Origin of the sequence: Actinoplanes sp. NPDC023714, assembly GCF_040639855.1 — a bacterium.
GTDB lineage: Bacteria > Actinomycetota > Actinomycetes > Mycobacteriales > Micromonosporaceae > Actinoplanes.
Genome location: NZ_JBFAAR010000014.1, coordinates 169,392 through 211,603 on the forward strand (window position 1 = coordinate 169,392; position 42,212 = coordinate 211,603).

Annotated in this window: 32 protein-coding genes; 6 read left to right on the forward strand and 26 right to left on the reverse strand. The window is 71.3% G+C overall.

All coding sequences use genetic code 11. The annotated features are described in order from the left end of the window. Positions 1-126 precede the first annotated feature (126 nt). Complete coding sequence (locus AB0G10_RS39870) at positions 127-915, forward strand: putative protein N(5)-glutamine methyltransferase (protein WP_360934535.1); 789 nt, start codon at positions 127-129, stop codon at positions 913-915. Positions 916-962: 47 nt separating this feature from the next. Then, positions 963-1,769, forward strand: coding sequence for a hypothetical protein (locus AB0G10_RS39875; RefSeq protein ID WP_360934538.1), 807 nt, complete (start codon positions 963-965; stop codon positions 1,767-1,769). On the opposite strand, the gene AB0G10_RS39880 is transcribed toward AB0G10_RS39875, so the two are convergent. The 7 genes from AB0G10_RS39880 to pepN all read right to left on the reverse strand — a co-directional run bounded on the left by AB0G10_RS39880 (position 1,732) and on the right by pepN (position 8,882). Further along, the gene (locus AB0G10_RS39880; protein ID WP_360934540.1) at positions 1,732-2,598 is read right to left on the reverse strand and encodes a DegV family protein; all 867 of its coding nucleotides are present in this window, start codon (positions 2,596-2,598) and stop codon (positions 1,732-1,734) included. The genes AB0G10_RS39875 and AB0G10_RS39880 overlap by 38 nt on opposite strands. A 29-nt stretch (positions 2,599-2,627) precedes the next feature. Next, complete coding sequence (locus AB0G10_RS39885) at positions 2,628-3,029, reverse strand: hypothetical protein (RefSeq protein ID WP_360934543.1); 402 nt, start codon at positions 3,027-3,029, stop codon at positions 2,628-2,630. Between the two features lie 35 nt (positions 3,030-3,064). Continuing rightward, a complete protein-coding gene (locus AB0G10_RS39890; protein WP_360934546.1) occupies positions 3,065-3,694 on the reverse strand; it encodes a histidine phosphatase family protein in 630 nt (209 codons plus the stop codon). Positions 3,695-3,720: 26 nt separating this feature from the next. Further along, the gene (gene rsfS / locus AB0G10_RS39895) at positions 3,721-4,125 is read right to left on the reverse strand and encodes a ribosome silencing factor (RefSeq protein ID WP_360934549.1); all 405 of its coding nucleotides are present in this window, start codon (positions 4,123-4,125) and stop codon (positions 3,721-3,723) included. A 39-nt stretch (positions 4,126-4,164) separates the two neighbouring features. Next, positions 4,165-4,764 (reverse strand): nicotinate-nucleotide adenylyltransferase, encoded by a 600-nt coding sequence (gene nadD / locus AB0G10_RS39900; RefSeq protein ID WP_360934552.1) that lies wholly within the window; start codon positions 4,762-4,764, stop codon positions 4,165-4,167. Between the two features lie 58 nt (positions 4,765-4,822). Beyond that, positions 4,823-6,325, reverse strand: coding sequence for an ATP-binding protein (locus AB0G10_RS39905; RefSeq protein ID WP_360934555.1), 1,503 nt, complete (start codon positions 6,323-6,325; stop codon positions 4,823-4,825). Positions 6,326-6,386: 61 nt separating this feature from the next. After that, entirely contained in the window at positions 6,387-8,882 is a 2,496-nt protein-coding gene (pepN, locus tag AB0G10_RS39910) for an aminopeptidase N (protein ID WP_360934558.1), read from the reverse strand. 203 nt (positions 8,883-9,085) lie between these two features. Between pepN and trpS the strand changes: the two genes are divergently transcribed. After that, on the forward strand, positions 9,086-10,054 hold the full coding sequence (trpS, locus tag AB0G10_RS39915; protein WP_360934561.1) for a tryptophan--tRNA ligase: 969 nt from the start codon (positions 9,086-9,088) through the stop codon (positions 10,052-10,054). On the opposite strand, the gene AB0G10_RS39920 is transcribed toward trpS, so the two are convergent. The 11 genes from AB0G10_RS39920 to AB0G10_RS39970 all read right to left on the reverse strand — a co-directional run bounded on the left by AB0G10_RS39920 (position 10,043) and on the right by AB0G10_RS39970 (position 23,856). After that, a complete protein-coding gene (locus AB0G10_RS39920) occupies positions 10,043-10,483 on the reverse strand; it encodes a GNAT family N-acetyltransferase (RefSeq protein WP_360934564.1) in 441 nt (146 codons plus the stop codon). The two genes, trpS and AB0G10_RS39920, sit on opposite strands and share 12 nt — an antisense overlap. Positions 10,484-10,540: 57 nt before the next feature. Then, a complete protein-coding gene (gene obgE, locus AB0G10_RS39925; protein WP_360934567.1) occupies positions 10,541-12,049 on the reverse strand; it encodes a GTPase ObgE in 1,509 nt (502 codons plus the stop codon). An 82-nt stretch (positions 12,050-12,131) separates the two neighbouring features. Further along, on the reverse strand, positions 12,132-12,389 hold the full coding sequence (gene rpmA, locus AB0G10_RS39930; protein ID WP_360934569.1) for a 50S ribosomal protein L27: 258 nt from the start codon (positions 12,387-12,389) through the stop codon (positions 12,132-12,134). Between the two features lie 8 nt (positions 12,390-12,397). Further along, positions 12,398-12,712: a 50S ribosomal protein L21 gene (rplU, locus tag AB0G10_RS39935; protein ID WP_014441261.1), complete on the reverse strand. Its 315-nt coding sequence runs from the start codon at positions 12,710-12,712 to the stop codon at positions 12,398-12,400. Between the two features lie 172 nt (positions 12,713-12,884). Beyond that, the gene (locus AB0G10_RS39940; protein WP_360934572.1) at positions 12,885-13,442 is read right to left on the reverse strand and encodes a hypothetical protein; all 558 of its coding nucleotides are present in this window, start codon (positions 13,440-13,442) and stop codon (positions 12,885-12,887) included. A 120-nt stretch (positions 13,443-13,562) separates the two neighbouring features. Continuing rightward, positions 13,563-16,901, reverse strand: coding sequence for an Rne/Rng family ribonuclease (locus tag AB0G10_RS39945; RefSeq protein ID WP_360934634.1), 3,339 nt, complete (start codon positions 16,899-16,901; stop codon positions 13,563-13,565). Positions 16,902-17,438: 537 nt separating this feature from the next. After that, a complete protein-coding gene (locus AB0G10_RS39950; RefSeq protein WP_360934637.1) occupies positions 17,439-18,173 on the reverse strand; it encodes a TIGR03936 family radical SAM-associated protein in 735 nt (244 codons plus the stop codon). Between the two features lie 52 nt (positions 18,174-18,225). Continuing rightward, positions 18,226-20,169, reverse strand: coding sequence for a TIGR03960 family B12-binding radical SAM protein (locus tag AB0G10_RS39955; protein WP_360934575.1), 1,944 nt, complete (start codon positions 20,167-20,169; stop codon positions 18,226-18,228). 21 nt (positions 20,170-20,190) lie between these two features. Continuing rightward, complete coding sequence (locus AB0G10_RS39960; protein ID WP_360934578.1) at positions 20,191-20,535, reverse strand: STAS domain-containing protein; 345 nt, start codon at positions 20,533-20,535, stop codon at positions 20,191-20,193. After that, positions 20,532-23,030, reverse strand: coding sequence for a SpoIIE family protein phosphatase (locus tag AB0G10_RS39965; RefSeq protein ID WP_360934581.1), 2,499 nt, complete (start codon positions 23,028-23,030; stop codon positions 20,532-20,534). The genes AB0G10_RS39960 and AB0G10_RS39965 overlap by 4 nt, the downstream gene beginning before the upstream one ends. A gap of 28 nt (positions 23,031-23,058) precedes the next feature. After that, positions 23,059-23,856 carry an alpha/beta hydrolase gene (locus tag AB0G10_RS39970; protein ID WP_360934584.1) on the reverse strand — a complete coding sequence of 266 codons (798 nt, stop codon included), beginning with the start codon at positions 23,854-23,856 and terminating at the stop codon, positions 23,059-23,061. Between the two features lie 258 nt (positions 23,857-24,114). On the opposite strand from AB0G10_RS39970, the gene AB0G10_RS39975 reads away from it, so the two are divergent. Continuing rightward, on the forward strand, positions 24,115-25,503 hold the full coding sequence (locus AB0G10_RS39975; protein ID WP_360934587.1) for a hypothetical protein: 1,389 nt from the start codon (positions 24,115-24,117) through the stop codon (positions 25,501-25,503). Here the strand turns inward: AB0G10_RS39975 and AB0G10_RS39980 are convergent. From AB0G10_RS39980 to ndk, 5 genes are all read right to left on the reverse strand, one after another. Further along, on the reverse strand, positions 25,496-26,170 hold the full coding sequence (locus AB0G10_RS39980) for a lysophospholipid acyltransferase family protein (RefSeq protein WP_360934589.1): 675 nt from the start codon (positions 26,168-26,170) through the stop codon (positions 25,496-25,498). The two genes, AB0G10_RS39975 and AB0G10_RS39980, sit on opposite strands and share 8 nt — an antisense overlap. Positions 26,171-26,333: 163 nt before the next feature. Then, positions 26,334-29,450 (reverse strand): isoleucine--tRNA ligase, encoded by a 3,117-nt coding sequence (gene ileS / locus AB0G10_RS39985; RefSeq protein ID WP_360934592.1) that lies wholly within the window; start codon positions 29,448-29,450, stop codon positions 26,334-26,336. 251 nt (positions 29,451-29,701) lie between these two features. Beyond that, complete coding sequence (locus AB0G10_RS39990) at positions 29,702-31,315, reverse strand: methyl-accepting chemotaxis protein (RefSeq protein ID WP_360934595.1); 1,614 nt, start codon at positions 31,313-31,315, stop codon at positions 29,702-29,704. A gap of 68 nt (positions 31,316-31,383) precedes the next feature. Beyond that, a complete protein-coding gene (locus AB0G10_RS39995) occupies positions 31,384-32,919 on the reverse strand; it encodes an alkaline phosphatase D family protein (protein WP_360934598.1) in 1,536 nt (511 codons plus the stop codon). Between the two features lie 74 nt (positions 32,920-32,993). Then, a complete protein-coding gene (gene ndk, locus AB0G10_RS40000) occupies positions 32,994-33,410 on the reverse strand; it encodes a nucleoside-diphosphate kinase (RefSeq protein ID WP_360934601.1) in 417 nt (138 codons plus the stop codon). Positions 33,411-33,549: 139 nt separating this feature from the next. Here ndk and AB0G10_RS40005 point away from each other — a divergent pair, with 139 nt between their 5' ends. Beyond that, positions 33,550-36,564 (forward strand): VOC family protein, encoded by a 3,015-nt coding sequence (locus AB0G10_RS40005; protein WP_360934604.1) that lies wholly within the window; start codon positions 33,550-33,552, stop codon positions 36,562-36,564. 55 nt (positions 36,565-36,619) lie between these two features. Here AB0G10_RS40005 and AB0G10_RS40010 read toward each other — a convergent pair whose 3' ends face one another. The 3 genes from AB0G10_RS40010 to AB0G10_RS40020 all read right to left on the reverse strand — a co-directional run bounded on the left by AB0G10_RS40010 (position 36,620) and on the right by AB0G10_RS40020 (position 41,003). Beyond that, positions 36,620-36,925: a DUF4233 domain-containing protein gene (locus tag AB0G10_RS40010; protein ID WP_360934607.1), complete on the reverse strand. Its 306-nt coding sequence runs from the start codon at positions 36,923-36,925 to the stop codon at positions 36,620-36,622. Positions 36,926-37,041: 116 nt separating this feature from the next. Beyond that, entirely contained in the window at positions 37,042-38,367 is a 1,326-nt protein-coding gene (locus tag AB0G10_RS40015) for a folylpolyglutamate synthase/dihydrofolate synthase family protein (RefSeq protein WP_360934610.1), read from the reverse strand. Next, a complete protein-coding gene (locus tag AB0G10_RS40020; protein ID WP_360934613.1) occupies positions 38,364-41,003 on the reverse strand; it encodes a valine--tRNA ligase in 2,640 nt (879 codons plus the stop codon). The genes AB0G10_RS40015 and AB0G10_RS40020 overlap by 4 nt, the downstream gene beginning before the upstream one ends. Before the next feature lie 61 nt (positions 41,004-41,064). Between AB0G10_RS40020 and AB0G10_RS40025 the strand changes: the two genes are divergently transcribed. Then, positions 41,065-41,865, forward strand: coding sequence for a hypothetical protein (locus tag AB0G10_RS40025; protein ID WP_360934616.1), 801 nt, complete (start codon positions 41,065-41,067; stop codon positions 41,863-41,865). The last annotated feature ends 347 nt before the right edge of the window (positions 41,866-42,212 follow it).

The window sequence follows — 42,212 nt, forward strand, 5'->3', positions numbered from 1 at the left end:
TTCTTCGCCTCTCGCACGGCCCGAAACCTATGAACGCCCCGAGCCGCCCGCTCGCCGCCCTGTGGACGACGCGGCATTGTGGATTACTCCCGGAAGCCCCGGAAGCTGCTAAGAGGACTACTGCTTGTGACACCGGATCCGGATACCGTCCGCCGGCTGCGCGCGGCCGGCTGCGTCTTCGCCGAGGAGGAGGCCGCCGTGCTGACCGAGGCAGCCGAGACTGCTGACGTCCAGCTGGATGCCCTGGTCGAGCGCCGCATCGCCGGCGAACCATTGGAACAAGTCGTGGGATATGCGGACTTTTCCGGAATAAGGATAAAAATACGCCCGGGCGTGTTCGTCCCCCGCGTTCGCAGTGAACTCCTCGTCCGCATCGCCGCCGAGGAGGCCCGGCCGGGCAGCGTCGTCGTCGACCTCTGCTGCGGCTCCGGCGCCCTGGGCCTCGCCGTCCGCCACCGCGTCCCCGGCATCACCCTGCACGCCGCCGACATCGACCCGGCAGCCGTGGCCTGCGCCGGGGACAACCTGGGAGGCGATGTCCACGAGGGCGACCTCTACGACGCCCTGCCGTCCCACCTCCGCCACCGCATCGACATCCTGATCGCCAACGTCCCCTACGTGGCGACCGCGCACATCCCCTTCCTCCCCGCCGAGGCCCGCGACCACGAGCCTCGCACCGCCCTCGACGGCGGCGACGACGGCCTGCGGATCTTCCGATCGGTGGCGGCGCAGGCGCGGGAATGGCTGACGGCGGGGGACGAGCCGCGAGGAATGCTCATCTCCGAGATCACCGAGGCGCAGATCGGCACCGCCCGCGCGATCGCCGATGAGAACGGATTGACGTCCAGCGTGGTGAGCGACGATGATCTCGACGCCTACGCGATCATCGCCCGGCCGCCGGATCCGGCGCGATAGGGCCATTCGGGAGACGGAAAGTGGGCCTGCTCAGAAGGATCGCCCGCGTGCGTCTGGCACGCCGGGTGATTCGCCGTCTTCGCCGGGCGGGCGTCCGGGACGCGCGCTACGACGCCCGATCGTTCTCGGTCAGATTCCGTACCCTCACCGGCGAGCGGACGGTCCTCCAGCTGCAGCCGATCTTCCAGCGGCGGATCCGGCGCGGGCAGCTCGACGACTTCGTGGCCGGCCTGCTGCGCACCCCCGAGCTCCCGGAGAAGTGGGCGGTCGCCGCGCCGCTACTGCGCCCCGTCCTGCGCGGCATCGCGCCGGGCGCGCTGCTGCGCCGTCCGGCGCTGCCGTTCCTGTCCGAGTTCGTCGTGGTCGATCATCCGGAGACCATGACGTACGTGACCCCGGAGCAGCTCGCCGACTGGGCGGTCACCGCCGACGAGGTGTTCGACGCCGCCCGGGCCAACCTCACCGGCGCGACGCTGCACGGCACGGCGTCCGGCCCGGTGGTGGTCCGGTTCGTCGACGACGGCAACGCGTACTGGACGTCGCACCTGCTGCTCCAGGGCTGGCTGGCGAGGCTGGAGGGGCAGGTCGGCGGCGTCCCGGTGGCGTTCGCGCCGGAGCGGGGCACGCTGCTGGTCACCGCGGACGGCAGCCCGCACCTGCCGGGGCTGTTCGCCCAGGCCGAGGCGATCTGGACCGGGTCGGCGCGGGCGCTCAGCCCGTGCGCCTACGTGAGCGACGACCAGGGCTGCGCCGTCCCCTACCGGGCGCCGGCCGGGCATCCCCTCGGCCGGCTGGTGGAACGGGCCGAGCGGCTGCTCAAGGAGCGGGCCGAACGGGAGAGCGCCGGTGAATGACCACCCCGGCCAGGCCCGGCCCGGTGTGCGCCGCCACGACCGCGCCCACCTCGGTGAGGTAGCAGTCCCGTAGCCGCTCTCCCAGCCGCATGCTGATCGCGTCGACGAGCGCGCCGGCCCGGTCCGGCGTGCCGAGGTGGTGCACCGCGATGTCCGCCTCGCCGTCGCCGGCCGCCTCGACGGCCAGGTCGACGAGACGGGTCAGGGCCCGGCCGGCGGTCCGCACCTTGTCCCGGACCACGATGGCGCCGTCCGCGACGTGCAGGATCGGCTTCACCGACAGCGCGGTGCCGACCAGTGCGGACGCCGCCCCGATCCGGCCGCCGCGACGCAGGAACTCGAGCGTGTCCACGTAGAAGAAGGTGCTCACCCGCGCGGCGTGGTCGGCGGCGGTGGCCCGTACGGTCTCAAGGTCTTGATTCTCCGCGGCCGCCGAGGCCGCGGCCAATGCGGGAAAGCCCAGCCCCATCGCGGCGGTGCCGCTGTCCACGACGCGGACCTGCGGACCGATCTCGGCGGCGGCCAGCTGCGCCGCCTCGTAGGTGCCGGAGAGCTTCGCGGAGAGGTGAACCGAGACCACGCCGTCGGCGCCGGCGTCGAGCAGGCGGCGGTATTCGGTGACGAACTGGGACGGCGCGGGACGGGAGGTGCTGACGGCGGCGCGGCGCCCGGTGAGGGCCTTCGCGACCTCGGCCGGCGAGATCTCCAGGCCTTCGAGGCCGTCCCAGCCGTTGATCACGACCGTGAGCGGCACGATGGTCAGGTCATACGTGCCGCTCAGCTCGGCCGGCAGGTACGCGGTGGAGTCGGTGACGACCGCGATGCTCATGCAGGCAAGCTACTTCATGAAACTCCGGGTCAGCCGCCGGCCACGGAGGAGACCTTGAACGGCGTGCCCTGCTGGCAGGTCGTCATGAGGCCCTCGTCGGCCTTGCCGGTCACGGTGACCTGGTCCCCGGCCTTCACCGAGCCCTTCTGGGCGGCGTCGTTGAAGATCAGGAGGTGGCCGTCGAGCAGCAGGCAGCCGGGTTCGACGCCGGCCGTGACCGTGCCGGTGAGAGTGGTCGTGCCACCCTGGTCACCGGACGGCTTGCCGGGCAGCGAGGGGTCGTCGACCGGCGCCGAGGTGGCGGTCGACTCGGGGAGGGCCGAGGCCGGGGCGGGGGCGCCGGGCTCGGTGCTGGTGCCGGTGTTGTTCGCGCAGCCGGCGGAGAGCGCCAGGAGCAGCGCGACGGGGACGAGGCTTCGACGAATCAGCATGATTGTCAGACGCTACCGGAGCGCCCAGGGTTCCCTCAGACCGCGGGTGGGATGGGGCGCTCCGCGAACACGCCCACGTTGTAGGCCGACATCTGCCAGTCCCCGCCGTCGCTGCGGGTCAGCTCCACCCAGTGGCAGTTCTGCAGCGCCCGCAGCGTGCGGACCTGGGCGACCGGCCAGCCGAGCAGGTGCGCGATGCCCTGCCGGGCGGCCGCGCCGTGGGTGGCGGCCACGACGACGCCGGGGGCCAGCCGGGCGGCGTCCTGAAGCCCGTCGGCGACCCGCTTGCCGAGGTCGTCCAGGGTCTCCACGTCGCCGCCGACCACGTCGGCGCCGGCTTTCCACCGGGCGAACTCGTCCGGTCGCTGCGCCGCCACCTCGGCGGTGGTGAGGCCCTGCCAGGCGCCGAAGAACCGCTCGCGAAGCCGTTCGTCATGGCTGACCGTGAGCCCGGTGAGGGCGGCCAGCGCCGCGGCGGTGTCGGCGGCCCGGCTCAGGTCGCTGGCGACGATCGCATCCGGGCGCAGGGTGGCCAGCAGCGTGGCCGCCTCGGCGGCCTGCCGGCGGCCCAGCTCGTTGAGCGGGACGTCGGTCTGCCCCTGCACGCGGGAGCCGGCGTTCCAGTCGGTGTTGCCGTGCCGCCAGACGAGAAGACGGGTCGTCACTGGGCTTTTCGTCACTGGGCTTTTCGTCACTGGGCTTCTGGGGCGGCCGCACCGGCGTCGACCATGTCGCGGTCGACGAACGGGATGGTCGGGCAGTCCTTCCAGAGCCGGTCCAGCGAGTAGAACTCGCGCTCCTCGGTGTGCTGCACGTGCACGACGATGTCGACGTAGTCGAGGAGCACCCAGCGGCCCTGCCGCTCGCCCTCGCGCCGCACCGGCTTCGCCTTCTCCGGCAGGTTGACGAGCGCTTCCTCGATGGCGTCCACGATCGCGATCACCTGGCGCTCGTTCGACGCCGAGGCGATGACGAACGCGTCGGTGATGTAGAGCTGGTCCCCCACATCGATGATGGAGATGTCCTGCGCCTTCTTGTCCGAGGCGGCCTGAGCGGCTGCCATGGCGAGTTCAAGAGCGCGTTCGTTGACGGGCAAAAGAGTCCCCTCGGTCGTTTGAAAAGGACCTCAAGCGTCTCACACGGGACCGGCAATCCCCGAGTCCGAATACAGCCCCCGCTTGTTGATGTACTGAACGACACCATCCGGGACGAGGTACCAAACCGGCAGGCCGGACGCCACGCGCTTGCGGCAGTCGCTGGACGAGATCGCCATGGCGGGCACCTCGACGAGGGTGACGCTGTCCTCCGGCAGGCCGGCGCCGGAGAGCTCGAAGCCGGGCCGGGTCACGCCGATGAAGTGCGCCAGCTCGAGCATGGTCATCGCGTCCTTCCACGACATGATGCGGGAGAGCGCGTCGGCGCCGGTGATGAAGTAGAGCTCGGCCGACTGCCCGTAGACGGCGCGCATGTCCCGGAGGGTGTCGACCGTGTAGGTCGGCCCGTCCCGGTCCATGTCGGCGCGGCTCACGTGGAAGCGCGGGTTCGAGGCGGTGGCGATGACCGTCATGAGGTAGCGGTCCTCGGCGGGCGAGACCCGGCCCTTCTCGTACGGCTGGCCGGTCGGCACGAACATGACCTCGTCCAGGTCGAACCGGGCCTGCACCTCGCTCGCGGCGACCAGGTGGCCGTGGTGGATGGGGTCGAACGTGCCACCCATGATTCCCACGCGTCGCATCCGGCGAGAATATCTGTTGATTCCGGTCAGGGGTGGCGGGCGGGGTGGTCGGATGAGATCAGCCGGCTAGGCGCTTTCGGACGGCGGTAAGCAGGTCATCGGCCGTGAACGGCTTCTCCAGCAGAGCGACGCCCTCCTCGAGGGTTCCCTCCGAGGCCAGAACCGGCTGGGCATAACCGGACATGAAGAGCACCCGCGTCTCCGGCCGGGCCAGCACGAGCCGCTCGGCCAGCTCCTTGCCCAGCATCCCCGGCATGACCACGTCGCTGAGCAGCAGGTCGATCGTCCCGTCGAAGCCGGCCGCCACCTCGAGGGCCCGCGGCCCGCAGTCGGCGCAGAGCACCCGGTAGCCGGCTCCGGTGAGGATCCGGCAGGCCACCTCGCGCAGGGCGTCCTCGTCCTCGACGACCAGCAGCGTCTCGCCGTTCCCGCCGGTCGCCGGCGGCTCCCCCGCCTCGGGATCCGGCGCGGGGAAGGAGCCGGCCGGCAGCAGCACGGTGACCGTGGTGCCGAGGCCGACCTCGCTGGTGATGCCGACCTCGCCGCCGGCCTGCGTGACGATGCCGTAGACGGTGGCCAGGCCGAGCCCGGAGCCCTCGGCGCTGCCCTTCGTCGTGTAGAACGGCTCGAAGGCGCGTTCCAGCACGTCGGCCGCCATCCCCCGGCCGGAGTCGGTGATCCGCAGCCGGACCTGGTCGCCGTCCCGCCCGGTCTCGACGACCAGGGTGCCGCCGTGCGGCATCGCCTCCCGGGCGTTCAGGGCGAGATTCACCAGCAGCTGCTCGAACTGGGCCGGGTCGCAGTTCACCGCGGGCAGGCCGGGCTCGAGGCGGAAGCGCAGGTCCACGTGCTCGCCGACGGTCCGGTCGAGCAGCTCCCGGATGCCGGCGATCAGCGCGTTCAGGTCGACCGGCTGGGGGCGGACCACCTCCCGCCGGGCGAAGGCGAGCAGCTGGTGGGTGAGGTCGGTGCCGCGCCGGCCGGCCTTCACGACCTGCTTCGCGTCCGCGGCGATCATCGTGACGTCCGGGTCGGCCGACTCGGCCTCCTCGATCACGAAGCTCGCGTAGTTGAGGATCACGCCGAGCATGTTGTTGAAGTCGTGCGCGATGCCGCCGGCCAGCTGGCCGAGACTCTCCAGCCGCTGGTTGCGGTGTGCCTGGGCCTCGGCGCGCAGCCGGGCCTTCTCCGCCTCGGCGGCCAGCCGCTCGGTGACGTCGCGGACCACGGCCACGGCGAACCGGCCCTGCGGGGTCTCCACGATCGTGGTGGACGACTCGACCGGGAACTCGCTGCCGTCCCTGCGCCGGGCCGTCGTCGCGATCGTGCCGATCGAGCCCGGCGAGGACGTCTGGAGCAGTCGCCGGCGCTCGGCCATCAGCGATCGGGCGTGGTCGGTCAGCAGCACCTCGACGGTCTGCCCCACCAGCTCGGCCTTCGTCCAGCCGTAGAGCTGCTCGGCCCGGTCGTTGATCAGCACGATCCGGCCTTCGTCGATCACCAGGATCGCGTCCGGCGCGGCCTGCAGCAGCCCCCCGGCGAGTTCCTCGGACCACTCCACGCGTCCACCCCCGTGGTCCTCAGGCTACGAGGTCACGGGGGTGTGAGCAGCGAGAATGCGATCAGCCGCGAGCGGACAGGGCGCGCCGCATGTCGTCGTCGGCGTCCTGGACCACCCGGCGCAGGATCGGGCTGAGATCGGGCCGGGCCAGCAGCTCGGCGGCGAGCCGGCGGGTGGCGGCGGACACGGCCACGTCGGGGTAGGCCGCGATCGCCGCCTTCTCCGCGCTCATGCCGCTGCGGACCCGCATCATCTCCGGCATCTCGGCGAAGTAGCGCTCGGCGTACCCGGCCAGCAGCCCGAGCTGCTCGGGCTGCCAGAAGCCGCCCGCGGTGAGCTCGGCCAGGCGGTTGGAGAGCGAGCCGTCGGCGACCACGGCGTTCCAGGCGGCCTCCTTCGCCGCCGGATCGGGCAGCGCGGCCCGGCAGCGGGCGGCCCACTGCTCGCCGCTGGCGCTGCGGTCCCGGCCGAGCTCGGCGTCGATCTCGCCGGGGCCGGCCGCGCCGAGCACGGCGAGCCGGTACTGGATGAGCCAGCGCAGGTCGGCGTCGACGGTGAGGCCCTGGGGGACGTTCTCGGCGGCGAGCCAGCCGCGCAGCCGGGACACCTCGGTGGTGGCGCCGATGAACCCGCGGGCCGCCGCGAGCTGGAGGGAGCTGCCCGCCGGGGAGGCGAGGAGCAGCCGCTCGGCGGCCTGGGCGAGGAGCTCCAGGGCGGCCGGGCGGGTCTCCGGGCCGGCGTACCTGTCGACGAGCCCGCGGGTGGCCCGCAGCACGTCCTCGACGATCACCACCTCGGTCTCCACCGGCAGCGCCGCTAGGACCAGGGTGACCAGCTCGGCGACCGGCCGCTCGCCGTCGACCACGGCGTCCAGGACGGCGGCCCAGATCACGGCGCGGGCCAGCGAGTCGTCGATCAGCGGCAGGAGCAGCGGCACGGCGGCGGCCGAGTCCGGGTCGAGGCGGATCTTCGCGTACGTGAGGTCGCCGTCGTTGAGCAGCAGCAGGTCGGCGGCGGGCTCGCCGGTGAGCTCCTCGATCACGGTACGGCCGGACGGGTCGAGCTCCACCTCGACGGTCCGGCGGCGCACCACGGCCCCGCCCGCCGCCTGGTCGAACAGGCCGACGCCGACCCGGTGCGGGCGCAGCGTCGGGAACTCGGCCGGCGCGGTCTGCACGACCGCCACCTCGGCGTAGTTCCCGCCGTCCCGGCGTACCTCGGTGCGCAGCGTGTTGACCTGGGCGCGGCGCAGCCACACCTCGGCCCAGCCGGACAGGTCGCGGCCGCTCGCCTTGGAGAGCGCGCCGAGCAGGTCGGCCAGGGTGGCGTTGCCGTACGCGTGCGTCTCGAAGTGGGCGTTCAGCCCGGACCGGAAGGCCTCGTCACCGAGCCAGGCGACCAGCTGCTTGAGCACGGCGGCGCCCTTGGCGTACGAGATGCCGTCGAAGTTGAGCAGCGCCGCGTCGGTGTCGGTCACCTCGGCCGGGGCGACCGGGTGGGTCGACGGGCGCTGGTCGGCGCGCAGGCCCCAGGCCTTGCGGTGCATCGCGAAGGTCGTCCAGGTGCCGCGGTAGCGGGTGGCCTCGGACGCGACCCGGGTGCCGAGGTACTCGGCGAACGACTCGTTCAGCCAGAGGTCGTCCCACCAGGCCATCGTCACGAGGTCGCCGAACCACTGGTGCGCCATCTCGTGGGCGATCACGTTGGCCCGGTGCTCCCGCTCGCTCTCGGTGATCACCGAGCGGGGAATGAACTCGTCCCGGAAGACCACGAGGCCGGGGTATTCCATGGCGCCGAAGTTGAACTCCGGCGCGAACGCCTGCTGGTAGTGCCCGAACGGGTAGCGGATCTCGAACATCTCGTGGAACCGGTCGAGGCACTGCTTGGTGATCTCGAAGATCTCCGGCGCCTCGGCCTCCAGGTGCTCGGCGAGCGCGGCCCGGGCGTAGAGCGCGAGCGGGATGCCGTCGTGCTCGTCGGTCAGCACGTGGTATCTCCCGGCGATCAGCGAGGCCAGGTACGTGGAGATGCGCTTCGTGGGCGCGAACTCCCAGCGCCCGCCGTCCCGGGTGACCAGCGTGCCGTTGGTGGCGACCGTCCACTCCTCCGGCGCGGTCACGCTCACCTGCCAGGACGCCTTCAGGTCGGGCTGGTCGAAGCAGGGCAGCACCCGGCCGCCGTTGTTGATGAACAGGTGCTGGTAGAGGTAGACGTTCCCGTCGGCCGGGTCGGTGTAGCGGTGCAGGCCCTCGCCGTCGATCGAGTACCGCATCCGGGCGTCGGCGACGAGCTCGTTCTCCTCGGCCAGGCCGGTGAGGTGCAGCCGGCCGTCGCGTACCGCGGACTCCTCGACCGCGGCGCCGTTCAGCGTGAGCGTGCCGACCTCGACCGGCTCGAACTCGAGGAACGTCGCGGCGCCGGCCCGGGCGCGGAACCGGATCACCGCGCGGGATCGGAACGTGTCGCCGTCCCCGGTGACGTCCAGATCGACGGAGTAGGTCTCGACGTCGACGACGGACGCCCGGTCGGCGGCCTCGGCACGGGTCAGGGTCGGCATGAAAACCATTCTGCCTGTCCGGAAATGAGCCTGTTAGCCTTGGGGTGTGCGCGTGATCCAGCTCAACTGGTGGCTGCCCTGACGGGGCGGCATGCCGACACGCGCGAAATCACTTCCGCGGCCGCCCGTCCGGGCGGTCGCTGTCTGTTTCTGCGGGACTCCCCGGGCGTGTGCGGTCACCCGTACCCCCGCAAGGAGCTCTCATGGCACCCACCCGCCGCCTGACCGGTTTCAAGCCCACCGGTCACCTGCATCTCGGCAATCTGCTGGGCGCTCTGCGCCCGCTGATCGCCGCGCAGGACCACACCGAATCCATCGCGATGATCGCCGACCTGCACGCCATGACGATGGATCACGAACCCGGAAGGCTGCGCGCGCTCGCGCTCGAACAGGCGACGGTCCTGCTGGCGGCCGGCGTCGACCCGGCCCGCACGCCGATCATCCTGCAGTCGCAGGTGGCCGAGCACACCGAACTGCACTACCTGCTGGAGTGCGCGACCGGCTTCGGCGAGGCCTCCCGCATGATCCAGTTCAAGGAGAAGTCGGCGGCCGGCGGCCCGATCCGGCTCAGCCTGCTCACCTATCCGGTGCTGATGGCCGCCGACATCCTGCTCCACGACATCGACGAGGTGCCGGTCGGCGAGGACCAGAACCAGCACCTCGAGCTGACCCGGACGATCGCGAACCGCTTCAACGCCCGCTACGGACCGACGTTCCGGGTGCCGGAGGGGGTACGCCCGGAGTCGGCGGCCCGGATCATGGACCTCGCCGACCCGGCCGTGAAGATGGGCAAGAGCAACGCCGCGGGCGCCGGCCGGATCGCCCTGCTCGACCCTCCGGAGGTGATCCGGCGCACCGTGGCGCGTGCCGTCACCGACGAGCTGGCGCAGGTCCGCCGCCATCCGGACCAGCCCGGCGTGACCAACCTGGTCGGCATCCTGGCCGAGTGCACCGGGCAGCAGCCGTCCGACCCGGTCTCCTACGGCGCTCTCAAGAGGGAGGTCACCGACGCGATCGAGTCGGTGGTCGCGCCGATCAGGGCGCGGCACGCCGAGCTGGCGGACGACCCGGCCCACGTCCGGGAGATCTTGGCGAAGGGCGCCGAGGCCGTCCGTCCCAGGGCGAGGGCGACGGTACGGCGGACCCGAGCCGCTCTCGGGCTACTGCAGTAACAGCTGGAGCTGCTTCTCGAAGCACACGTTGCCCGGGTCCCCGTAGCTGGGGATCCGGGCATAGCCGGACGTCTGGTACAGGGCGATCACGGCGCGCAGGTGGGCGGCGGTCTCCAGCCGGATGACCGACCGGCCGGCCGCGAGCGCCTCCTCCTCGAGGGCGACGATCATCTGCCGGCCCAGGCCGCGGCCGCGGTGGGCCGGACGCACGTACATCCGGGTGATCTCGGCGACCCCCGGCTCGCGGGCCTGCCAGCCCCCGCACGCCACGGCACGGCCGTTCACCGTGCCCACCAGATACGCCACGTCATCGTGCGGCTCGAATATCCGCTGCCCGGCCAGGCCCGCGGCGGCCAGGAGTTCCCGCTGCTGAGCGGTGACCAGGGCGGCCAGTTCGGGGTCCAGCGCGGGACGGTTCTCGATCTGCACGGAGGTGACTGTAGGTGACGACCCTTTCCAGCGGGTTGCCGAGAACTGGCCTATGCCCTATTCGTCGGTGTCGCCCTCGTCGTCGTCCTCGTCGGTGACCAGCACCGGGACATTCGACATCTTGATGCTGCTGACCGTGCCGTCGGCCGCCATGTGCTGCACCTCGTCCTCGGCCCGGACCCGGCGCGCCTTGCGGGCGGCGAGACGCTGGGCCGCACTCGGCCGGGTGTCGAGCTCCTCGAGGCGGGAGTCGGTGCCGCGCGGGCCGGTGACGTACTCACCGGCGTTCGGCTGCCAGTCGAACTCGCGGTCGCCGATCCGGACCGGGTCGCCGGCCTGCGCGCCCTTCTTGCCGAGCATGGTCTCGATGCCGAGTCGCTCCATGCGGTCGGCCAGGAAGCCCACGGCCTCGTCGTTGTCGAAGTTGGTCTGCCGGACCCAGCGCTCCACCTGGAGACCGCGGATCACGAACACGCCGTCCTCGTCCTGCTCGATCGTGAAGCCGGCGTCGTCGACGGCGCGCGGGCGCAGCACGATCCGGGTGGCCTCCTCGACCGGCTTCGCGGCCCGGTGCTCGGCGACCGCCTTCGCCAGGGCGAAGGTGAACTCGCGCAGGCCCTCCCGGGTCACCGCGCTCACCTCGAACACCCGGTAGCCGCGCGCCTCCAGGTCGGGGCGGACCATCTCGGCGAGGTCCCGGCCGTCCGGGATGTCGATCTTGTTGAGCACCACGAGGCGCGGCCGGTCCTCGAGACCGCCGTACGCCGCCAGCTCCGCCTCGATGGCGTCCAGGTCGGCGAGCGGGTCACGCTCGATCTCCGGCGCCGCCGCGTCGAGCACGTGCACCAGCACCGAGGTGCGCTCGATGTGCCGCAGGAACTGCATGCCGAGGCCCTTGCCGGTGGCCGCGCCCGGGATCAGGCCGGGCACGTCGGCGATCGTGAACGTCTCCTCGCCGGCCTGCACGACGCCGAGGTTCGGCACCAGCGTGGTGAACGGGTAGTCGGCGATCTTCGGCTTGGCCGCCGACAGCACCGAGATCAGCGACGACTTGCCGGCCGAGGGGAAGCCCACCAGGCCCACGTCGGCCACGCTCTTCAGCTCGAGCACCACGTCGAACCGGTCGCCCGGCTCGCCCAGCTCGGCGAAGCCCGGCACCTTGCGGCGGGTGTTCGCCAGCGAGGCGTTGCCCCGGCCGCCGCGGCCGCCCCGGGCCACCTCGAACTCGGTGCCGTTGCCGACCATGTCGGCCAGCACCTCGCCGTCCACGGTCTGCACGACCGTGCCGTTCGGAACCTTGAGGATCAGGTCCTTGCCGGTCGCGCCGTCCCGGTTCGACCCGGCGCCACCGCCGCCGTTGTTGGCCTTGATGTGCGGGTGGAAGTGGAAGTCGAGCAGGGTGTGTTGCTGCGGGTCGACCACCAGCTTGATGCTGCCGCCGTGCCCGCCGTTGCCCCCGTCGGGGCCGCCGAGCGGCTTGAACTTCTCCCGGTGCACGGAGACACAGCCGTGCCCGCCGTCACCCGCCTGCAGGTGCAGCACTACCCGGTCGACGAACGTGGTCACTTCGGCACTCCCCTTGTTAGGGCCTTGGAAATACGACAGCGGGCCGCGGACCCGAGGGTCCACGGCCCGCTGTAGAGAAAAACTACTCCGCGACCGGCACGATGCTGACGGTCTTGCGGCCACGCTTCGTGCCGAAGAGCACGTTGCCGCTGGCCAGAGCGAAGAGCGTGTCGTCGCCGCCACGGCCGACCAGGTCGCCCGGGTGGAACTTCGTGCCCCGCTGACGGATCAGGATCTCGCCGGCGCTGACCAGCTGACCACCGAACCGCTTCACGCCGAGGCGCTGGGCGGCGGAGTCACGGCCGTTACGCGAGCTGGATGCACCCTTTTTATGAGCCATGGCTGCGCCTACTTCCCGCTCTTGATGCCGGTGACCTTGACGCGAGTCAGCGGCTGGCGGTGCCCCTGGCGCTTGTGGTACCCGGTCTTGTTCTTGAACTTGTGGATCCGAATCTTCGGTCCCTTGGTGTGCTCGGCAATCTCGCCGGACACCGTCACGCTGGCAAGCTTGGCCGCATCGGTCACCAGGTTGTCACCGTCGACGAGGAGCACCGCGGCCAGGGTCAGGGCGTCGCCGGGCTGACCCGCGAGCTTCTCGACCTCGATCACGTCGCCCTCGGCAACCTTGTACTGCTTGCCGCCGGTCTTGACGATCGCGTACATCGACGCGGACTCCCTGAGACTTGCGCAACCGGAGAGGCTGCTGGCGGATACTTCTGAGGCTCCGGCAAGCGCTCGGAAGCGCGCACGGAACGGGTGCCCGGAAAGGCACCGTCGGCAAGACTACTTCATCGCAGGCCCGAGACCCAAACCGGGCTTCACCCCGGGCCCTCGCTCACCGCCCGCAGGCCTCATCGAGGGTGGCGTGCAGGCCGGCCAGCTTCTCGTCGTCGAGCTTCTCCAGGTCACCCTTGAGTTCGGTCACCTCGTCGCCCATCGCGGCGAGGGCCTTCTTCACGGCCTTGTCCGAGGCGAGCTTCGACATGTCGATCAGGGCGTAGGAGAAGTTCTCGACGTCACGCTTCGCCTTCTGCTCGGCGTCGGCCTTCGCCTGACCGCCGCTCTTCGAGGCCTCGGTCAGCAGCTTGTAGTCCTCGGCGAAGGTCTTGCCGAAGCTCGTGCTGGTCCGGCTCGCCTGCTCGCAGATGGCCTCGGTGTCGGCCGCCAGGGCGGCGTCGCCGGTCTTGCCACCGCTCTTGCTCTTCGTGCCGCCGGTCGCCTCGGCCGTGGGGTCGGCCGCCGCGGCGGAGGTGGTGGTCGTGGCCGTGGCCGGGGTCTCGGCGGCGACCGTGCCGGCCGCTGCCGGGGTCTCCTCGCTCGAACCGCCGGAACAGCCGCTCAGGGCCAGGAGCAGGGCGGACAGTCCCGCCGCCGCGTACAGATGGGTGCGCATAGGACTCGGTCTCCTCGGGGGACGGGGATCGATCCCGCCGAGGGTAGCCGCTGTTAAGTTTCCTTACAACTAAACGGCCGGCCGCCTTTCCGGCAGCCGGCCGTTCTCGTCGTCAGCCCGTCAGGGGCGGGTGCGCCTGCGAGTGCCGCCGCGCCGGGAGCGGCGGCGGCCTCCGGCTCCGGCCGCGACCGAGTCGTCGTCCTCGTCGTCCTCCGCCGCGTCCGGGTCGTCCGAGCCGGCCAGCCGCTCGTACTCGGTGCCGTTCACCTCCGCAGCGGCGTCCGTCTCCGTCGCGTCGCCCGTCTCCGCCACGTCGTCCGTCTCCGGCATGTCGAAGCGGGACAGGTCGTAGCCGCTGATGTCGTACTCGCTGCCGTCGGAGGTGGTGAGCGCCGGCTTCGCCGCGCGGGAGATGATCCCGGACCCGGCGATCGGCCGGACCACGGCCGGAGGAGCCTCCGCCACCTGCGCGGCGGGACCGGTCCCGGTCTCCACCTTCGCCGGCTCGGCCTTGACCCGCTCGACCTTGACCGGCTCCGCCTGCACGGGCCCGGCCTTGACCGGCCCGGCCTTGACCGGCTCGGCCTTCACCGGCCCGGCCTTCACCGGCTCGGTCACGGCCGCCGGCTCCGGCACGACCTCGGCCGGGGCGGTCTCGACCTCATGCTGCGTCTCGGGCTGCTGCGTCTCGGCTTGGGCGCCGTTGTCGCCGCCGCGCCGGCGGCGCTTGCCACCGGACTGCTGCTGGGGCGCCTGCTGCGGGGCCGGCGCCTCGGTCCGCACCGCGGCCGCGACCGCCTTCACCTGGCTGCCGGCGCCACCGCCGTTCGACCGCTTCTCCGGCACCGGCTCGGGGTGCACGATCACGCCCCGGCCCTTGCAGTGGTCACAGTTCTCGCTGAACACCTCGAGCAGGCCCGAGCCGATCCGCTTCCGGGTCATCTGGACCAGGCCCAGCGAGGTGATCTCGGTGACCTGGTGCTTGGTCCGGTCCCGGCCCAGGCACTCGGTGAGCCGCCGCAGCACCAGGTCGCGGTTGCTCTCCAGCACCATGTCGATGAAGTCGATCACCACGATGCCGCCGAGGTCGCGCAGCCGCAGCTGGCGCACGATCTCCTCGGCCGCCTCCAGGTTGTTGCGGGTGACCGTCTCCTCGAGGTTGCCGCCCGCGCCGGTGTACTTGCCGGTGTTGACGTCGACCACGGTCATCGCCTCGGTCCGGTCGATCACCAGGTGACCGCCGGACGGGAGGAAGACCTTGCGGTCGAGGGCCTTCATGATCTGCTCGTCGATCCGCCACTCGGCGAAGGCGTCCGAGACACCGGTGTGCCGGCGCAGCCGCTCCACCAGGTCCGGGGAGACCGACTCGAGGTAGCCCTCGACCTCGGCGTACGCCTGCTCGCCCTGCACGACCAGCTCGCGGAAGTCCTCGTTGAACAGGTCCCGGACCACCCGGATGACCAGGTCGGGCTCCTCGGACAGGGCGCGCGGCGCGTTGCCCTCGGCGGCCCGGGCCTGGATGTCCTCCCACTGCGCCTGGAGCCGCTTCACGTCGCGGGCGAGCTCGTCCTCGCTGGCCCCCTCGGCCGCGGTCCGGACGATCACGCCGGCGCCGTCCGGCACCAGCTTCTTGAGGATGTCCCGGAGCCGCTTGCGCTCGTTGTCCGGCAGCTTGCGGCTGATCCCGGAGGCGTTGCCGTTCGGCACGTAGACCAGGTGGCGGCCGGAGAGCGCGATGTGGCTGGTGAGCCGGGCGCCCTTGTGGCCGATCGGGTCCTTGGTGACCTGCACCAGCACCGAGTCGCCGGAGCGCAGCGCCTGCTCGATCGAGCGGGCACGGCCCTCCAGGCCGGTGGCGTCCCAGTTCACCTCGCCGGCGTAGAGCACGGCGTTGCGGCCGCGGCCGACGTCGACGAACGCGGCCTCCATGCTCGGCAGCACGTTCTGCACCTTGCCGAGGTACACGTTGCCGACCATGGTGCCGGAGGTGGCCCGGGCGACGTAGTGCTCGACCAGGATGCCGTCCTCGAGCACCGCGATCTGGGTGCGGTCCTGCTTCTGGCGTACGACCATGACCCGGTCGACCGCCTCACGGCGGGCCAGGAACTCCGACTCGCTCAGGATCGGCGGACGGGTCCGGCGCTGCTCACGCCCGTCCCGGCGGCGCTGGCGCTTCGCCTCGAGCCGGGTCGAGCCGGAGACGCCCTGCACCTCGTCGGTACGGCGCGGCTCACGCACCCGGACCACGGTGTGCACGCCGTCCTCGATGCCACCGGCCTCGCCGTCACCGGCCGAGCCCTTGCGGCGGCGGCGACGCCGGCGACGGGTCACTCCGTCGCCGTCGGTCTCCTCGTCGCCGTCCTCGGCCGAGGCCTCGGCGCCGTCGTCGTCGCCCTCCTCGTCCTCGGACTCGGACTCGTTCTCGTCGGCCTCGTCGGACGGGCCCTTGCCGCGGCCACGGCCACGACGGCCCCGGCGACGGCGGCGGCGACCGCCCTCCTCGTCATCGGCGTCGTCGTCGGTGCCGTCCTCGACGTCGTCGGCGGTCTCGTCCGGCTCCTCGAGAACCGGCTCCTCCACGACGGCGGCGACCTCGGCGGGCTCCTCGGCGCCACCACGACGGCGGCGGCGGGACCGGCGGGTGCCCTCGACCGGAGCCTCGGCGGCCTCGGCGGCCTCGGCGACCGGCTCGTCCCCGGCCTGCGCGGAACCCTGCCCGGCACCCTGTCCCGCACCCGGCCCGGCGCTCAACCCCGCGGTCTGATCCACGGGCGCCACGGCGGGCGGGACCTCGGCGGCGCCACGACGACGCCGGGTCGCCGGCGCGGCGGGAGTCTCGGTGGGGTCCGGCGGCATGAACAGCACGGCCGGCGGCAGGGCGGCACGGCGCGCCCGCGACGGCTTGGCCGGCTGCTCCTCCACGAAGTCGTCATCGAGCGGCAGAATCCCGACGACCGGCACCCCGGCCGTCCGGGCAGCCGAGGCGGCCTCGATCGCGGCGTCCGCGACCAGCTCCTCCTCGGTCTCCTCGAGATCAGCCTCAGCAGCCACCGGCTCAGCGTCAGCCGGCCCGGCAGCGGCCGGTCCGACAGCGGCCGGCGCGGCGGTGGTCGGCGCGGCATCGGCGGGCTGCGCCGAGGTGGACTGCGCGGCGCTGGAAGCCGATTGGGCGGCATCGGAAACGGCGGCGGCCGGCTCCGGCGCGACGGCGGGGGCGGCGGCCTTGCGGCGGCTGCGGGTGGCCTTCTTCACCGGCGCGGCGGCGGGGGCCTCGGTGGCGGCGATCTCGGCGGCGGCGCCGGGCTCGGCCGAGGACGCGGCAGAGCCGGCGGCCGCCGGTGTGGTGGCGGCGGAACTGGTGGGTTCGGCGGAGGCGGGCTCGGAGGTGGACGCCTCCGGAGCGGGAGCCTCAGCGGCGGGGGCGGCGGCCTTGCGGCGGCTGCGCGTGGCCTTCTTCACCGGCTTGACCGGAGCCGGGGCCTCGGTCGCGGCGATCTCGGCGGCGGCGCCCGGCTCGGCCGAGCCGGCGGCGGGCTCGGAGGTGGACGCGGCAGCAGCGGCGGCGGCCGGTTCGGAGGTGGACGCCTCCGGAGCGGGAGCCTCGGCGGCGGGGGCGGCGGCCTTGCGGCGGCTGCGTGTGGCTTTCTTCACAGGAGCCGGAGCAGCCTCCGTCGCGGCGACCTCAGCGGCCGGCTCGTCGGCGGAGGGTGTCTCCGGCGGTGGGGCCGCCGCCTTGCGACGCGGCGCGCGTGTGCGGCGCGCAGGGGTGGTGCCGGTGGCGGTATCCGCGGGCGGAGGAACTGCTCCGTCCCGTTCACCGCCCGGTTCTCCCAGGTTAACTGGGGGCTCGTTATCGAGCATGGGGCGCTCTCCAGTTCTCGGCGACCCCGGGCGCGGGTAAGCGCTGCCACGCAGGGTCGCTGCAAAAGTGTTCCGGGCCCGGCCGAGTCCGAACGGGCTGCCGAAGTCTGCCAACGAACGCCGACCGGACTCCGGTCAGCGTCCTCCGATGCCGGCGCCCTCGCGATCCGCGTCCAACGGATCGACGATATCCCCCTGCGCGGTGAGTGTGCCCTGGGCCAGCCGGGTGACCCTCGGGGGGACCGGCGGCTCCAGGCCGGCCACCACGCGCAGGCCGGAAAGGACGTCATCGGGCCGAACGGCGGGCGTCACCTGCCGTACGACAAGGTCGATTATCGCACACGGTACGCCTGCGGCCCCGGAAGGTAGGTCTGCCTCCTCCGTCACCGTGCAGGAGGCGACCGCGGCGCGCGCGTCGAAGGATCGACGACCCTGCTTGGTCATGCGCTCGACCAGCACTTCTTCGGCCGCGAGGAAGGCCGCGACGGCGTCCAGCGCCGCCTTCTCCTCGATCTGGGGCAGCTCGATCCGCCACAGCGAGGCGTTGATCCGGTCGGCGAGGCTGCCCTCGGACGCGATCACCGCCTCCAGGATGTCGAGGCCTGGGGAGAGGGCCGCGTCGAGCGCGACGCGCAGCTGCTCCGGGTCGACCGGGGCCTGCAGGCCGATCTCCAGGTATTCCGCCTCGCTGCCGACGCCGGTCGGCGCGGCGCTGGCGTACGAGATCTTGGGGTGCGGGGTGAAGCCCTGTGAGTAGGCGATGGGCACCGCCGCGCGCCGCAGGGCGCGCTCGAATGCGCGGGCGAAGTCCCGGTGCGAGGTGAAACGCAGCGGTCCGCGCTTCGCGTAACGAAGGCGGATCCGCTGCACGACCGGGGCCTGACCGCCCACGGGTTGGTTCTTCGGGGGAATCGTCGTTCTCCTATGCGGGAACCCGCAGGTTGTTCACGGGTGTAAGAGGAAGCAGCTTCTTGCCGGTGGGGCCGATCTGGATCTCGGTGTCCATCGACGGGCAGACACCGCAGTCGAAGCACGGCGTCCAGCGGCAGTCGTCCTGCTCGTACTCGCTCATCGAGTCCTGCCAGTCCTGCCAGAGCCAGTCCTTGTCCAGACCGGAGTCGAGGTGGTCCCAGGGCAGGACCTCGAGCTCCTCGCGCTCACGGGTGGTGAACCAGTCGAGGTCGACGCCGAGCTCCGGCAGCACCTCGTCGGCCGCCTCGATCCAGCGAGCGTACGAGAAGTGCTCGGACCAGCCGTCGAACCGGCCGCCCTTCTCCCACACCCGGCGGATGACCTGGCCGACCCGGCGGTCGCCGCGGGACAGCAGTCCCTCGATCAGCGAAGGCTCGCCGTCGTGGTAGCGGAAGCCGATCGCGCGGCCCAGTGAGCGGTCGCTGTTGATGGCCTGCTTGAGCATCTTGAGGCGGGCGTCGATGACCTCGGGCCGGTCCATCGCCGCCCACTGGAACGGGGTGTGCGGCTTCGGCACGAAACCACCGATCGACACGGTGCAGCGGATGTCCTTGGTGCCGGCCGCCTCCCGGCCGGCCCGGATCACCTCGTGCGCCATGTCGGCGATCTCGAGGACGTCCTCGTCGGTCTCGCTGGGCAGGCCGCACATGAAGTACAGCTTCACCTGCCGCCAGCCGTTCGAGTACGCCGTCACGACCGTACGGATCAGATCCTCCTTGGTCACCATCTTGTTGATGACCTTGCGGATCCGCTCGGAGCCGCCCTCCGGCGCGAAGGTGAGACCGGTGCGCCGGCCGTTGCGGGACAGCTCCTGCGCCAGATCGATGTTGAACGCGTCGACCCGGGTGGACGGCAGGGAGAGCGAGACGTTGGTGTCGGCGTACTGCTCGGCGAGGCCGGAGCACATGTCGCCGATCTCCGAGTGGTCGGCGCTGGAGAGGGAGAGCAGGCCGACCTCGTTGAAGCCGGAGAACTCCAGGCCCTCCTTGACCATCTGGCCGACCGTGGTGATCGACCGCTCGCGCACCGGGCGGGTGATCATGCCGGCCTGGCAGAACCGGCAGCCGCGGGTGCAGCCGCGGAAGATCTCCACGGCGTAGCGCTCGTGGACCGTCTCGGCGAGCGGGACGAGGGGCTTCTTCGGGTACGGCCAGGCGTCGAGGTCCATCGTGGTCCGCTTGGCGACCCGGAACGGGACGTCCGGCCGGTTCGGCACGACGCGCTGGATGCGACCGTCGGGAAGGTAGTCGACGTCGTAGAACCGGGGGACGTAGATGCTCTCGGTCCGGGCCAGGCGCAGCAGCAGCTCGTCGCGGCCGCCCGGGCGCCCCTCGGCCTTCCACTCCCGGATGATCCCGGTGATCTCGAGGACCGCTTCCTCGCCGTCGCCGAGCACGGCGGCGTCGATGAAGTCGGCGATCGGCTCCGGGTTGAACGCCGCGTGCCCGCCGGCCAGCACCACCGGGTCGTCCTCGGTGCGGTCCGCGCTGTTCAGCGGGATGCCGGCCAGGTCGAGCGCGGAGAGCAGGTTGGTGTAGCCCAGTTCGGTCGCGAACGAGACGCCGAACATGTCGAACGCCCGGACCGGCCGGTGCGCGTCGACGGTGAACTGCGGGACGCCGTTCTCCTTCATCAGCGCCTCGAGGTCGGGCCAGACCGCGTAGGTGCGCTCGGCCAGCACGTCGGGCTGCTCGTTCAGAACCTCGTAGAGGATCTGAACGCCCTGGTTGGGGAGCCCCACCTCATAGGCGTCCGGGTACATCAGCGCCCACCGGACGACGGTGGAGTCCCAGTCCTTGACGACGGCGCCGAGCTCGCCGCCCACGTACTGGATCGGTTTGCTGACCCGGGGCAACAACTGCTCGAGCTGCGGGAAGACGGAACTGACGCTCATGGGTCTCCAGGGTACGCGAGACTACCGGCCCAGCTCCGCCGCGGCCCGCTCCAGGTCGGTCGAGAGCAGGTCGGTACGGAACGAACAGAGCTGGAGGGTCATCCGGGCGGCCCCGCGCTCCCCCACCACCAGCTTGATCGGCTTCCCCCGATCGTCCAGGTCGCCGACGATGAAGTCGAGCAGCCGCACACCCGCGCTGTCCAGGAACGAGACCGCTGTCAAGTCGATCAGCACGGCGTTCGCCTCGGTGGTGTGCGCCACGATGGCGCGCCCGATGTCGTTGGCGTTCGCCAGGTCGATCTCGCCCTTGAGGTGGACCAGCTCGGCGATGCCGTGCTGGGAGAAACTCACCCACTGGTCGGTCATGAGACACCTCCGCGGTGCCGGCGCATCGTCACCGTCGTCCCCTCGCCTCGGTCGAAGAAGACCTCGTCCATCGAATCCTCGATCAGCTGGAGCCCGCGGCCGCGGGCGAAGTCGGCGCCCGGTCCGCGCCAGCTGCCCCGGTCGGTGACCCGCACCTCCACGGCGTCCGCGCTGACCGTGGCCGACACGTCCACCACCCCGAACGGGTCGTCCCGGTACCCGTGCTCGATCGCGTTCGCCACCGCCTCCGAGCAGGCCAGCAGCACCGCGTTCACGCAGTCCGGGTCGACCGCGTGACCGACCAGCCAGCCCCGCAGGTCGGCCCGGAGCAGCGAGATCTGCAGCGGGTCCGCCCCGATCGAGCGCTCCAGGCGCTCCTCGGTGCCGAGGGTGAGGCAGAGCAGGCAGACGTCGTCGGCGTGGTCCCGGCCGACCAGGGTGTCGGCGAGCCCCGCGGTCAGGCCCTTGAGCGGCGCGTCCCGGCGGCGCGCGTACTCCCGGGCCAGGATCTCGAAGCCCCTGTCGATCGGGCGGCCCCGGCGCTCGACCAGGCCGTCGGTGTAGAGCAGCAGGCGGCTGCCGGCGGCCAGGCGCACCCGGTGCTCGGTGCGGCGGCGGTCGCCGGCCCGCGAGCCGATCGGCGCCGACCGGGCCTGCAGCAGGTACTGCGGCGAGCCGGCCGGCTCGTGCAGCAGCGGCGGCAGGTGACCGGCGCAGGCGTACGCCAGCTCGCTGCTGTTCAGGTCGATCTCGCCGTAGACGACGGTGGCCATCCGGGCCGAGTCGACCCGCTCGCAGAACCGGTCGAGCTGCTCCAGCAGGCGGGCCGGGCCGTGCTCGGCCGAGGCGAGCGCCCGGATCGCGCTGCGCAGCTGGCCCATCGTGGTGGCCGCGTCGATGCCCCGACCGACCACGTCGCCGACCACCACGGCCAGCTTGTGCGGGCTGATCAGGAACGCGTCGAACCAGTCGCCGCCGACCTCCAGGTCCTGCGCGGCGGCCTGGTAGTACGTCTCCACCGCGAAGCGCGGGTCGCCGCCGGGCACGTCCGCCGCGAGCAGGCTGCGCTGCAGCGTCCGGGCGATGGCCCGCTCCTGCTCGTAGAGGCGGGCGTTCTCCAGCGCGAGCCCGGACCGGTCGGCCAGGTCGACGAGGAAGAACTTCTCGGCCTCGGCGCCGCGCCGGTCCGCGGCCATCCGCAGCGACAGCGTGCCGAGCACCTTGCCGCGGGCGGTCAGCGGCAGCACGGTGCAGCCCAGGCCGTCGCCGTCGACCGCGAAGATCGGCTCGGCCTTGGCGGTCGCGTCGGCGACCCGGCCGGCGAGCAGTTCGGCGTCCGGCGCCGGGCCGCCGGCGTCCTCGAGCAGGCCGGCCGGGCCGACCTGGAGGCGTACCGCGGCCCAGTCGGCGATCTCCGGCACCACCCGTTCGACCAGGCGGCGGGCCCGCTGGAGCAGCCGGTGCTCCTCGTCGAGGGATCGGGTCGTGCGGGCCAGGAAGCCGGCCCGCTCCTCGCGGCGGCGGGCGTCGTCGTAGAGCCGGGCGCGGTCCAGCGCCTGGCCGGCCTGCTGGCCGAGCAACCGGATGACCCGCAGCTCACCGTCGCTGAGCAGGCGCTCCTCGCGGAAGCTGAACGCCAGCACGCCGAGCACATGGGGTGCCTGCTCGTCGCCGGCGCCCGCGGTGAGCGGCAGCAGCACCACCGTGGCGCGGCCCGATCGCCGCATCGACTCGGCCAGGTCCGGGAAGTGCTCGTCGGCCTCGGCGAGCGTGCCGATCACGTGCAGGTCGCCGCGGCGGGCCACCTCGGCCACCGCGCGCGGCGACGACCGCGGCATGTCCTCCCAGTTCCCGGTGGTCGGGTCGGTGGAGGCCACCGCGATCAGCTGGTCCCGATCCGCGTCCATGAGGTAGATGCTGCTGCTCGCGGCGTCGAACGCGGGCTCCGGCGCGCGGAGCACGGCCTCGGCCACCTCGGCCTCGGTCGGCGCGGCCGACAGGTCGGCCACTATCCGCTGCAGGACCCGGACACGCTGCTCGGACAGCTCCGCCTCGCGGCGGGCCGCGAGCAGCTCGCGTTCGTAGCTGCGCCGCTCGGTCGCGTTGAAGACCATCGTGCGGATGATCCGCGGCGCGCCGCCGGCTCCGCGTTCCAGGACCGAGTTCACGAGTACGGGAAGACGCCGCCCGTCCTCGCCGACCACCTCCAGGGCGATCTCGTGCACCTCGCTCTGCATCGAGAGCAACGGTGCGTAGTGGGTCTCGTGATAGATCTTGTCACCCGCCGTGAGCAGGTCCCGAAACCGTCGGTGACCGATCAGGGCGGCCCGTGTGTATCCCGTCCACGCCAGGAACGTCTCGTTGACCCGGACGATGGTGCCGTCCGGCAGCGTCGTGAGGTAGCCGCACGGCGCATGCTCGTAGAGGTCTTCCGGATCGTCGTCCCAGGGCAGTCGCAACTCATTGGTCACGTCCGGCCCACCAGTCTCACTCACACCCAGCTCCGCCGATCATGCCCGCTGTCTACAACCAGGACTTGATCGCGTCAACCGTTTCCTGTGGAGCGCTGAGGTTCGGGCAGTGACCGGTCGCGTTCATCGACAGGAATGTGCTGTCCGGAGTGTGCTTGTGGACGTACTCACCGACCACGGTGGGCGCGATCACGTCGTCGGAGCACTGGAGGATCAGCGACCGGACCCGGGACCTCGGCAGATCGGTGCGGTTGTCGGAGAGGAACGTGACCCGGGCGAACTTCTTGGCGATCTCCGGATCGGTGCGGCAGAAGCTGTTGGTGAGTTCCTCGCCGAGCTCCGGCCGGTCCGGGTTACCCATGATCACCGGAGCCATGGCGCTGGACCAGCCGAGGTAGTTGCTGTCCAGCGACTCCAGCATCTCCTCGATGTCGGAGCGGCCGAACCCGCCGTGGTAGCCGTCGGTGTCGTCGTCGATGTACCGCGGGGACGGGCCGATCATGACGACGGCCTCGAAGCGCTCGGGCTCCCGGTTCGCGGCGAGCAGGCCGATCATCGAGCTGACCGAGTGGCCGACGAAGACGACGTCGCGCAGGTCGTGCTCGTGGATGATCTCGAGGACGTCGTCGGCGTAGCCGTCGAGGGTGGCGTACTTGTCGTCGCGGTACGCGGACAGGTCGGACTTGCCGTTGCCGACGTGATCGAAGAGCACGATCCGGTGCGTGTCGGCGAAGGCCGGCGTGACGAAGCGCCACATGTTCTGGTCACAGCCGTAGCCGTGGGCGAACAACATGGGCCGGCCGGACTCGGCCCCGCTGAAGGTCACGGCGTTTCTCTGCGTGGTGCTCATGCGCAACAAACCCTCCGGGCGGTTCGGGTGGTCGGTGTGCGGAATCTCCGAGGGGTGACTCCGGGCACTTTCCGGTCCGGGGAACCGGGTGAATGCAAAGTCCGGGTAACCATACGACTCCGGAGCGTTCCGCACATCGCCCCCGTTGTCCGCCATTCGTGGCGGGAGTCCGGATCCGGCCCGGCCGTCCCACTGGCGAAGCACACCTAACCTGGGAGAAGACGCTCGCCGCCTGGGGGCACAGGAGGAGATCGAAAAATGGCCGACGACCAGCCGGTCGACCCGACCGCGGCCATCGGAATGCCCGAAGAGACCGGGACGACCGATTCCGACGACCCGAAGACGCTGACCATGCCGGCCCGCTGGAGCGGCGCCGCCGCGATCCCCGGCGCCACGCCGCGCCGATCGGCGTGGGGACGGCTGCGCGAACGGGTGGCCGACGTGGTGGCCGGCAGCGGTTCCGGCAGGCGGTCCGGCACCGACGACGAGTGGCCGACGATGCCCGCCGTCGACCCGTGGGCGGACCAGCCGACCCAGGTCTGGGACGAGGCCTACACGGCCGCTCCGGCCGCTCCGCCCGTACCCCCGGAGGAGATGCCGCCGACGCGCATGGAAGGACCGGCGGTGGCCGCGGCCGAAGGCACGCGGCAGGAGCGCGTGGCGGCGCTGAACGCCAGGCTGGACGCCGCCTCCGCCGCCGCTGACATCGTGGAGAAGAAGGCCGCCGAGGCCGCGAAGGCGGCGGCCGCGAGCGCGGCGGCCAAGGCCGAGGCGGCACGCGCCGCGGTCGCCCGGAAGCTGGCCGAGCGAGCCGAGGAGAAGGCCCGGGCGGCCGCGCAGGCGCCGCCCACGCCGCAGACGCCGCCACCCCCGCAGGCGCCGTTCACGCGGCAGGCTCCGCCCGCGCCCACGCCCGCGCCGGCCCGCAAACCGCGCTTCTGGCAGCGCCCGGCCGCCGCGCCGCCGCCGAAGCCCGCGATGGGACCGCAGCCGCTCATCAAGCCCCGCACCCCGATCCAGCCGCGGCGCCCCGCCCAGCCGGCGCCGCCGCCCTGGGCCGCCAAGCCGATGCCGAAGCGCCGGGGATTCGTCCGGCGGGCGCTGCGCCGGCTCACCATCCTCACGATGGTCGCGGTGGTGCTCTGCTGTGGTGCGCCGCTGGCCTACACGCAGATCCCGGCCGCCCGGCAGTTCCCGGTCGACGCGATCCTGCCGGACTCCTTCTCGGATCTGGTCCTGCGCGAGACCGAGTCGGCGAAACGGGCGGTCGAGCGGCTCGCCGAGCAGTTGCAGGAGGCGGGCTCGGGCGGGAACGCGTTCGCCGGGGTCTACTCGGACGGGAACGGCAAGCGGGTCACCGTCTACGGCGCGACCGGTTTCCGGCTCACCCCGGGCTCCGACGTCTCGGCGCAGATGGATCGGCTCGCCGGCTCGATGGAGCTGACCGACGTGTCCGATTACGACACCGGCGTGCCCGGCGTGCACGAGCGGTGCGGGACGGGCCGGCTCGACGACACCGCCGTGGTGGCGTGCTCGTGGGCCGACCACGGCAGCCTCGCCACGGTGCTGCTCACCCGGCGGTCGCTCGACGAGAGCGCCGCGCTGGTGGCCCAGCTCCGTGACGAGGTCCTGGTCCCGGCTATCTAGCCTCTTCCTTCTTCGGCGCGTAACGGGACACGTATTCCTGGCCGGTCAGCTTCTGGATCTCGCCCATCACCTGGTCGGTGAGCTCGCGCAGGGCGGTCCGGTCGTCGGCCCGGCCGACCGTCTCGATCGGCTTGCCGAACTTGATGGTCACGATGCCGCGCATCAGTTTCGGGTAGACCTGGCCGATCGGCTGCACCTTGTCGGTGCCGATCATGCCGACCGGGATGATCGGGACGCCCGCGGCCACGGCGAGCCGGGCCACGCCGGTCCGGCCGCGGTAGAGCTTGCCGTCCGGCGAGCGGGTGCCCTCGGGGTAGACCGCGACGAGGTCACCGTCCTTGAGGGCCGGGATCGCCGCGTCGAAGGCGGTGAGCGCGGCACGGCCGCCGGCCCGCTCGACCCGGATCGCGCCGAGGCCCTCCATCAGCTTGCGGTTGAGGAAGCCCTTCACGCCGGTGCCGGTGAAGTAGTCGGACTTGGCCCAGAAGGCCAGGTGACGCGGCACGACGGCGCCGAGGAAGAGCTCGTCCGCGACGGAGAGGTGGTTGCCGGCGAAGATCGCCCCGCCGGTCCTCGGGATGTGCTCGAGGCCTTCGACGGTCGGCCGCCAGCCAGTCATCAGCGGCACGCCGACGATGACCTTGCCGATGGAGTAGATCAGCGGCAACTCGTCCTCCGGAGCACACAGGTGTGCGTAAGTAGGGATGGGGTGTTGTGAGGTTATCGGACCGGAGCGCCGATGTACCTAATGATCTTGGACCGAAGCCCGGACATTCGCCCCCACCAGGCGAACATCCGGGCTATTCGGCGGTTTCCTACTCAGTGATCAATCACACTGCGGTGACGGACACCGTCACCTGCTCGCCGTCGCCGACCTCGCCGGCGAAGCCGCCCGCGGCGTCGCCGAACGCGAGCGACGTCGCGAGGGTCTCCCCCGCCACGAACTCGCGGTGCGCCTCGACCGCCTCCACGACCGCCGGGGAGGCCGCGACCGTCAGCGAGATCCGGTCGCTGACGTCCAGGTCGGCGTCGCGGCGGGCCTGCTGCACCACGCGGATGACGTCGCGGGCCAGGCCCTCGGCCGCCAGCTCCGGCGTGACCACGGTGTCGAGCACGACCACGCCACCGCCGGCCGGCAGCGGCGCGGAGTTCTCCACGTCGGCGGCGACCAGCTTCAGCTCGTACTCGCCCTCGGCCAGGGTGACGCCGGCCGCGACCGGAGCGCCGTCGACGAGCTGCCAGTCGCCGCTCTTGACCGCCTTGATGACCTGCTGCACCTGCTTGCCGACCCGGGGGCCGAGCGCGCGCGGCACCACGGTGAGCACCTGCTGGCAGTACGCGGCCACGTCGTCGGTGAAGACCACGTCCTTGACGTTGACCTCGTCCTTGAGCAGGTCGCTCAGGCCGGTGAGCGCCGACCCGGAGGGCGTCGCCACGGTCGCCGACGCCAGCGGCAGCCGGACCCGGAGGCCCTTCGCCTTGCGCAGCGAGAGCGCCGCCGAGGCGACGTCCCGGATCGCGTCCATCGACGCCACCAGCTCGTGGTCGGCCGGGAACGCGTCCGCCGACGGCCAGTCGGTCAGGTGCACCGAGCGGTCGCCGGTGAGGCCGCGCCAGATCTCCTCGGTGGTCAGCGGCGCGAGCGGCGCCACCACCCGGCAGAGGGTCTCCAGCACGGTCGCGAGGGTGTCGAACGCGTCCTCGTCGCCGTCCCAGAAGCGGTCCCGGGAGCGGCGGACGTACCAGTTGGTGAGGGCGTCGAGGAACGAGCGGACAGATCCGGCAGCGCCGGAGATGTCGTACTCGTCCATCTGCTTCTGGACGTCCGTGACCAGCTCACGCGTCTTGGCGAGCACATAACGGTCAAGCAGGTGCTCCGAATCTGTCCGGAATTTAGCCTCATATCCGGAAGCGTTGGCATAAAGGCTGAAGAAGTACCAGACGTTCCAGAGCGGCAACAGCACCTGCCGCACCGAGTCGCGGATCGCCACCTCGGTGACCGGCATGTCGCCGCCCCGCAGCACCGGCGACGACATCAGCATCCAGCGCATCGCGTCCGAGCCGTACGAGTCGAACACCCGGTACACGTCCGGGTAGTTCCGCAGCGACTTGGACATCTTCCGGCCGTCCTCGCCCAGCAGGATGCCGTGGCTCAGGCAGTTCCGGAACGCCGGCCGGTCGAAGAGCGCGGTGGCCAGCACGTGCATGGTGTAGAACCAGCCGCGGGTCTGGCCGATGTACTCGACGATGAAGTCGCCGGGGTAGTGGTGCTCGAACCACTCCTTGTTCTCGAACGGGTAGTGCACCTGGGCGAACGGCATCGAGCCCGACTCGAACCAGCAGTCCAGCACCTCGGGCACCCGGCGCATGGTGGACTGCCCGGTCGGGTCGTCCGGGTTGGGCCGGGTCAGCTCGTCGACGTACGGCCGGTGCAGGTCGGTCACCTTCACGCCGAAGTCGCGCTCCATCTCCTCGAAGGAGCCGTAGACGTCGACGCGCGGGTAGTTCGGGTCGTCCGACTTCCACACCGGGATCGGCGAACCCCAGAAGCGGTTCCGGGAGATCGACCAGTCGCGGGCGTTCGCCAGCCACTTGCCGAACGAGCCGTCCTTGATGTGCGAGGGCGTCCAGCTGATCTCCTGGTTCAGCTCGACCATCCGGTCGCGGAACGTGCTCACCGCGACGAACCAGGACGACACCGCCTTGTAGACGAGCGGGGTGTCGCAGCGCCAGCAGTGCGGGTACGAGTGCGTGTACCCGTCGTGCCGGAGGACGACGCCGCGCTCCTTCAAAGCGGCGATGACCGGCTTGTTGGCGTCGAAGACCTGCAGGCCCTGGAAGTCCGGGACCAGCGCGGTGAAGCGGGTGTGGTCGTCGACGGTCACGATGGTCGGGATGCCGGCCGCGTTGCAGGTGTTCTGGTCGTCCTCGCCGAACGCGGGCGCCATGTGCACGACGCCGGTGCCGTCCTCGGTGGTGACGAACTCGGCGCCGAGGACCTGGAAGGCGTTCTCCCCGGCCTGCTCGACGAGGAAGTCGAAGAGCGGGGTGTAGCGGCGGCCGACGAGGTCGCTGCCGCGCACCGTTCCGACCTGTTCGAAACCTTCGAGCTCCTTCGCGTACGCCGCTACGCGTCCCGCCCCGACGATCAGTTTCTGGCCGGACTCGTCGGACAGGACCGCGTACTCGATCTCCGGCCCGACGGCCAGCGCCAGGTTCGACGGCAGCGTCCACGGGGTCGTGGTCCAGACCGCGATGTCCTCACCGGTCTCCAGGCGGAAACGAACGGTCAGGGCCGGGTCGGTCCGGTCGCGGTAGACGTCGTCCATCCGCGTCTCGGTGTTCGACAGCGGCGTCTCGCAGCGGAAGCAGTAGGCGAGGACGCGGAATCCCTCGTACACGAGGCCTTTGTCATGAAGGGTCTTGAACGCCCACATGACCGACTCCATGTAGGAGGGGTCGAGGGTCTTGTAGTCGTTCTCGAAGTCGACCCAGCGGGCCTGGCGCGTGACGTAACGCTCCCAGTCCTTGGTGTACGCGAGCACCGACGTGCGGCAGGCGTCGTTGAACTTGTCGATGCCCAGGTCGACGATCTGCGCCTTGGTCGTGATGCCGAGCTGCTTCTCCGCCTCCACCTCGGCGGGCAGGCCGTGCGTGTCCCAGCCGAACCGGCGCTCGACCCGCTTGCCGCGCATCGTCTGGTAGCGCGGCACCAGGTCCTTCACGTACCCGGTGAAGAGGTGCCCGTAGTGGGGCAGGCCGTTGGCGAACGGCGGGCCGTCGTAGAAGACGTACTCGTTGGATCCGTTCTCCCCGGCCGGGCGCTGCGCGATCGACGCCTCGAACGTCTTGTCCGCCGCCCAGTGATCGAGGACGGCACGCTCGACGGCGGGCAGGTCCGGCGACGCCGGCACGCCCGTGGCATCGGTGTGTTTCGGGTAGGCCATGGTTCCCCTCAAGCAGTCGTCGTGACTGCGAGGACGAGCCCGGAAAAGGGCCCGCGGTACCACCTCGCTTGGCTTCCCGGGGGAAGCCCGCTCATTCGCCGGCTTGCGCACGTGCCGGTAAGGACGCCCGGTTCTACTAGGGGAGGACCCGTTCTTCCGGAGGCTCCCCGGTGATGGCCGGTTCGTCGCCTGCGTGAGCACAACGATACCGGCCACCCCGGGATTCCTTCATCCGCATTACCCCATGAGGCTCAGTGCTTGAACGACGCCACCAGAGCCCGCAGATCACCGGCCATGTCGCCGAGCTGCCGCGCCGACTCCCGGGTCGCGGTGGCGTCCCGGGTGGTCGCCGTCGCGATGCCGGCCACACTCGCCACGTTCGCGGCGATCTGCTCGGAGCCCTGCGCCACCTCGGCGACGCTCCGGTTGATCTCCCCGGTGGTGGCGGACTGCTCCTCCACCGCCGCGGCGATGTTCTCCTGGAGCTCGGCGATCCGCTGGACCACGCCGGTGATCCGCTCGATCGCGGCGGTCGCCTGGCCGGTGGTCTGCTGGATCGCGGTGATCCGGCCGATGATGTCGGCGGACGCCCGCGCGGTCTCCTGGGCGAGGTCCTTCACCTCGCTCGCGACCACGGCGAACCCCTTGCCCGCCTCGCCGGCCCGGGCCGACTCGATCGTGGCGTTGAGCGCCAGCAGGTTGGTCTGCTCGGCGATCGCGGTGATCGTCTTGACGATCGCGCCGATCTCCTCGCTCGCGGTGACGAGCTCGGCCACCGACGCCGAGGTCTGCCGCGCCGTGGACACCGCGTCCGCGGCCACCCCGGCGGCCGAGGTGGTGCTGCGCGAGATCTCGCCGATCGCGGCGACCATCTCCTGCGCGGCGCCGGCCATCGTGCGCACGTTGCCGGAGACCTCACCGGCCGCGCCCGCCACGACGGTGGCCTGGCTGCTGGTGTCCTCGGCCTGGCCGTCCATCCGCCGGGCCGTCTCGGCCAGGTCCGCCGAGGCCGCGGCCAGCGCGGTCGCCCGCTCGCCGACGCCGGCGAGCATGTCCCGCACCGCGTCGCCGGCCTCGTTGAACGCCACCGCCATGTCGGTCAGCTCGTCCCGGCCGTCGACCGGCAGGCGGGGCGTGACGTCACGCCGGGCGAGCACCCGCAGCGCCTCCCGCACCCGGGCCGCCGGGCGCTCGATGCTGGCGGTCAGCAGCAGGCCGAGCAGCACGGTCAGCACGAGCGCCAGCGCGCAGCCGATCAGCAGCGCCGCCCGCAGGCTCTCACCGGCCGCGGTCAGCTCCGCCTGGGCGACGCCGGCCCGCGCGATCACCGAGTCCACCAGCTTGTCGGTGTTCTCCACGATCGCCAGGAAGACGTCGTACGCCTCGTTGTTGATCAGTGACGCGGCCCGCTCCACCGCGCCGGGACGGTCCGCGCGCAGCAGCTCGACGACCTGGTCGTCGTACCCTCGGAATTTCTCGAAGTTGTCCTCGACGGTCTCGAAGTAGGCGCGCTCGTCCGCCGTGAGATCGGCGTTCTTCACGACGGCCAGCTCGGACCCGAGCGCGTCCAGGGCGTCGACGGTCCCCTTGCGGTTCTCCGACGCCGGATCGATGGCCTCCGCGGTCCCGTAGAGCGAGGCGTCCCAGCCGTAGGCCAGCTGCCACCCGCTCACGTCCGCGTTGCGGAACTTCAACTGCATGACGTCCCGGGTCAGGCCCTGCATCTCCTCGACCCGGTCCGCCGCCGCCGACTGCTTGCGCGACTCGGCAACCCCGACGGCCGTCATGGCCGCCACCAGAAGACAAAAGACTCCGAACGCCGACAGCAGCCGCACGCGCAGCCGCATCCGCCGGAGAAGACTCATGATCGCCTCACTTTCTCGGAGTCCCCTTCGGCGGGCGAGCCCCCGCGTTCAAGTTCCTGAAACCTGAATCACTTTCCCGGGTACGAGGGAAGCAGCGTCTTCGACCACAGGGAGTGACCGTCCCGGTCCCGCAGGTTGACGGTGAAGGCGCCCGACTCCGCGTCGATCTCCACCTCGCCGAAGTGCTGGAAGCCCTCGGCCGGCGACGCGTTGGCGACCGGCGGCGCGTTCACGAAGACCGCCTCCGGCCCGAACGTGCCGTCCAGCGCGTTCGGCCCGAAGGCGCCCGCGTGCGCCGGGCCCGAGACGAACTCCCAGAACGGCGTGAAGTCACCGATCGCGGCGCGCGACGGGTCGTAGTGGTGGGCGGCCGTGTAGTGCACGTCCGCGGTCAGGAACACGACGTTCCGCACGCCGTGCCGGTGCACGGACCGCAGCACCTCGGCGAACTCCAGCTCCCGGCCCTTCGGGGCGCCGCCGTCACCCTGCGCGACGCCCTCCTGCGCCGCTGGCCCGTCCGGCACCACCACGCCGATCGGCAGGTCGTTGGCGATCACCTTCCAGGTGGCGCGGCTGCGGCGCAGGCCGTCGATCAGCCACTCGCGCTGGGCGGCGCCGAGCAGGCCGCGCTCCGGGTCGGCATAGGTGTTCCCGTCGTTCGGGTCCTTCCGGGTACGCATGTCCAGCACGAAGACGTCGAGCAGCGGCCCGTACGCGATCCTGCGGTGGATCGGCGCGGCCGTGCCGGGCACCGGCAGCCACTCGTGGAACGCCCGCTGCGCCCGCGCGGCCAGCACGTCGACCCGCTTCTCGGTGTATCGGGCGTCGGTGAGCAGTTCGCCCGGATACCAGTTGTTGGTGACCTCGTGGTCGTCCCACTGGTTGACCTGCGGCACCTCGGCCGCGAACCGCCGGTAGTTCTCGTCCAGCAGGTTGTAGGCGTACTGGCCGCGGAACTCGTCGAGCGTCTCGGCGACCTTGGACTTCGCCTCGGTGAGCAGGTTGCGCCAGATCCGGCCGTCGGGCAGCGTCACCCGCGCCGCCAGCGGGCCGTCGGCGTAGACCGTGTCGCCGCTGTGCAGCAGGAAGTCCGGGCGCCGGCGCCGCATCGACTCGAAGATCCGCATGCCGCCGTACGCGGGGTCGATGCCCCAGCCCTGCCCCGCGACGTCGCCGGTCCAGACGAAGCGGACGTCCCGGCGGCGGTCCGGCGCGGTGGTCAGCTGCCCGCTCACCGCCGAGCCGAACAGGCCCGGCCGTTCCAGGCTCTCCACCTTCACCCGGTAGAAGACCCGCTCACCGGACGGCAGGCCGCGCAGCCGCAGCTTGCCGGTGAAGTCCGACCCGGCCGTGAGCACCGGGCCGCGCAGCAGCCGGGAGCCGCGGAAGTCGGGGCGGCGGCTGGTCTGCACCCAGAGCCGTCCCGGCCGGTCCGAGCGGCTCCACACCACCGCCGCGTCGGCGGTGGCGTCGCCGCTCTGCACGCCGTGCGTGACGAGGGGGCGGCTGCCCGCCATGGAGAGGGCGGGCGCTTCGAGCATCGCTCCGGCGACGCCGCCCGCGACGCCGGCACGCAGCAGATTCCTTCGGGACATCGAGGTCATACCTCGATGCATATCGATCGAAGGTGGCGGCCGGGTGGCCGCCACCTTCAATCTTGGGGTTTCTCGTCGCTTCGTCAGATCTTGGGGAACCAGAGGGCGAGCTCGCGCTCGGCGCTCTCCGGGGAGTCGGAGGCGTGCACCAGGTTCTCGCGGTTGGAGAGGGCCAGGTCGCCGCGGATCGTGCCGGCGGCGGCCTTGCGGCCGTCGGTCGCGCCGATCATCGCGCGGACGACCTCGATCACCGAGTCGCCGGAGAGGATCACGGCGGCGAGCGGGCCGCTCGTCATGAAGTCCTTCAGCGGTGGGTAGAAAGCCTTCTCGACGTGCTCGGCGTAGTGGGCGTCGGCGAGGGACGCGTCCATCGTGCGCAACTCCAGCGCCTCGATGACCAGGCCCTTACGCTCGAAGCGGGACAGGATCTCGCCGAGCAGGCCGCGGCGCACCGCGTCGGGCTTGATGAGCACGAGCGAACGCTCGGTGGTGCTGGTCACGCGGTTCCTCCGTAACAAAGGGGCGGTTGGTTCAGCCTATCGGTACCTCGGAACGGGCGAGCGGCGATGTCCGGACTACCGCACTTTCGCGGATGCGGCGCAGGGCCATAACCTGACGGGAACAACCGGGAGGTCCACAGTGGCGAACCAGACCGGCCGGCCCATCGCTCCGGCCCGCAAGCTGGTGGCGGCGGTCATGGGCACGCTCGCGGTCTTCGTGATCGTTTACGGGCTCGGCATGTCGAGTTGGGCGGTCGCCCTCTTCGGCCTCGCCGTCCTCGTGCTCGCCGTCGTCCTCGCGATAGTCACCGTCCCGCGCCGCGGCGGCCGGGCCACGGTGGCCGGCAACGCCGAGGTGAAGTCGATCCCGCCGATGCCGCTGAACTCGGCGTACGGCCGGGCCGACATCGACGTCATCGTGGTGGCGCCCGGCCTCGGCACCTTCGACACGGTGCTGCGCGAGTCCCGGATCCCGGTCGCCAAGTGGCCGGCCATCGGCGCCACCGTCCCGATCACCGTGGACGTCGACGACACCCGCCGCGTCCGCGTCAACTGGAACGACGCCCCGCTCCGCGACGAGGGCGGCGACCCGCCGCCGCCGGCCGGGACCACCTACCAGGAGACCGAGGAACCCGACGACGACCTGCTCGGCGACATCGGCCCGGCGCCGTGGGAGGGCCGCGACCGCGACTGGCAGTTCGAGCAGGAGGAGCCGCCGCCCCCGCCCCCGTTCACGAACGCCCCCACCACACCCGTGGTGGTCCGCGACACCCCGGCCGGCACGATCGTCGAAGGCCAGGTCGTAGGCGGCGACGACGACCCGCCCCCGCCTCTCCCCCGCCGCGCGGCCGGAGCGGCCTACGGCGGCGCCGCCGACGACCCGATCCCCCCGCCGCCCGGCCCCGCCTACCCCAGCGCCTCCTCCTTCGCCGGCGCCGCGGCCTCCAGCCGTCCCCGCGGAACCCGGCCGAGCCCCCGCCCCCGAGGCGGAGCAGCAACAGCCACCGTCGACCGGGACGACCAGCCACCCGCCCCAGGCCCGTCAGCGCCGACCTCACCCGCAGGCCCTGTAGCGCCCACCTCCCACGCCGGCCCGTCAGCGCCCGCCTCCCCCGCCGGCCCTGCAGCGCCCACCTCACCCGCCGGCCCGTCAGCGCCCGCCTCCCCCGCCGGCCCTTCCAGCCAGGCGACGTCCGCCGGCTCCTCCGACCGGGCTGCAGTCGTCACCGACCCTGACCCCGATTCCCCCGACCAGCCCGAAGCCGAGACCGCACCCTCGAGCCGCACCACCGGTTTCACCGCCGGAGCCGCAGCCGCAGCCGCCGGCGCCGGCGCCGGTTTCGCCGCCGGAGCAGCAGCCTCCGGAATGCCACCCACCCAGCGAACCTCCGGATCGACCTCAGCCCCCTCATCCGCCTGGTCCTCCGCCCCCGCCGCAGCCTCCACGACGGCTCCGGACACCGAGCACGAGCCGCTGATCGACCTCCCCCTGGACGACGAACCGGCCCGGACGCCCCACCCCCAGGCCGACGCCGACGCGACCACGGCCTGGCCCCGTGCCGAAGACCCCCAGCCCTCCCCCGACGAGCCGCATTCCGAGGCAGCCTGGCCCGCCGGCGCCCGATCCGATGAGGCAGCCCGGCCCGCGGAAACCCGATCCGGCGCAGAGGAAGACGAAGCGGCCTGGCCCGCCGAAGACCAGCCCGCCGGAGATCAGCCCGTCGAAGATCAGCCCGCCGAGGCCCGTCCGGAGAGTGCCCCGTCCCGAGGAGCCGCCGCGGTAGCCGCCGCCGGTGCCGCAGTGGGCGCCGCAGCCGGTTTCGTCGCCGCCAAACTGAGGGGCGGCAAGGAGCCCAAGAGCGAGGAAGAGCCGCGTACGACCTCCGGCCGCACCCGCTTCGTCGAACAGCCCGGCACCCCGCAAACGTCTCCGGCCGACCAACCCACATCGACGCCCGAGTCCGAAACCGATCAGCCAAGCGACGCAGCCCGTCCTACGGAGACGTCCGACTTCGATCAGCCCTCGGCGGCCGGCGCGGCGGCATTCGTGCCGGACCGGGAAGTACGCCCCGAGCCGGCACCCACCCCCCGCCCTTCACCAAGGCCAGAGTCCTCAGGACCCGAGTCGCCAAGGCCCGAGTCGCCGAGGCCCGAGTCTTCAAGGCCCGAGCCGGTAGCACAGTCGGCCCCGGTGGCCCCGTCACCGGTAGCGCCCCCACCGGTAGCCCCGACCCCCGACCGCCCCTTCCCGACCGCGCCACCGCCGGAGACGGCCACCGGCCCGGCCGCCCCCCGCGAGATCGACGACATCGACATCCCGCTCGACGACAACCCCGAACCGGCCCCCGAGACCACCGAAGCCGCCTCCACAGCCGTAGCCGACGACCTGATCGCGCCCCCGGCCGAAACAGTCCCCGACGACGAGGTCCCGGCCCCGACTTCGGACGACACCGACCCTCCCCCGCGCGGGACCGGCCTGGGAGCCGCCGCTGCCGGCGCCGCCGCAGGAGCCGCGGCCGGCTTCGCAGCCGGACGCACCGGAAGCGGAAGCACCGGAACGGCACGCACCGAATCAGGAAGCGCCGAATCAGGAAGCACCGAAACGGGAAGCACCGAAACGGGAAGCACCGAAACGGGAAGCACCGGCCCGACGGGAGCCGGGACGGAGAGCGAATCCCCTCGCACCGCCAACCCCTGGGGTGACTTCGGCGGGCGGCAGGAGCCCGACGAGCACGCGGCCGATGTGATCACGGCGTATCCGAGTGCTCGCCCCGGACCGGCGGGCGCCATTCACGGCGTCGGCATCACCGTGCTGGTGACCGATTTGAATCAGTCGATCGCGTTCTATCGGGACGTACTCGGGTTCTATGAGATCGACAACGGGGAGGGCAGCGCCGTCCTCGCGTCCGGGGATACGCGGCTGGTACTGCGTACGGTGCACAACCTGCCGGCCGAGGCGGGCCGGTTGATCTATCTCAACCTCGAGGTCGGTGACGTGGAGGCGGTCTACGAGGAGCTTCGGGCCAAGGGCGTGAAGTTCGTGCACACGCCGCGACCGGTGAACCGCGGGGACAAGCTCGAACTGTGGTCGGCGACGTTCCGCGACCCGGACAACCACAACATCGCCATCACCCAGTGGCGGGCGATCCGGTGATCAGGAGCTGACGAAACGGCCGGCCTTCACGAGCAGGAAGGCCGGCCGTTCCTGTTCAACCGAGGATCGTCTTCCGTACGTGCAGGGCGTACAGCCACGCCAACCCGAAGATCACGCCGACCGCCGCGACCGTCCAGTGCAGGAACCCGCCGAGGAGCAGCAGCACCTGGAGTGCACTGCCGGCGTGCCAGGCCCACGGCCGTTTCATGCTGCCGCAGAGCGCGATCGCCAGCACCGTGGCCACGATCACCACGGCGATCGCGGCGCCCTTGCGTTCGCCGCCGATCACGCTGAGCGGGGCGATCGCCAGGAGCAGGACGAGCGCCTCCATCCCGAGCGTGGCGGCGCCGAGACCGCGCACCGCCCCCGCCGGATTCTTCAGCCCCGACGGCTTCCCCGAGCCCGGATCAGACGCCCCAGAACCAGACGCCCCAGAAGACGACGCAGGAGAAGACGGCGGCTCGGTCACGGGGTCACTCATCGCTTTAGCAGCTTCCGGGCGTCCGCGACCGTCACCACCGAGCCCGTGATCAGCACACCGACGCCGCTGAGCTCGCCGGAAGCGTCCTCCTCGGCGAGGAAGACGGCCTCCTCGATGGCGTCCGGCATGTTCGCCGCGATCTTCACCCGGTCTTCGCCGAAGATCCCGGTGGCGAGTTGGGCGAGTTCGTCGAGCGGCATCGAGCGCGGCGAGCTGTTCTCGGTCACCACGATCCGGGCGACGACCGGCTCGAGCAGGTCGAGCAGACCGCTCACGTCCTTGTCGCCGAGGACCGCCACGACCGCGACCAGGTGGCGGAAGGTGAACTCCTCCTCCAGTGCGGCGACCGTCGCGGCCATGCCGTGCGGGTTGTGCGCACCGTCGAGCAGGATCGTCGGGGCGCTGCGTACGCGCTCCAGCCGTCCCGGCGAGTCGACCTGTGCGAAGCCTTCACGGACCAGGTCGGCCTCGAGCTGCTTGCCGGCGCCGGCCCCGAGGAACGCCTCGACCGCGGCGAGCGCGAGTGCGGCGTTCTGTGCCTGGTGGGCGCCGAAGAGCGGCAGGAAGACCTCGTCGTAGACGCCGCCGAGCCCCTGGAGCGTGAGCACCTGCCCGCCGACCGCCTGCGCCCGCTCGATCACGCCGAACTCGCTGCCCTCGCGGGCCAGCGTGGCGCCCATGTCGGCGACCCGTTCGAGGATCGGCCGCATGGCCTCCTCGGTCTGCAACGCGGTGATCACCGTGGCGCCGGAGTGGATGATGCCGACCTTGTGCCAGGCGATGTCCTCGATCGTGTCGCCGAGCCACTCGGTGTGGTCCAGCCCGATCGGGGTGAGCACGCAGACGCCCGCGTCGATGACGTTCGTCGCGTCCTCCTCACCGCCGAGCCCGACCTCGACCACCGCGATGTCCACGGGTGCGTCGGCGAAGGCCGCGTACGCCATGGCCGTGGTCATGTCGAAGTAGGTCAGCGGCTCCTCGTTGCGCGCGTCGATCAGCTCGGCCAGCGGGGCGACGTCCTGGTACGTCGCCACGAGCCGCTCCTCGGAGACCGGCTCGCCGTCCAGGCTGATCCGCTCGCGGACGGTCTCCAGATGCGGGCTGGTGTAGCGGCCGGTGTGCAGACCGTGTGCCCGCAGCAGAGCGTCGATCATCCGGGCCGTGCTGGTCTTGCCGTTCGTACCGGTCAGGTGGATCGCCGGGTAGGCCCGCTGCGGGCTGCCCAGCACATCCATGAGGTCCCGGATCTTCTGCATGTCGAACGCCATGCGGGTGAAACCGCGCCCGTTGAGCGCGGCTTCGACCTCGGAGTATTCGCTCATGCCGACGGCAGCGCTTCCAGGGCGGCGGCGATCCGGACCAGGTCGGCCTCGGCGGTCGCGAGCCTGTCCTTGATCTTGGCGACGACCTGCTCCGGCGCCTTGCCGACGAACGCTTCGTTACCGAGCTTGGCCCGGCACTGGGTCGCCTCCTTCTCGGCGGCGGCGCGGTCCTTCTCCAGCCGGGCCCGTTCGGCCGCCACGTCGATGGCGCCGCGGGTGTCCAGGTCGACGGTGATCGACCCGGTCACCGCGAGGGTCGCGGTCGCCGTGAAGTCCGGGCCGGGCGCGTCGAGGCGGGCCAGCGAGCGGATCAGCGGCTCGTGCGTGTCGATCCCGACGTTGCCGAGGCCGGTCAGCGCGGCGCTCACCCGCTGGCTCGGCTTGAGGCCCTGGTCGGACCGGAAGCGGCGGACCTCGGTGACCACCTTCTGCAGCGCGGCGAGCTCCTCCTCGGCGGCGTCGTCGATCAGTGCGGAGTCGACGGCCGGCCAGGCGGCCTTCATCACGGTCTCGCCACCGGTGAGCGCGATCCACAGCTCCTCGGTGACGAACGGGATGACCGGGTGGAGCAGGCGGAGCAGCTGGTCGAGGACGTGACCGAGGACCCGGCGGCTGTTCTCGGCCGCGGTGTCCGTCCCGGCCAGGACCGGCTTGCTCAGCTCGAGGTACCAGTCGCAGACGTCGTCCCACGCGAAGTGGTAGAGGGTGTCGCAGACCTTCGCGTACTCATAGGCGGCGAAGTAGCCGTCGACCTCGGCGATCGTGTGCTGCAGCCGCGACAGGATCCACTTGTCGATCGCGGAGAGATCCCCCGGAGAAGGAAGATCACCCGAGACCGTCGCGCCGTTCATCATCGCGAACCGCGTGGCGTTCCAGAGCTTGTTGCAGAAGTTCCGCGAGCCCTGGCACCACTCCTCGCTCACCGGCACGTCGGAGCCGGGGTTGGCGCCGCGGGCCAGGGTGAAGCGGGTGGCGTCGGCGCCGTAGCGGTCGATCCAGTCGAGCGGGTCGACGACGTTGCCGAACGACTTCGACATCTTCTTGCCGAACTGGTCGCGGACCATGCCGTGCAGGTTGACCACGTCGAACGGCTGCTTGCCGTCCATCGCGTACAGACCGAACATCATCATCCGGGCGACCCAGAAGAAGAGGATGTCGTACCCGGTCACGAGGACGCTCGTGGGGTAGAACTTCTCCAGCTCGGCGGTCTTCTCCGGCCAGCCCAGCGTGGAGAACGGCCACAGTCCGGAGGAGAACCAGGTGTCGAGGACGTCCTCGTCCTGACGCCAGCCCTCGCCGGCCGGCGGCTGCTCGTCCGGTCCGACGCAGACGACCTCGCCGTCGGGTCCGTACCAGACCGGGATCCGGTGTCCCCACCAGAGCTGCCGGGAGATGCACCAGTCGTGCATGTTGTCGACCCAGGCGAAGTACCGCTTGGACAGCTCGGCCGGCTCGATCTTCACGCGCCCGTCGCGGACCGCGTCGCCGGCGGCCTTCGCGAGCGGGCCGGTCTTGACGAACCACTGCAGCGACAGCCGCGGCTCCACGGTGGTCTTGCACCGCGAGCAGTGGCCGACGGAGTGCAGATAGGGCCGCTTTTCGGCGACGATCCGACCCTGCTCCCGCAGAGCCGCGACGATCGCCGGGCGAGCCTCAAAACGATCAAGACCTTCAAAAGGCCCGGGTACGGTGATGACGGCGCGCTCGTCCATGACCGTGAGGCTCGGCAGATCGTGCCGCTGGCCGATCTCGAAGTCGTTGGGGTCGTGGGCCGGGGTCACCTTCACGGCGCCGGTGCCGAACGAGGGGTCGACGTGCTCGTCCGCAACGATCGGGATGCGGCGCCCGGTGAGCGGAAGCTCCACCTCGGTGCCGATCATGTGCTGGTAGCGCTCGTCGTCGGGGTGCACGGCCACCGCGGTGTCACCGAGCATCGTCTCGGCCCGGGTGGTGGCCACGACGATGGAGTTCGCCCCGTCGCCGTAGCGGATCGAGACGAGCTCGCCCTCGTCGTCGCTGTGCTCCACCTCGATGTCGCTGAGCGCGGTGAGGCAGCGCGGGCACCAGTTGATGATCCGGTTCGCGCGGTAGATCAGGTCGTCGTCGAACATCCGCTTGAAGATGGTCTGGACGGCACGGGACAGGCCCTCGTCCATGGTGAAGCGCTCGCGGGTCCAGTCGACGGAGTCACCGAGCCGCCTCATCTGCCCGAGGATCGCGCCGCCGGACTCGGCCTTCCACTCCCAGACCTTCTCGACGAACTTCTCCCGGCCGAGGTCGTGCCGGGACAGCTGCTCCGCGGCCAGCTTGCGCTCGACGACGTTCTGCGTGGCGATGCCGGCGTGGTCCATGCCGGGCAGCCACAGCACTTCGTACCCCTGCATGCGCTTGAGACGCACCAGGGTGTCCTGAATGGTGTGGTCGAGCGCGTGGCCGACGTGCAGCGAACCGGTCACGTTGGGCGGGGGGATGACGATCGTGAACGGCGGCTTGTCGCTCTCGGCGTCCGCCGTGAAGTAGCCCTCCGATACCCAACGCTCGTACCGCCGCTGCTCTACCTCGCCCGGCTGGTACTGGGCGGAGAGGCCACCGGTGGGCCGGCTGTCGGGAGTACGGGTTTCGGTCTCATCGGTCACCCGACAAGTCTACGGAGCCGACTTCCGTACCTTGTCCCTCGGGGGAGGATAGGCTCGCGTGATGTCTTCCCCCGCCGACAATCCCACTCCGGAAGCCCCGGAAAAGCCGGCGCCACTACTCCACGACGAACCGCTGGAGCCGACAACCCCCAACCCCGACCCGGACCCGGACCAGAACGAGCCCGAGCCGGAGGCGATCGACTCCGGGCCGCACCCGGAGCGGGAGCCGGAGCCGATAGAGATAAGCGCGGGCCCGTTCCAACTGGCCGAGTCGACGGACGACGAGCGAGCACACGACGCCGCCAACCGCCGAAAGCTCCGAACAGTCCTCCTGGCAGCCCTACTGGTGATCATCCTGGCCGGCGCCGTGACCCTGGCGGTCATCGGCTTCCGGGTGAACAGCCAACGCCACACCACCCTCTCCACCCCGGCCACGATCGGCACCCTCACTCTCGACGACAGCGAGGACGCAGCCGCGACGGCCGAATACCTCCGCAGCGCCATCTCAGCCGAGATCACCATGGACAAGGCGGTAGGAGCCGTCTACACGACCCCCGACGACAAGAGCGTCCTCTTCTTCGGCGGCACAAGACTCCTCTGGTCCCCCGACGACGAGTTGGAAACGGCCTTCACCCTCCTAGGAGACGAAGAGGGCACGGTTACCAACATCCACGACGTGGAACCCGGCGACTTCGGCGGAACAATGCAGTGCGGCATAACCAAATCCGACGGAACAGACCTACAGGTATGCGGCTGGGCCGACCACGGTTCCCTAGCAGTAGCCATGTTCCTCAACCGCACACCAGAAGAAGCAGCAACCTTGATGCAAACAATAAGAACAGCAACCCAAACCCGAAACTAACCAAACGATCTTCGCCGACCCCAAGTAGAACGCCGCCGGACTCAACCACAAAGAAGGACCACCACCCACCCGGTGGGCCGGCCACAAACCCGGAGTCGCGAATCAAGCGCAAGGTCGCAAGGTTTTGGGGCGGGGATGGCCCACGCAGGGATCAAGCCTGACCGCCCGGAGTGGGCCATCCCCGCCCCAAAACCGCCCAGCCGGCGAACGATTCACAACCCCGGAAACGCGAAAAGGCCCACCCCGAGGGGTGGGCCTTAACACAAGTTGAGTCCGGCGGCGTCCTACTCTCCCACACCCTCCCGAGTGCAGTACCATCGGCGCTGGAGGGCTTAGCTACCGGGTTC

Excerpts from the sequence above, each read along its gene's own strand:
- AB0G10_RS39880 (WP_360934540.1), bottom strand. The coding sequence starts at position 2,598 with ATGAGCATCGCGGTCGTCACCGACTCCACCGCGTACCTGCCGGCCGAG.
- AB0G10_RS39885 (WP_360934543.1), bottom strand. The coding sequence starts at position 3,029 with ATGCTGATTCGTCGAAGCCTCGTCCCCGTCGCGCTGCTCCTGGCGCTC.
- AB0G10_RS39975 (WP_360934587.1), top strand. The coding sequence starts at position 24,115 with ATGGCCGACGACCAGCCGGTCGACCCGACCGCGGCCATCGGAATGCCC.
- AB0G10_RS39970 (WP_360934584.1), bottom strand. The coding sequence starts at position 23,856 with ATGAGCACCACGCAGAGAAACGCCGTGACCTTCAGCGGGGCCGAGTCC.
- trpS (WP_360934561.1), top strand. The coding sequence starts at position 9,086 with ATGGCACCCACCCGCCGCCTGACCGGTTTCAAGCCCACCGGTCACCTG.
- AB0G10_RS39990 (WP_360934595.1), bottom strand. The coding sequence starts at position 31,315 with ATGAGTCTTCTCCGGCGGATGCGGCTGCGCGTGCGGCTGCTGTCGGCG.
- AB0G10_RS40025 (WP_360934616.1), top strand. The coding sequence starts at position 41,065 with ATGTCTTCCCCCGCCGACAATCCCACTCCGGAAGCCCCGGAAAAGCCG.
- AB0G10_RS39995 (WP_360934598.1), bottom strand. The coding sequence starts at position 32,919 with ATGACCTCGATGTCCCGAAGGAATCTGCTGCGTGCCGGCGTCGCGGGC.
- AB0G10_RS39940 (WP_360934572.1), bottom strand. The coding sequence starts at position 13,442 with ATGCGCACCCATCTGTACGCGGCGGCGGGACTGTCCGCCCTGCTCCTG.
- nadD (WP_360934552.1), bottom strand. The coding sequence starts at position 4,764 with ATGCGACGCGTGGGAATCATGGGTGGCACGTTCGACCCCATCCACCAC.
- ileS (WP_360934592.1), bottom strand. The coding sequence starts at position 29,450 with ATGGCCTACCCGAAACACACCGATGCCACGGGCGTGCCGGCGTCGCCG.
- rplU (WP_014441261.1), bottom strand. The coding sequence starts at position 12,712 with ATGTACGCGATCGTCAAGACCGGCGGCAAGCAGTACAAGGTTGCCGAG.
- pepN (WP_360934558.1), bottom strand. The coding sequence starts at position 8,882 with ATGCCGACCCTGACCCGTGCCGAGGCCGCCGACCGGGCGTCCGTCGTC.
- AB0G10_RS40015 (WP_360934610.1), bottom strand. The coding sequence starts at position 38,367 with ATGAGCGAATACTCCGAGGTCGAAGCCGCGCTCAACGGGCGCGGTTTC.
- AB0G10_RS39955 (WP_360934575.1), bottom strand. The coding sequence starts at position 20,169 with ATGAGCGTCAGTTCCGTCTTCCCGCAGCTCGAGCAGTTGTTGCCCCGG.
- rpmA (WP_360934569.1), bottom strand. The coding sequence starts at position 12,389 with ATGGCTCATAAAAAGGGTGCATCCAGCTCGCGTAACGGCCGTGACTCC.
- AB0G10_RS39960 (WP_360934578.1), bottom strand. The coding sequence starts at position 20,535 with ATGACCGACCAGTGGGTGAGTTTCTCCCAGCACGGCATCGCCGAGCTG.